Here is a 57,671-nt window from a genome sequence, read left to right as displayed (position 1 = left end):
CCGTCCCGGACCATCGTCCAGAACTCCGCGCCGTGCGCCGGGTCCGTCAGCGGAAGGTTCAGATTGCGCACGCCGGGCAGCTCGACGTCCGGCCCTTCGAGCTTGATGTCCGCCGCGTTGCGGAAATCGAAGATCGTGTGCAGGCCGAGCGAGGCGAGGAACTTCGCGTCGCTGTCCGTCGCATGGGCGAGATGGCCGCTGCGGAACAGCCGTCCGTGTCCGACCCGCCGGCCGTCCTCGGTCGGCAGACCGCCCACGTCACGGAAGTTTCGCACCCCGGACAGCTCGGGCTCGGTCGACGGGACCTGCTCCGTCACGGGCACTCCTCCCACTCGGCCGCGGACGCTGTTGTCGGCGGGCGCGAATCCGACGATACGACACGGCTTCACGGGCCAACGACTTGTCCACAGGCGGCCGGTAGCCGGGCCTCGAGGTTGTCCACAGACCGTCGGCGCTGCTTCGGCTTGTTGTCCACAGGCGTTGCGGAGGAGGCCTGTGGACCTTGATGATGTTGGGGCTTGGGCGTGGCTGTTCGACTCTGTGGGGGCGTGATGGTGGACATCGGCAAGGACGGTCGGACCTGGTTGCTGACCGGTCCCACCAGCGGTTACGCCCTGCGACTGACCGAGCGCGACGAGCTGCTCCAGCTGCACTGGGGTCCGCGCGTCACGCTCGCCGACGCCGAGGCGCTCGCCGCCCGGCCCGAGCCGCAGTACTGGCCCTTCGAGTCCGAGCTGGACGGACGCGAGGAGTACCCGGTCGAGGGCGGCCCCCGCTTCGTGCGGCCCGCGCTGTCGGTGCGTACTCAGGAGCGGCGCGGCACCGAGTGGCGGTTCGAGGAGTACGAGACGGACGGGGAGGAACTGCGGCTGCGGTTCACCGACGCCGGACTCGCCATCACCCTGCACTACCGGATGCGGCCCGCCACGGACGTCGTCGAGCGCTGGGTGACCCTCGGCAACCAGGGAGACCGGTCGCTGGAGCTGCTGCGCGCGGACTCCGCGACCTGGACGCTGCCCGAGCGCGACGGCTGGCGGCTGTCCCAGCTGCACGGCCGGTGGGCGGCCGAGTCCCAACTGGTGCGCACGGACCTGACCTACGGCGAGAAGATCATCGGCAGTCGGCGCGGCCACACCGGGCACCAGCATTTGCCCTGGGTCGCGCTGGACGCCGAAGGTGCCACCGAGGAGCGCGGGGAGGTGTACGGCTGCGCGCTCGGCTGGTCGGGCTCGTGGCGCATCAGCGTGGCCCAACTCCCCGACGGCCGGGTGCAGATCACCGGAGGCGCCGGGTACGACGACTCGGGCCTGCTGCGGCTGGAGCCCGGTGAGTCCTTCACCACACCGGTCTTCGCGGGACTGTGGAGCGACGGCGGCTTCGGCGGCGCCAGCCGGGCCTGGCACGCCTACCAGCGCGCGTATGTGATCCCCGGCGCGGAGCAGGACCGTCCCGTGCTCTTCAACTCCTGGGAAGCCACCACCTTTGACATCTCCGAGGATCAGCAGCGTGCGCTGGCGCGGCGGGCCGCGGCGATGGGCGTCGAACTCTTCGTGGTGGACGACGGCTGGTTCGGCACCCGCACCAGCGACCGTTCCGGGCTCGGCGACTGGACGCCCAACCCGGACCGCTTCCCGGCCGGGCTCAAGCCGCTGGCCGACGACGTGCACGCGCTGGGCATGCAGTTCGGGATCTGGGTCGAGCCGGAAATGGTCAATCCGGACAGTGAGTTGTATCGCGCCCATCCCGATTGGATTCAGTATCAACCGGGACGAAAGCGGACGGAATTCCGCAATCAGCTTGTGCTCAACCTGGCACGTGACGATGTCCAGCAGTATCTGTGGGAGCAACTCGACAATCTGCTCTCCAGCGCCCCGATCGACTATGTGAAGTGGGACTTCAACCGCTGCTTCACCGACGCCGGCTGGCCGGGGGAGGCGTATCCGCAACGCCTGTGGGTCGACCACGTCCATGCCCTGTACGCCCTGCTGGACCGGCTGCGGGCCGCCCATCCGCACGTCGCCTTCGAATCCTGCTCCGGCGGCGGGGGCCGGATCGACCTCGGGATCCTCGGCCGCACGGACCAGGTGTGGACCTCGGACAACACCGATCCGCTGGACCGGCTCTCCATCCAGCACGGCTTCAGTCAGCTCCATCCGGCGCGGGTCATGGCCGCGTGGGTCACCGACAGCCCCAACACCCAGCTCAACGGGCGGGTCAGTTCCCTCAGGTTCCGCTTTGTGAGCGCCATGGCCGGGGTGCTCGGAATCGGCGGCGACCTCACCGAGTGGACGGACGAGGAACTGGCCGAGGCGCACGAGTGGGTCACGCTCTACAAGGAGATACGCCCCGTCGTGCAGCGCGGGGACCTGTACCGCTTGCGGGCGCCGGAGGGCGGGCTGAGCGCGGTCCAGTACACCTACGGCGACGAGACCGTGGTCCTCGCGTGGCTCCAGGCCCAGCGGTTCGGTGAGCCGGTGGCGCCGGTGCGCCTGCGCGGCCTCGACCGGGGGGCGGCGTACCGGAACGTGGAGACGGGTGAAGTGCACCGGGGGGCGGTGCTGGAGCACCACGGGCTGCACACCGGACTGCGCGGCGACCTCGACGCGACCGTGCTGCGACTGCGCCGGATCTGATCGATCTGTCCTAATTCGTAGCACGGTAAGGCTTAAGGGTGTTTCGGTTTAATTCGCCCCAACTGGCCCTGGAGTAAAAGCTCATCGGCCGACCGCGCGTGAGCAGCGTCATATCCGTGACGGTCCGTCGCCGTCATGTTCATGTAATTCGGCCGTGTTTTAAGGGTGTTAAGGGGGATCTCATGTTCCGAGTTAACGGAGCGTAATCGGCATTCCTGGTATTGATCAAGAGAAAGTGACGAAAGCTCAGCCCTTGGCTTGTCGCGGCGCGTAACCGTCGCTTACGTTCCCCATCAATCCAGTCGGAACGCCGAATCCTGCCGCCGACCGGAGACCGCAACTCACCCGTGTTCGGCAGGAGCGGGGGACCCACAGGTAAAACGCCTGGTCCGGTCTCCGGAACAGGCTTGGGGTTAAGCCGTGCATTGCCGCGGCCGGGCATCTCCAGTCCGCACCCGACAGCTCACCTCGTAGGCGCCGGAGAGGAATTCGTCATGCCCGCGAAGGGTAAGCACCGTCGTGTCAAAACCCGTCGTTTCAGTCGCTCGATCGCCATTGCCGGCACCGGTGGTGCCGCGATCGCACTGCCTTTGACGGTCGCCGCGGGGGCGCATGCCGCGACCCCGTCGTCGGCAACTCAGAGTGTTTCGGAGAAGACCGTCCAGGCCGCTCCGGTCGCCGTGCAGAAGACCGCCGCGAAGACCTACACCGTTGAGCCCGGGGACTTTCTTGCGAAGATCGCCGACGAGCAGCACGTCTCCGGCGGCTGGAAGAAGCTCTACGAGGACAACCGCGCCGCCGTCGGCAGTGACCCGTCCCTGATCCACCCCGGTCTGAAGCTGACGATCGGCGCCAAGGCGGCGTCAGGCGGCGGCAAGTCGTCAGCGGCTCCCAAGCCTTCCACGGCGCCCAAGTCCTCCGCGGCGCCGAAGTCGTCGACGGCTTCCAAGTCCTCGTCGGCGCCCAAGTCCTCCGCGGCGAAGAAGGCCGACACGGGCACCGAGGCCGTCGCGAGCAACGTCGCCGGCTTCACCCTGCCGATCCAGGGTGCCTCGGTCGGTACCCCGTACCGCATGTCCGGCAGCATGTGGTCCAGCGGCTACCACACCGGTGTGGACTTCGCGGCCCCGACCGGCACCTCCCTCGAGGCGGTCGGCGCCGGCACCGTCGTCTCCGCCGGCTGGGGCGGCGCCTACGGCAACCAGGTCGTCATCCAGCTCGACGACGGCAAGTACGCGCAGTACGCCCACCTGTCCTCGCTCTCGGTCTCGGCCGGGCAGCGCGTGGCGGCGGGCCAGCAGGTCGGTCTCTCCGGCGCCACCGGTAATGTGACCGGACCGCACCTGCACTTCGAGATCCGCACGGGCCCCGACTACGGCTCGGACATCGACCCGCTGGCGTACCTGCGCTCGAAGGGCGTGTCCATCTGATCGAAGGGTGCCTCCCCTCGCCGGGTGACCCCCAACACCGAGGACCGGACTCCGCTGCGCGGATCCGGTCCTCCGCGTTGGGTGGCAGCGGGTCTCGACATGGGGCGGGGGTGACTGCAGAGTGATCCCCAGCAAGCGCTTTCCGTGGTGGATGGACGTGCGATGCGGCGTGACCATCACCGTCACTTCGGAGGGGAACTCTCATGGCGACGACCACCCGTAGAGCCTTCGGCGCCCTCGCCGCCGGTGCCGCGTCAGCCGCTCTCGCCCCGGCGGCCGTCGCGAAGGCCGACAGCGGGACGAACAGTGCAAGTGCCGCAAACCGCACGAAGGGTGCGGCCACCGTGGGCGGACGCCCGGGGCGCGGTCGTCGTCGGCTCCTCGCCGCCGACGACTTCCGTCTCGGTCTCGGCCAGTGGGCCACCGAACTCCAGGACGGCGGAAGCGTCACCGCATCACGCGGCGTGCTGGACATCGATGTGCCGAGCGGGGCCACCGTCTGGTTCCGGCGGCGGCTCGCCGGGCCGTACGTCATCGCGTACACGGCCACGCCCGTCTCCGCGGGTGGCGCCAACGACCGGGTCTCGGACCTGAACAACTTCTGGAACGCCACCGACGTGCGTTCCCCGGACGACATCTTCGCCACCCCGCGCGGTGGCGCGCTCGCCGAGTACGACCACCTCACGACGTACTACGCGGGCCACGGCGCCAACAGCAACACGACCATCCGGCTGCGCCGCCATGTGGGCCAGGCCGGGGTGCGCCCGCTGATCGTCGACCACACCGAGCCGCTCCTCGTGCCCAACGAGCCGAACCGGGTGCGGATCGTGTCGAACGGCTCGACCGTCCAGTGGTGGGACAACGGACGGCTCGTCTTCGACTGCACCGACCCCGAGCCGTACACAGGTGGGCACTTCGCCTTCCGTACGGTGTGGAGCCACTTCCACATCAGCGGCTTCCGGGTCTGGCGGCTCTGACCGGGGCAGTCCCGGGCCCCGAGGCGGCCGTCCCCGGAGGCCCCAGGGCGGTCGTTCGGCGGCCCGCCCGTCCGAGCCGTCAGGCGTGGTGCCGTCCCGTCAGGGAGGCGAACCCGTCTTCGAGGCCGCGGCGGAACGCGGACCGTCGCTCTGGAGGCATGTCGAGCATCAGCCGGTCCTCGAGCCTCTGCACCTCCGGTGCGCACGCCGCCAGCAGTTCCTCCCCGTCCCGGGTCAGCCGCGCCTCCATGATCCGCCGGTTGCCCGGGGCGTGGGCGCGTTCGATCAGCCCGCGCTCCTCCAGCGAGCGCACGATCTCGTGCATCGTCTGCGGCCTGACGAAGGAGCGGCGGGCCAGCTGGGCGGAGGAGAGAACTCCTCGGTGCTGAAGCACGGTCAGGGCCGTGTACTGGAACGTCGTGAGCCCGTACGGCCGGAGTGCCTCGTCCATGAAGGAGCGGATGGCCAGTTCGAGTTGTTTGATGAGGTAGATCGTCAGCGGACCTTTGCCGCCCTGCGGGTTCGGACCGGAATCCGGACCTGGAACTGGATCGGAATCCGGCCCCGGACAGGAATCCGGCCCCGGACAGGAATCCGGACCCGGATCCCATTCGGCTGCCTCCGCCATCGTGCGCACCTTTTTGCTCGGTCAGTCGGAGGTCGGGCGAGACCGTCAGCGAGTCAGGCGACGGGGTGTTCTCACTCGATAGCCGACAGGCAGTAGTTCCAGGTCACGTCGGCGTGCCACGGTGCCCCACAGTCCGAGGGGCATCCAGAGCGTCATCCCGATGGCCAGGGCGCCGAGCCCGATCAGATACCAGGTGCCTCCGTTGTCGCCGAACCAGTCCTGCACCAGGAAGAAGACGATCGCTCCGATGATCGGTCCCTCGAAGGTGCCGAGACCACCGATGACCACCATGAAGATCATGTACGCGGACCAGTGGACCCCGAAGATGGAATCCGGCTGCACCCGCAGAGTGTTCGCCAGGGTGAGGCCGCCGGCCGCCGCGCAGCCCACCGCCGCGAGGACGAAGACCAGCCGCTTAGCCGAGGTGACCCGTACCCCGACGGAGGCGGCGCCCACCGGGTCGTCGCGGATCGCCTCCAGCGAAGCACCGGTCCGGCTGCGCAGCAGGACGAACACGGCGAGCAGCAGCAGGCTCATCAGCGCCAGGGCGAGCCAGTACACCTGGGCCTGCCGCACCGCCGGATCGGTGCCCGACAGATCGGTCAGCGAGCGGCCGGAACCGCCTCCCAGCGAAGGGGTGTTCACCACGACCAGCCGGAAGAACTCGGCGATCGCCCACATGCCGATGGCGAACTGACCGCCAGTCAGCCGAAACGCGAGCAGTGAAGTGGGTACGGCGACGGCTCCGGCCAGCAGGGCCGCCAGGACGACCGCGGGAAAGGGGCTCATGCCCCGGTCGACGAGCAGGAAGACACCGTACGCGCCGAGGCCGATGAAGCCCTGCTGGCCGACGGAGACCAGCCCGGCGTAGCCCGCCAGCGCGTTCCACATGGCCGCGACGATGACGAGGACGAACAGTACCGTCAGCTTCGCGGTCACCTCGGGCGCGAAGACGAAGGGCGCGAACGCCAGGGCGAGCAGCAGGGCGGCCAGGGCACCCGACGCCGTACGGGAGACGGGAGTCCACCGGTGGATGGTGGCGGTGCTGGGGGCGGCCGGTGATGCGGTGGTCATGTACGGCTCCTTCTCATACCGAGCAGTCCCTGCGGGCGGAAGGCCAGGACCGCGAGGAAGACCGCGTGTCCGGCCACGATGGAGAAGCGCGGATCCACCTGCGCGCCCACCGTCTGGGCGACACCGAGGACCATGCCGCCGGCGAGCGTCCCCCACAGCGAACCGAGCCCCCCGATCACGACGACCTCGAAGGCGAACAGCAGTTGGGTCGGCCCCATGGACGGGCTGAACGACGACCGCATGGCGAAGAACGCGCCCGCCAGACCAGCGGTGGCGACGGCGATGGCGGCTGCCCAGGCGTACACCCTGCGGCTGTCGATCCCGACCAGCTCGGCGGTGTCCGCGTCGGCGGCGGTGGCGCGGATCGCCCGGCCGATACCCGTACGGGCGAGCAGCAACTGCAGGCCGCCGAGCAGCGCCACCGCCACTGCCACGGTCAGTGCGCCGAGGTACGGGATGCTCACCGACGGCCCGAGCTGGAAGCCGGCCGTGGCCAGCGAACCGACGTCCAGGGAGCGGCTGTCGGCGCTGAAGATCTCCAGCAGCACGTTCTGCAGCACGATGGCGAGACCGAAGGTGGCCAGCATCGACGACATCTCGCCGGTGCGCAGCGCGGTGCTGAGAATGCCCCGCTGCAACGCCACTCCGACCAGGCCCATCACCGGCAGGACCAGCAGCACTGCGAAGAAGGGGCTGATGCCCACGGCGGCGGCCAGCACCGCGACGAGGAACGCACCGAGAACCGCGAGATCGCCGTGGCTCAGGTTGACGGTCCGCATGACTCCGAACATCAGGGAGAGGCCGCAGGCGAAGAGCGCGTACACGCCGCCGAGCATGACGCCCTGCACGATGGCGTTGATCCAGTTCATGCCGGCTCCCTTTCGGATTCCTCTGGTACGGCCGTGGCCGGGTTCGCGGCTCCGCCGCCCTTGGCGCGGCTCAGTCCGAAGTACGCATCGACGACCTGTTCGCGGGTGACGGCGTCGGCGGACTCGTCGAGGACGACGCGGCCTTCGAGCATGCACAGCACGCGCCGGGAGACCCCCAGGGCGCGGCCGAGGTCCTGCTCCACCAGCAGCACCGTCGTGCCGCCGGACAGGATCGTGCCGAGCGATTGGTAGAGGGTGTCGACCACGATGGGCGCGAGGCCCAGCGACACCTCGTCGAGCAGCAGCAGCCGGGGGTTGGTCATCAGCGCCCTGCCGATGGCCACGGCCTGCTGCTCACCGCCCGAGAGGTTTCCGGCGCGCCGTTTCAGCAGTCCGTCCAGGAGGGGGAAGGCGGCCAGGACGGCGGCCAGATCCCATGGTCCCGATCGCTTCACGCGGGAGGCGACCAGCAGGTTCTCCTCCACGGTGAGATCGGCGAAGAGCCGTCGCCCCTCGGGGACCAGCGCGATCCCGGCGGCGACGCGGTCGTGGGCCCGTCGGGCCGTCACATCCACCCCGTCGAGCCGGATACGGCCGTCGGCCGGCCGGTGTGCTCCGGCGACGGCCCGCATGAGGGTGGACTTGCCGGCGCCGTTGGCTCCGACCATCGCCACGACCTCGCCCTCGTCCACGGTGAACGACACCTCGCGGACCGCGCGCAGCAGACCGTGTCTCACCTCGAGACTCTCTATCGACAGCAGACTCATGCCGCGCTCCCGAGATACGCCTCGACGACCCGGGGATCGGACATGACGGCGTCCGGTTCACCCTCCGCCAGGACCCGCCCCTGCGCCAGGCAGACCAGCCGGTCGATCACCCGCAGCAGCGCGTGGATGACGTGCTCGATCCAGACGATGGCGATGCCGTCGGCACGCAACTGCTCAATGGTGGCGATCAGTTCGTCCGTCTCGGCATCGGTGAGACCACCGGCGATCTCGTCCAGCAGCAGCACCTGCGGATCGGTCGCCAGCGCCCGCGCCATTTCCAGCCGTTTGCGCTCCAGCAGGGTGAGTGCGGCCGCGGGCCGGTTTGCCTGCGCGAGCATGCCGCAGCGCTCGAGTACGCCGAGAGCGTGACGCTCGGCCGCCCCGCGGCGGTGCGAGCCGCCCTGCACCGATGCGACCAGCACGTTCTCGTAGGTCGTCATGCCCGTGAAGGGACGCGGCACCTGATGGGAGCGCCCGATGCCCCTGCGACAACGACGGTCCGCCTTCCAGCGGGTCACGTCCTGGCCCTGGAACGTGACGCTGCCCTCGGAGGGCGCCTGGGCCCCGGAGAGGATGTCGAGCAGGGTCGTCTTTCCGGCGCCGTTCGGGCCGACGATGCCCAGGGCCTCACCGGGGGCGAGGGCGATGTCGATGCCTTCGAGGACGACCAGGCTGCCGAAGCGGCGGTGTACACCGCGCGCCGAGAGGACCGGTGGCGTGGCCGGGTCGGCCCTCCTCGCCCCGCCCGCCCGCGCGGTCAGCGGCTCAGTCGAGGGGCTCAAGGCTGCCTCCGAGCGGGATGTCGCGGAAGGAGTTCTTGTCGACGATGACGGGCTCGAGGGGGAAGCTGCTGCCCTTGGCGGCCTTGCGCCACTGCGCCATCACCAGCGGCTCCGTGGACACGTTCTTCACCGGCCCGGACGTCCAGTCCAGCGGCCCGACGACCGTGGTGAGCTTGGCTTTGCCCAGGGCGGCCGCGAGCTCCCCCCGGTCCTTCGGATCGGAGGTCTCCTTCAGCGCGTGCACCGCGACTTCGAAGAGCGCCATGTTGGACCCGAGGATCTGGGTCCACTGCCTGCCCGTCGACTTCTCGTACTCCTCGGCCAGTTCGAAGCCGTACTGGCGGGTGAGAGTTGACGTGAACGGGAACTTCGGCGTCCACCAGAAGCCGGCGCTGAGACCGTAGCCGAGTGGACCGAGCGCCTCGACCTGGGAGGGCAGCAGACCGGTCTTGGCGATGGACGCGATACGCGGCCGGTAACCCTGCTGCCGGGCCTGCTTCCAGAACGTGGCGAAGTCCGGCGGCAGGGGGAAGGTGTTGAAGATCTCCGCGTCCGCCTTCTTGAACGCCGCGATCTGCGCCGAGTAGTCGTTCGTCCCGTCCTCGTACGCGCCCGGGTCGACGATGGTGAACCCGCTCTTCTTCAGCTGCGGACCGAGTCCGTCCCGGATCGCCTTGCCGTCCGGGTCGTTGGGCCACATGACACCGACCCGCTTGTTGGTCTTCACCCCGCCCTCCGTCCACAGCGAGGTGTACGCGGCATGGATCTCCGCGACGCCGATGAAGAAGTGGTACGTGTACGTGAACGGCTTCTCCGGAGTGGCGCCCCGGCCGAAGTACCAGGCCTCCCAGGGCACGGCGGTCGACAGGCACGGGATCTTGGCCGCCTCGCACGCGTCGGCGACGGGGTTGACCGTCTCGGGCGTGGAGGTGACCAGCATCAGGTCGATCTTCTCGCCGTTGATCAGGTCGGTCGCCACCTGCGCGGCGTTCTGCGGATTGGACTGACTGTCACGGTCGATGATCTCGACGGAGTACTTCTTGCCGCCGATCTTCAACCCGCCCTTGAAGGCGGCGCGCATCTTCTTCATGAGATAGGCGTTCGGCTCGCCGAAGCCTGCGGCCGGGCCCGTGGTGGGCGAGACGTAACCGATCCGGAGCACCGCGTCGCTCTGCGCGGAGGACTCCTTGATGCCGCCGCAGGCGGTCAGCAGACCACCCGTGGAGAGCAGCCCAGCGGCTCCGGCCGTGCCGCGGAGAACGGATCTCCGGGACAAATTACCTGTCATGGGTGCACTCATGGATGCCTCCGGCACGTCAAGGGGGCGGAAGTGGGGGTGGTGACCTGCTGGGCAAGACGGACCGGCAGCAGGGAGCGGCGGACGGGTCCCGTTGCGCACCGGTGGGGCGGGGCGGCGTCCCAATATCAGGAACCCTGATGATGGCCACGATGATGCAGATGCCGGCGTCGGATGACAAGGGTGTTACCGAGACGTGTTCTGCATGCCGCCCGAGCGTCAACCCTCAGTGGAGAAGTTGCGGCGAAGGGCTTGACGTGACCCGCTCGACGGACGTAAATCTTCTCAGGATTCCTGACATTCGAGGCATGTGCCGCCCGGTCGACCACCGCGGCAAAGCCGAGGCACTCGGTGGGAAGTTCTAGTGCCGCGGCAGGCAACGTTTGCCCGTCAAGGAGCGGCGTCCGGTGCGTGCTCTGGGGGTACCCCCTGCACGAAGAGCTTGGGGGAGTGCCCGCCGGAAGTCCTCGTACTGGACATACTTGGGCTTCGGCCGGTGCGGCGAGTGGGGGCCCCTGCTCGAAGAGCTTGGGGGAGCGTGCCGGGCGTCGCGACGGGGCGAACGTTGCCTGTCGGGGCACCAGCGACCCTCGACGCCGATCGCGCCCTCGGTCGAAGCCCGTTGCGTGACGCCGCACGCACGGGGAATCGCCAACGACCGCCGAAACGCCGGACGTTCGCCCGCGAGCGCGGACCAACCGCGGAAATGTCCGACCGCCCGATGTGCGACGACACCTATTCCCGCTTTGGCCAAATCTTGATCGGTGGCTTATCTCACCTACCGTCAACCCTTTATTACGGTCGCGTAGGTCACATTCGAAGGTGAATCATGAGTCGCTGTGGCAGACGATTCGAAGAGTGACAACGCAGCAGTGATCGGGTCGTACGTTGCGGTGGGGGACAGCTTCACCGAGGGCGTGGGCGACCCCGGCCCGGACGGGGCCTTCGTCGGCTGGGCCGACCGGTTCGCCGTGCTGCTCGCCGACCGCAGGCCCGAGGGCGACTTCAACTACACCAATCTCGCCGTGCGCGGGAAACTGCTCGACCAGATCGTCGAGGACCAGCTGCCGAAAGCCCGGAAGCTGGCGCCGGACCTGGTCTCCTTCTGTGCGGGCGGCAACGACATCATCCGGCCCGGCACCGATCCCGACGAGGTCGCCGAGCGCTTCGAACTGGCCGTCGCGCAGCTCACGTCCGCGGTCGGCACCGTCATGGTCACCACCGGGTTCGACACCCGGGGAGTGCCCGTGCTGAAGCACTTGCGCGGCAAGATCGCCACCTACAACGGGCATGTACGGGCGATCGCCGACCGTTACGGCTGCCCGGTCCTGGACCTGTGGTCCCTCAAGACCGTCCAGGACCGCCGTGCCTGGGACGACGACCGTCTGCACCTCTCGCCCGAGGGGCACACCCGGGTCGCGCTCCGGGCAGGCCAGGTCCTCGGCCTCACGGTGCCGGCCGACCCCGACCAGCCCTGGCCGCCCCTGCCGCCACGCGGCACGTTCGAGGTACGCCGGGACGACATCCACTGGGCCCGCGAGTACCTGGTCCCGTGGATCGGCCGCCGGCTGCGCGGGGAGTCGTCGGGCGACCACGTGGCGGCGAAGGGCACCCTGTCCCCGGACGACATCAAGATGCGGATCGCGCAGGCGGTCTGACGGACGGGCGTTCGCGGACCGCTCGGGGCCGCCGAGGGTGCACGCGCACCGTCGGCAGTCGCCCGCGTTGACATCCTCGCCTGCGTGAACGCAGGCGATTCCGGGCAGCACCGCTACGCGGTGCTCCCTTGGGTTCCTGCTTCATCGGCCCCTGCCACCCGAGGGTGGTCTGACAAGGTCTCCACAGGCTTGACGTCCCGCCAGTCCGGCGGTAGGTCCGCCAACTACGTTGTCGGGCAAGGCGCATTCAGCAGTGTCGCTGCGGGCCCTCCAAGCCGCTGGGCTCAGGATGCCCTGCACCTCCACCCTGAAGGATGGAGCCCTGGGCAAGTGTTCGGTAGCACACCGCGCCATCCCGTCCAGGCCCGCGCACGAGGGCCCCGCTGCCGTCAGGAGCGGGGCCCAGCCCGGCGTGCGTCGGCCGGGGACCGTGAAAGAATGCCGAGCTCACGCTGGGGGAGTACGTCGGCCGAGCCGGGCGAGGTGACTTCCGCAGCCGCGTCGGCATGACTCCCTCGCCACACGACACGGCCGGACGACCGGCCCGGGGCGGGGCAGCGTCGGAATGTCCGTGTCGCGACCTCAGCGCACCGCCGCCGTCAAGGCCTCGCGGTCCAGCCCCAGTTCACACGCGAGCGCGTCGTCCATCCACTGCTGGGCGCGCGCACGCGAGACGCCGCCCGAGTACGCCGTCATCTGGACCGCCAAGCCGTCGAGCAGGGCCGTGAGGCGCAGCGCGGTGCCCGCCGGATCGGCGCACCGGAACTCGCCCGCGGCCACGCCCTCCGCTATCACCTCGGTGATGGCGGCCTTCCACTGCCGGTCGAGGTCACGCGTGACCTCCCGCAGCGCCGGCTCGCGCAGGGCCGCCGCCCAGCCCTCGATCCACAGCCGCCACCCCTTGGCCTGCCCGGTCGGCGCGTACCAGCGCACGGCCGCGCGCAGCCGACGCAACGCCGTCGTCCGACGGCCCAGCAGCTTGCGCAGACGCGTCAGGTCACCCTCGGCGGCATAGGCGAACGCTGCGGCGACCAACTTCTCCTTCGTCGAGAAGTGGTAGAGCACCAGCGCGTTGCTCACCCCGAGTGCGGCCGCCACATCGGCGATCCGCACGGCCACCACACCCCGCTCCTCGATCTGTCCCACGGCGGCCCGCAGCAACTCCTCCCGCCGCTCCGCCACACTCAACCGCACCCTGGTCACCCGGCAACACTACACAGCGACCGCACAGTGCCCCGGGGTTCCCCGCGGTCAGCGATACCAGCCGAATCGTTCCGTGATCAGCGGCAGGCGTTCGGCGGCCAGGGCGTGGGCCGCGGTGCGTGGGGTCGTCCCGTCGGAGTCGGCGCGTGCCAGCATCCGGTCGACCAGGGTGCGCATCGAGCGGCGCGTGTACGCGAAGGCCTCCTCCGGGTCCGGCCCGACGTCTCCGAACAGGGTCCACCACCACCAGGCGTTCGTACCGGAGTTGACGACGACGTCCGGCAGTACGGTCACCCCGCGGGCGGCGAGCAGGGTCTCCGCCTCGGGAAGCACGGGCATGTTGGCGGCCTCCACGATCCAGCGGGCCGTGATCCGGGCCTGGTTCTCGGCGTCGATCGCGTACGAGACCGCCGCCGGGACCAGTACGTCCGCGTCCACGAACAGCCAGGCGTCACCCGGCAGTTCACGGTCGCCGTCGCCGAGCGCAGAGCGGTCCACGGTGCCGTGGGCGTCCCGAGCGGTGAGCAGGGCTTCGATGTTCAGCCCAGCGGGGTTCAGCATCGTCCCCTTGACATCCGCGACCGCGACCACGCGGAGGCCGGCGCGGGTCAGGAACCGGGCCGTGGCGCCGCCCATGGTGCCCAGCCCCTGCACCGCGACGCGCGTGCCCGCGTGCGGCACGCGGGCCCTGTCCAGGGCGGCGAGGACGGACTCGGCGACCCCGCAGCCGCCGACGAGTTCGTCGAGCCCGATGCCGTCCACGTCGACCGCGAACGCGTCCGCGAGCCGCCGGCGGGCCGCCGCCTCGTCGTCGAGGAGCGGGTAGACGGCCTGTATGGAGGAGACGAGCCCGGCTTCGGCCGCGGCGCGGTCGACCAGGTCCTGGCTGAGGCCCAGATCCTCGCCGGTGGTCCAGAAACTCTCGATGTACGGCCGCATGGCGCGCAGATAGCGCACCAGGACGCCGTACGCCTCCGGCTCCCGGGGGTCGCAGTCGATGCCGCCCTTGGCCCCGCCCAGCGGGACGTAGCGGCCGTCCGGGTTGTAGTGCAGGGCCTCCTTCATCGTCATCCCACGGGCGAGAGAGGCCACTTCGTCGAGAGTGCAGCCCGCCCGCATCCGCAGCCCTCCGCTGGAGACGCCGCGCACGAGCCGGTCGACCACGAGGAAGCCGCGGCGGCCGGTGACGTGGTCGGTCCAGGTCAGGTTTATCAGCGGGGCGGGGGAGAGGGCGGTCTTGGAGGTGGTCATGCGGCTCCTCGGCCGGAGGCGTGGGTGCTGGACGAATACTGAATGGTAGGTCAGTAGTTCGCGCGGCGCAGGCGATCTGCCGGGTGACGGCCCCGAACTTCGGCGCAGCCGGCCGGTAATGATCGGGCCTTCCCGGACGTTGAGCCTCACAGACATCGAACCGTCACGGCTCGACCCGGCACTGTCAGAGGGGGCGCACACAATGGAATGGCTGACCGCAAACACCTGGAGGTCCCCGTGAGCGGCTTCCGCTCTCCCCAGTCCGGGCTGCGCGCCCTGCAACCCGCCGGCTTCGGCGCGGATCCGGCGGGTGAGCGCCTGGAACGCATCCGCAGATCACCGAACTTCGCAGACGGCGTCTTCGTGAACCCCGAAGGCACCCGCACCCGCCCCTCCGGCGGCGTCGCGCTCGAGCTGGCGAAGAGCTTCTTCCGCAAGGAGGCGCGCGCCCGCCGCACCCCGTCCGGCACCATACCCGTGCATCCCACGACCCTCGCCGACCTCGCCAAGCCCCCGTCCACCGGGCTGCGCCTGACGTGGATGGGCCACTCCAGCGTGCTCACGGAGATCGACGGTCACCGTGTGCTGTTCGACCCGGTGTGGGGCCGGCGCTGCTCCCCGTTCGACTTCGTGGGTCCCCAGCGGCTGCACCCCGTACCGCTCCCGCTCGCCGCGCTCGGCCAGGTCGACGTCGTGGTGATCTCGCACGACCACTACGACCACCTCGACCTCCCCACGATCAAGGCACTGGCCGACACGGACACGGTGTTCGCGGTACCGCTCGGCGTCGGCGCCCACCTGGAGCACTGGGGAGTCCCCGCCGACCGGCTGCGCGAGCTGGACTGGGGCGAGTCGACCAAGGTCGGCGGCCTCACCCTGACCGCCACCCCCGCCCGTCATTTCTGCGGCCGGGGCCTGCGGAACACACAGCACACCCTGTGGGCCTCCTGGGTGGTGGCCGGTGGGGAACACCGCGTCTACCACAGCGGCGACACCGGATACTTCCCCGGCTTCAGGGACATCGGCGCGGAGTACGGCCCGTTCGACGCCACGATGATCCAGATCGGTGCCTACAGCGAGTTCTGGCCCGACATCCACATGACTCCCGAAGAGGGCCTCCGGGCACATGTGGACCTGCAGGGCGGGGACGCGGCCGTGGGGGGCGTACTGCTGCCGATCCACTGGGGCACCTTCAACCTCGCCCCGCATCCGTGGGCCGAGCCCGGCGAGTGGACGAAGGACGCCGCCGAAGCGGCCGGCCGAGCGGTCGCGTTCCCGCGCCCCGGCGAACCCTTCGAACCGGGCGGGGAACTTCCGGCGGAGCCCTGGTGGCGGGCGGTGTCCGCGCCGATCCCGCGCCCGTGGCGCCGGACCGTGGTCCCGGACGCCGCACCCCCCGCCGCCGGCGATCTCGACCTCGCCGCCGAACGGTGACATGCGCGCTCTCCCGTCCCCGGTCAGCGCCCCTGGGGCGGTCCGGTGCGGTGTGCCGGTGTCCGTCGGGAACGGACACCGGCACCTCCCCCCGCACGGTGGTTCGCTGAGCCGCGGAAGACGGTTCACCAGGCGCAGTCGGGCACTCCCGCGATCTTCTCGCCGCCACGTATGTAGATGTTGTTGACCCAGCCGACCTTCCCGTCGGACAACTCGACCAGCGTCCACCAGCGGTTGGAGTAGCCGCCGTCGTGGATGGTCTCGCCCTCCCGCTGGCAGTGGGCGGACGCCGTCGTACGCGAGACCGTGGCGACGACGGTCGGGCAGGATCCGCGGGAGGGATAGAAGACACAGTCCGCGTCCTGACCGTCATGGCGGACGTTCACGTTGGCCGCCCAGATGTAGACCGACGGGAGCGCCGCCGGGGCAGCGGTCGAGGCCGACGGAGTGGCGCTCGCGCCATCCGCCTGAGCGACCGTGGAAGCGATCGCTGCGGTACCGGGCCGAGCGGACGATGCCGAGGCCGCCGGGGCCACGGCCAGGACTCCGGCCGACACGGCGACAGCGGTCACGGCCTTGATCAGACGTCGTGTGTTCACGGCTCCTCGGTTTTCCGCGCCCGGTCTCTGCGCCGGGGGCACTCGTGGGACGGTTGCGCGGACAGACGGTCGCCCTCGCGGGCGGGACGGCGGGTGCCGCGCTGTCCACCCTGGTGACGGGTGGCGGCCGCCCGCCGTATGAGTGCCGGGACGAGAAATTCTTCTCCGGGCATCGCGACCTCCGGATCGGGCCACCGTCGCCTCGGGCCACGAGGGCTCAGGGGCGGGCCCGCCGCGGTCGCTGCCGGCGGTCGGTGATGTCGGCGAGATAGCCGCGCAGCATGATCTTGGCCTCGTCGAGAAGGGCGCTGTCGCCGTCGGCGTCGCGACGGAAGGCCTCCTGGGCGAGCGCGTCCGCGGCGAGGACCGCGGCGTGGCAGGCCCGGCCGAGCCCCTCGTCGTCGTGACCGAAGCCGAGCGCGAGCAGCACGCGGCGCACTCCGTCGGCCATGCGGCGCTTGTGCTCGCGGTCCGCGGCGCGGGTCCGTTCGGTCAGGCCGCTGCCGAACCACAGGGCGCGAAAGCCGTGTTCGGTGCGGTAGATCCCCGCGTAGGCGTCGATGAGGAGGCCGACGGGATCCTCCCAGCGCTGTGTCGCCGCGTCCCGGGCCAAGTCGTCCATGACTGCCTCGAGCCGGGCGAAGTAGCCGGCGGCGAGGGCGTCGATGATCGCGCCGCGGTCGGGAAGGTACTGGTACAGCGAGCCCACCGACACCCGCGCCTCGGCCGCGACCCGCGTGGTGGTCAGTGCCTCGACCCCCTCGGCGATCAGGACGCGCTCCGCCGCCTGAAGGACGCGGGCCAACCTGGCTCTGCTGCGCGCCTGCTGGGGCGTTCGGCGCAGGGGAGCGCTTTCCGCTCCGGCTGGCCGGGACCCGCCCTCCGCTCCGGCGGGCTGCGGCCCGGTGTCCGCTCCGGCGGGCTGTGGCCCGCCTTCGGCTCCGGTGGGTTGTGGCACGGTGTCCGCTCTGCCGGGCTGCGGCCCGCCCTCCGCTCCGGCGAGCCGGGACCCGTTGTCCCTCTCGCCGGTCGGGCGAGCGTCTTCCGTCCCGCCGCTGTCCGCGGTCGGCTCGCCCAAGTAACAACTCCCAAACGTGAACGTGACTTTGTTTCACGTTTAGGTTACCGTCGCGTACATGACCGACTCAAGCTCCGTGCTGGGTCAGGATCGGGCCGCCGTGGCGGACGCCTGTCGCCGGCTGGGGGCCGCGGGCCTGCTCATCGGCACGGCCGGAAACGTCAGCGTGCGCGTGGGGGAGCGGGTTGCGATCACCGCGACCGGCGCGGTCCTCGCCGAACTGACCGCGGACCAGGTGACGGTGGTCGACCTCGACGGCGACATGGTGGCCGGGACCCTGCGGCCGACCTCGGAACTGGAGCTGCATCTCGGCGTCTACCAGCGCTACGACGCCGGCGCGGTCGTCCACACCCATGCGCCCATGGCCACCGCACTCTCCTGCGTCCTCGACGAACTGCCGTGTATCCATTACCAGTTGCTCGCCCTGGGTGGCACCGTGCGAGTGGCGCCGTACGCCACCTTCGGCACTCCGGCGCTCGCCGAGTCCGTACTGAACGCGCTCGAGGGCCGCAGCGCCGCACTGATGGCGAACCACGGTGCGCTCACCCACGCGCCGACCCTCGACAAGGCGGTCGAGCACGCCCTGCTGCTCGAGTGGGCGTGCGGTGTCTACCAGCGCGCGGCCGCCCTCGGTGAGCCCCGTGTCCTGGACGAACAACAGCAGCTCGCGGTGATCGAGGCCGCGATCGCGCGCAACTACGGCACCACCCAACCCGTGCCACCCGTGCAGGAGGAGAGCCGATGAAGGTCGTCACGATGGGCGTGCACGTGCTGGACGTGCTGGTGCGGCCGGTGGAGGCCATACCCGAGGGCCAGGGCGCGACGCTGGTGGAGGACATCAGGATGACCGCCGCCGGAACGGCCGGCGGGACCGCGCTCACCCTGGCCAAGCTGGGTGCCGAGGTGCGCAGCGCCGGGGCGATCGGTACCGACCCCACCGGCGACATGCTGGTCCAACTGCTGGGCAAGGCCGGCATCGACACCGGGTTCCTCGTCCGCCGCGCCGACACCCCCACCTCCGCGAGCGTGCTGCCCATCCGGCCCAACGGCGACCGGCCCTCACTGCACCTGCTCGGCGCCAACATCACCTACGGGCTCGACGACGTGCCCTGGGACGCCATCGCGGAAGCCACGCACCTCCACCTCGGCGGCCCGGAACTGATCGGAGTCGACGTCGCCGCGCGCATCCTGTCGTACGCCAAGGAACACGGCGTGGTCACCTCCGTGGACCTGCTCGCGCCCGGGGTGCTCGGCAGTTTCGAGCAGATCGCGGCCGCGCTGCCGTACGTCGACCACCTGCTGCCCAACGACGATCAGGTCCTCGGCTTCACCGGTGAGGACGACCTGGTGGCGGGCGCGAAGAAGCTGCTCGGTGCCGGGGCCGGTGTCGTGGCGGTCACATGCGGTGGTGACGGCGCGGTCGTGGTGACCGCGGAAGGCACCGAACCCGTGCCCGCCTTCGCGATCGACGTGGTGGACACCACAGGATGCGGCGACGCGTTCTCGGCCGGATTCCTGCGCGGCGTGGGGCTGGGCCGCAGTCCGCGCGAGGCCGCGGTACTCGGCTGTGCCGCGGCGGCACTGGTGGCGCAAGGCCTCGGCAGCGACCACGGCGACTTCGACCTCGAGGCCGCCGACGAGTTCGCCGCGACGCACAAGTCCCGCGCGTGAGCTGTGGCGGGAGGGGATGACACCCACGTCGGCGGTCCGACCCGCACCTCGACAGCCCCTCCGGACGGCACCTCGACAGCCCCCTCCGGACAGCACACCCAGATCACCTCTGCGCGGCCCCCGTCGATCCGGTGAACGGAACGGCGGGGGTCTTTGTATGACCACGGCTTGACCACCGCTTGTGTCCGAGCGTGTGCGGTACGGGACCGGTCCGGCGATCCGCTACCGGAGATGGCGGCAGCCCGACCTCCAGGTTTCCGTATCGTCACCAGTTCCGCTCCTTCTAGTGACAGGTCCCCTATAGGATCTGCACACGATCTGATCAGATGCAGTGATCGTTTGATCATTTCAACCTCATGACCATCTGTTTCCTCCCGAGGAGCTTCCGTGGCGTCTGCACGTCGTCGCCCTCCCCGACGTCGGGTATGGCCCAAGATCAAATTGTTGCTCGTCATCGGAGCGGTCGGCGCCGGCGGGACGGCGCTCTATCCGGTGTGGCGTGCGGCGAACCCGGACCCGGCGGAGCTCACGATCCGCTACCGGACGCAGACTTCCGCCAAGGCCACGGTGGCGAAGCCGGCGCTGGAGATCTTCAACGAGACGAAGAAGGCGCTGCCGCTCAGCGATGTGTCGCTGCGCTACTACTTCACCGCGGACGGTGCCGGCTCGTACGCCTTCAACTGTGTGCAGGCCGAGATCGGCTGCTCGAACATCGCCGGCACCGTCGTCGCCATGGACGACGCCACCGACACCGCGGACCACTATCTCGAGATCCGGTTCACCGACGACGCCGGCACCCTGAAGCCCAGCGCCAACAGCCGTGGTATCGATCTGCAGCTCTTCCGGACCGACCACAAGGAGATGAAGCAGTCCAACGACCGCTCCTTCGACGGCGAGATGACGAGCTTCAAACAGTCGAAGAAGGTGACCGCGTACAAGCGGGGACTGCTCGCCTGGGGCGAGGAACCGGATGGCACCACCAAGGACAGTGAGAAGAAGGCCCCGAAGGCCTCCACCGCGCCCACCGAGGTGCCGACCGCTCCGGCGGGAGTCGTCTTCGACAACTTCAACTACGTGGGTGCCAAGGACCCGGCCCTGTTCAAGCATGGCTGGCTGGTCCGCAGCAGCAAGGGCGGCCCGGGGATCGAGGACACCTGGACTCCCGACGGCGTGAGCTTCCCCGCCGAGGAGGACGCCGAGGGCGACGGCCAGGTGCTCCAGCTGCGCGCCAGCACGGACGGCACCGAGGCCGGTACGAAACAGGCCAGTCTGGGCAGTTCCTCGGACAAGTTCCGCGAAGGCACCTACGCCGCCCGGGTCCTGTTCAGCGACAAGCCGACGACGGGTGAGAAGGGCGACCACGTCAACCAGACCTTCTACACGATCGGCGGCAAGGGCAAGACCTACAGCGAGCTCGACAACGAGTACATGCCCAACGGCGGTTGGGGACGGCTCGGACCCAAGCTCGACACCGTCACCTGGTACGACCACGAGACCAACGACCGTGTCTACAACACGACGAACAAGAGTCTCGCCGGCTGGCACACCGTGATGATCACCGTCGAGGACGATGTCGTCACCTACTGGCTGGACGGAAAGAAACTGTTCAGCAGCAACGGCAAGTACGCTCCCCGAGCGGGAATGTCGATCAACTTCAATCACTGGTTCATAGACCTGCCCTTCAAGGGTGACCGAACCTGGGACATGAAAGTTGACTGGCTGTACTACAACGAGAACAAAGCCTTGTCGGAAAACGCAGTCGACACCGCAGTCAAGGGCTTCACCGACAACGGCATGAACTACTTCGACACGGTTCAGGAGTAAGGGTGAGCAAGAGGGGGACCCGCGCCCGCAGCCGCGCTGCTGCGGCGGAGCGCGAGAAAGCAGTGGTGAGCCGGCGTTCCGCGCTGTTCCTTGGCGGGGCCGGCGGCCTCGCCATGGCGGCCGGTGGCGCCTGGGCGGGCAATCTGGCCACAAAGGCCCAGGCCGCCCCCGCCGCCGCAGGGGGAATCGGAGGGCTCGCCACGCCTCCGCTGTACGCGCCGTCCGGGCGGCGCCCCAAGCAGCGCCGAGCCACCTGGAGCCAGCAGTTCCAGGCGGGGCACGGCTGGACCGCCGGAGGCGCCGGCACCGCCTCGTCCGAGGCGAACGACAAGACCGTCTTCGTCCGCGGTACGCAGGCGGTCCGGGTGACCACGAACGGTACGGGCAAGCAGTCGTACATACGCAAGACCGGTATGACGGCGATGAACCTGACCGGCAAGATGCTCAGGCTGATCTTCCGGGTCGATGACGTGGCCAACCTGTCGAAGCTGGTCTTCTACCTGGGCAGCGGTTCCCTCGCGAACAACTTCTCCTGGACGTTCCACGCCCACTCCGCGACGGCGGCCAACTACGTCCAGTCGGGAGAATGGGTGACGGTCCACCTGCAGTGGGCCGACGTCACCAGCGCCGCCGGCACGTACTCGATCTCGGCCGCCGGCAACCCCTCCACCAAGACCGGCTTCACCGACATGTCGTTCGCCGTGTACGACAACGCGGGCGGCGCGGTGACCTACCGGCTGCAGGCGGTCGAGGCGATACCCGACACCTCCTCCGTCTTCCCCAAGGGCGTCGTCTCGATCACCTTCGACGACTCCCACAAGTCCATCCACGACATCGGCCGGCCGGTGATGGACGCCTTCGGCTTCCCCGGTACGGTCTACAACATCGCCGACGCGATCGGGACCGGGAACTTCCTGACGATCGACCAGATGCGTTCGATGCAGGACTTCTCCGGCTGGGAGATGGCGGGGCACTCCTACGCGAACGCCACCCACACGGCCAGCTATCCCAAACTCACCGCGGAGCAGGCGGACACCGACTTCCGCAAGCTGCGCGAGTGGCTGGTGTCCAACGGCTTCAAGAGTGAGCACTTCGCCTATCCGCACGGTGCGTTCCAGAAGACCACCGACGGTGTCCCGGTGGACCTGATCGCGAGCCGCCACTTCACCACGGCCAGGTCGATCATCTCCGAGACGATCGAGTCCTTCGCCCCGGCGATGCCCTACCGCCTGAAGGCGCTGACCGGCATCAACGACGGTACGGGAATCGGCGGTACGGCGCTGTCGAAGGTGACGGGCGCGGGCGGCAGACTCGACCGCTGCGCCAACAGCGGTGACTGGCTCATCCTCTGTCTGCACAAGGTCGTCGACGGGACTCCCGCGACCAGCACGGAGATCGGCAAGGCCGGCCTGTCAACGCTGATGCAGGCGATCAAGGACCGGGACATGCCCGTCGTGACGGTCGAGGAAGCCATGGCCTACTACACCTGACAGGGCACGGCGGCCCGTACCCGTGTGCGGGCCGCAAGAATTCGTGAAGAGGCCGTCTGGAGAAGCCGGGAAGCCGGTGCAGACGGAGACCCGAACACGAAGGGGGCGGGCCGCACGGACATGATCCGTGCGGCCCGCCCCCTTCCGTCGTACCTGCGGCCGTCAATCCTGGCGGCCGTCGGGGCGGTCGCCGGCGGTCACTGCCGCCAGCCGCCTTGCCCGTTGCCCGGATGCAGGTGGGGATCCACGTACTCGGCCTGACGGGTGTCGACGCCCGTCTGGTACGGGTCGTGCTGGCCGGCCTGCCATTGCTGCTGCCCGGGTCCCTGCCAGCCGGGGTGCTGCCCTTGGCCCGGGTGCTGGCCCTGGCCGGGGTGCTGTCCCTGGCCCGGGTACTGCCCCTGGCCCTGGCCCTGGCCCTGGCCGGGGTGCTGGCCCTGGCCGGGGTGCTGGCCCTGGCCCGGGTACTGCCCCTGGCCCTGGCCAGGGTACTGGCCCTGGCCGGGATGCTGCCCCTGCCCCGGGTACTGTCCCTGGCCCGGGTACTGCCCCTGGCCCTGGCCGGGGTGCTGGCCCTGGCCCGGGTACTGCCCCTGGCCGGGGTACTGGCCCTGGCCGGGATGCTGCCCCTGCCCCGGGTACTGTCCCTGGCCCGCCGGGTACTGACCCTGCCCGGGGTATTGGCCCTGACCGGGCCCGGGGCCGGGCCCCTGCCCATGGCCGGGGCGAGGCGCTCCGCCCTGCTGCCACTGCCCGTTGGGGGGCTGTCCGGCGGCCGCCTGGGCCGGGGCTCCCCAAGTCACCGGCTGCTGAGGAGCCGTACGGCCGTACTCCCGCACATGGCCGACGGTCGCCATGCCGGGCGGGAGCGGCTGTTCGTTGATGACGGCCGACCGCGGAGGCGTCGTCCGCCGCAGCGCCAGGCCCTCGAGACGCATGAGCTGGAGCGTCTCGCCGACCTTCGGGTCGGAGTACGGGTCCTCTTCCTCCCAGACCGCGGATACTTCGTCCTCGTGCCCGGCGACGGACACCTCGACACCGCCCTGACGGGTGCCCCAACTGCCCTTGCTCAGGGTGACCAGGGCGTAGAAGCGGAGCGGCGTGAGCAGGGTCAGCTGGATCACGCCGTAGAGCGGGGCGAGCAGGAACATGCCGAAGCGCTTGATGAAGCCCATGCCCCGGCGGGGGAAGTCGAGGTACCGCACATTGCGGAGGTACCCCATGAGCACCATGAAGACGAGGTAGTCCCCGATGTGGTTGAGGAACCGGTCGGGGTGCATGATCGGCAGGATGACCATCGAGTAGAACATCGCCGAGCCGAAGACCAGCCACAGCGCCAGTTCCATGCAGGTCAGCCAGAAGGCCGGCCGCAGCTTCTTCTGGTTGCGGAAGGCCCACAGGGACTCGCGGAAGAACGACTTGTTCCAGCGGACCTGCTGGCGCAGGAAGTGCGGCAGCTTCTCCGGCACGGCCGTGTAGCCGACGGCGGTCTCCTGGAAGACGACCTGGCCCTCCATGAGGCAGTAGTTCGTCATCCGGCGGTCGTCGCCGAAGACGGCCGGCTTGCCCAGGAACTGCTGGTTGAGGAAGTCCGGGAGGTACTTGCGGACCAGCGATCCCCGGTAGGCGGAGAGCGCGCCGCAACAGCACAGCACCGACTTCAGACGCGAGTACGCGGCCCGCTCGAACAGGAACGAGTTCCCGTACCGCAGGTCCTGCAGACGCGTGAAGATGTTGCTGTCGTGGTTGAGCGCCAGCACCATGCCGGTGGAGGCCATGACGCGCTCGTCGGCCAGTGGCAGCAGCAGCTCACGGACCGTGTCCCGGGACAGGATCGTGTCGGAGTCGACACAGAGGAAGATGTCGGAGTACGGCGCCGCCTCGAAGCCCAGCGCGAGCGCCTCGCGCTTGCCCTTGTTCTCGGGCTGCACACTGACCGTGTACTTCACGCCCTTGGCCTCGAACTCGCGGCGCATCTTCTTCGCCGCCCGGATGCCCCCTGAGTCGGCGCTGGCGTCGTCGATGATGTGGATCTCGTTCGGCAGCCGGCTCTGCGCGAGGAGGCTGCGCAGGCCCTGCTCGAACATCACCGGGTCCTCGTTGTAGATCGGGATGACCGCGGTGACCCAGGACTGCTCGAGGTACTCCAGCTCCTCCCGCCCCGCCTTGGCCGGACGGTAGAAGAGGGCGCCGAACATCTTCAGGGTCAGCAGACCCATGGCACCGAAGGAGTACAGATGCAGGGAGCCCGCATCGAGCCGGGTGGCGATCAGTGCCGCGAGGGCCAGGAAGACGAAGTACGAGACCTTCAGCTGCCTGCGCCTGCGGTGCCCGCTGCGTCCGCCGTCGACGGCGCCGGGTATGTACTCATCCTCGGAACTCACAGCTTGACCACCCGCGGATGGTCGGCCGATTTTCCTCGGGTGTCGAACAGCAGCTGGGTCCGGTCGGCCAGCTGGGCCAGGTCGATCTCCCGGTGCGGCTGGAGCAGGATGGTCAGGTCCGCGGACTCGGCCGCCGCCAGGTAGTCGTCCACCCGCTCGACGGGCACTCCGCCGACCGTCCAGTTCTCGACCCGCGGGTCGAAGTAGACGAGTTCGGCGCCGCGTGCGCGAAGGTTCTCGGCCACCGTGAGGGCCGGGCTCTCCCGCTGGTCGGAGATGTCGGGCTTGTACGTCACGCCGAGCAGCAGGATCCGGGAGCCCCGGATCGCCTTGCTGTGGTCGTTCAGCAGGTCGGCGGCCCGGTTGACCACGTGCACGGGCATGCGCTGGTTGATCTCCTGCGCCAGCTCCACGAAGCGGAACGGAATGCCGAGCGAGCGGACCTTGTACGACAGGTAGTTGGGGTCGATGGGTATGCAGTGGCCGCCGACGCCCGGGCCGGGGTAGAACGGGGCGAAACCGAACGGCTTGGTGGAGGCGCAGCGGATCGCGTCCCACAGGTCGACACCGATCTCGCGGCAGAACATCGACATCTCGTTGACGAGGGCGATGTTCACATGCCGGTAGGTGTTCTCCAGGAGCTTGGCCATCTCGGCCTCGCGGGTGCCCTTCGCCTCGACGACGCGCCCCACGAAGCGCTCGTAGAGGGCGCGCGCGGCCTTGGTGCAGTCCGCCGTGACGCCGCCGACCACCTTGGGTGTGTTCTCCAGGCCGAACTCGGGGTTGCCCGGGTCGATGCGCTCGGGGGAGAAGGCGAGGTGGAAGTCCTCGCCGACCTTGAGGCCGCCGGCCTCCAGCCGGGGCCGGACGACTTCTTCGGTGGTGCCCGGGTACGTGGTCGACTCGAGGACGACGAGCGTTCCGGGAGTGAGGTGGGTGGCGATGTCCTCGACCGCGGAGTGCACCGCCCCGAGGTCGGGGGCGCCGTGCTCGGTCAGGGGCGTGGGTACACAGATGACGACCGCGGCGGCGCTGGAGATGACGTCGGCCCGGTCGACCGCCTTGAAGCCCTGCTCGAGCATCGTGCGGACCTCGGCGTCGGTGATGTCGTCCACGTGCGAGCGGCCGGCGTTCAGGCCGTCGACGACCCGACGGCTGCGGTCGAGACCGGCCACCTTGAGCCCGGCGGCAGCAGCGGAACGGGCCAAGGGCAGCCCCACGTAGCCGAGCCCGACAACGACAAGATCCACCGTGGTGGCTCTGTTCACGAGACCTTCCCCACCCCAGTCCGGACCCCGGCCCGACAGCCTCGGCCGCCTGCGGGTCCGAACTTGAGTTCTCAAAAACTGGACAAGAGTGAGGATGCTAACAAGAACTTCACAGGAGTGATACCAGTTCCGGGAAGTGCCTCTCGTCACCCACAAGGCGTACAACCATTGGTGGGCCTTCTGTGTCTCAATCAATCCCCCCTTCCCCGCGCCTCGGTGCTCTACGCATCGACTGCGAAACCGAAGGTGACGTCATCCGAAGAACGACGGAGAACCGGAGCGAAATGAGCCACGCTCACTCCCCTGTCGGCGGGCGCCGGGCCCGCAGGCAGCAGCGTCGGAAGGCCCCTTCCCGTGGGCGGCGGATGCGCCGGGGCATCCTGTTGGGGCTGGTGGCGGCGGTGCTGGCCGGTGGTGGGACGGCCTGGTGGCTGTACGAGGGCCTCGACTCCAACCTGGAGGACCGCGCGGTCGACCTGGACCGGGCGCTGGGCGACGAGAAGAACCGGCCAAAGCGGGAGGAGGCGGCCGGGGACGCCATGAACCTGCTCGTCCTCGGCTCGGACACCCGGGCCGGCGACAACGCGGCCCTCGACGGGGCCGCGGTGAGCGGCGCGCGTTCCGACACCACGTTGCTGGTGCACATAACCGGGGGGCGGACCGAGGCGGTCGCGGTGAGCATCCCGCGCGACACGCTCGTCACCCGCCCCGAGTGCACGCGGGACGACGGGACGGTGGCCCCCGGCCGGGAACGGACGATGTTCAACTCGGTCTACGCCGAGTTCGGGCCGGCCTGTACGGCGAAGACCGTCGAGCAGATGAGCGATGTCCGGGTCGACCATCTGATCGAGGTGGACTTCGCCGGTTTCAAGGACATCGTCGACGCGATCGGCGGAGTGACGGTCACCGTCGACGAGCCCGTCCGGGACTCGTCGGCCGGACTCGATCTCCAGGCGGGCCCCAACCGGCTGAACGGCACCGAGTCGCTCGCCTTCGTCCGGGCCCGCAAGGGCATCGGCGACGGAAGCGACCTCGGCCGCATCGGCCGCCAGCAGCAGTTCCTGGTCGCCCTGCTCTCCGAGATCAAGAAGCAGGACCTGCTCGGCAGCCCCACGAAGACCTACCGGATCGCCGACGAGCTCACCGAGGCGCTCACCACCGACTCCACTCTCGCCTCGCTCACGGCTCTGGCCGAGTTCGGGCAGAGCATGCAAGGCATCGACCCGTCGAGCATGGACACGATCATGCTCCCGGTCGAGTACGACAAGACCGACCCGAACCGGGTCGTGGCCGCCGAGCCGCAGGCGGCCGACTTGTGGGAGGCGATCCGCACCGACTCCGAGATCCCGGAATCGGTGCGCAAGCCCCCGGCGACCGGCTGATCCGGGGACGGGCTGATCCGGCGACCGGCCGACCAGGCCCGGCGGCACGCAGCCGGGGCGGACCGGTGGGTCCGCCCCGGTGGGTGGCTGAGCGGGTGGTTCAGCCGGTGGCGCGGAAGGAGCGCAGCCGCAGGGAGTTGCCGACGACGAAGACCGAGGAGAAGGCCATGGCCGCTCCCGCGATCATCGGGTTGAGCAGCCCGGCCGCGGCGAGCGGCAGGGCGGCCACGTTGTAGGCGAACGCCCAGAACAGGTTGGACCGGATGGTGCCGAGGGTCTTGCGGGCGAGGCGGATGGCGTCCGCCGCGGCCCTCAGGTCGCCCCGTACGAGCGTCAGGTCGCCGGCCTCGATGGCGGCGTCGGTGCCGGTGCCCATGGCGAGGCCGAGGTCGGCCTGGGCCAGGGCGGCGGCGTCGTTGACCCCGTCCCCGACCATGGCGACGGAACGCCCCTCGTCCTGGAGCCGCTTGACCACGTCGACCTTGTCCTGCGGGAGGACTTCGGCGATGACGTCCGAGGCGTCGATGCCGACCTCGCGGGCGACCGCCTCGGCCACCGCCTTGTTGTCGCCGGTCAGCAGGATCGGCGTCAGACCCAGCGCCCGCAGCCGGGTGATCGCCTCCGCGCTGGTGTCCTTCACCGCGTCGGCGACCTCGAGGACGGCCCGCGCCTCGCCGTCCCAGGCGACCGCGATGGCGGTACGGCCGGCGGTCTCGGCTTCGGCCTTGGCCCGCCGAAGGCCCTCCGGCAGATCCATGGCCCACTCGGCCAGCAGCCGCTCCCGGCCGACGAGCACGGCGTGACCGTCGACGATGCCCTGCACACCGAGGCCGGGAACGTTGGCGAAGTCCTCGGGCGTGGGCAGTGCCCCGAGCTTCCTGAGTGCCCCGTCGGCGACGGCGCGGGCGATGGGGTGCTCGGAGGAGTGCTCCAGCGCCCCCGCCAACCGGAGGACTTCGGGCTCGTCGGTGTTCTCGGCGGTGTGCACGGCCAGCAAGGTCATCCGGCCGGTCGTCACGGTGCCGGTCTTGTCGAGGACGATGGTGTCGACCTTGCGGGTGGACTCCAGGACCTCCGGGCCCTTGATGAGGATGCCGAGCTGGGCGCCGCGGCCGGTGCCGACCATCAGGGCGGTGGGGGTGGCCAGCCCGAGGGCGCAGGGGCAGGCGATGATCAGTACGGCGACGGCGGCGGTGAACGCGGCCGTCAGCCCGGAGCCGTTGCCGAGCCAGAAGCCCAGGGTGCCCAGCGCGAGGGCGATCACGACGGGTACGAAGACGGCGGAGATCCTGTCCGCGAGGCGTTGTGCGGCGGCCTTGCCGTTCTGCGCGTCCTCGACCAGCTTGGCCATCCGCGCGAGTTGGGTGTCGGCGCCGACCCGGGTCGCCTCGACGACCAGACGGCCGCCCGCGTTGATCGTCGCCCCGGTGACCGAGTCGCCGGCTGCCACCTCCACGGGGACGGACTCACCGGTCAGCATCGAGGCGTCCACGGCGGAGGTTCCCTCGACGACCGTCCCGTCCGTGGCGATCTTCTCGCCGGGACGTACGAGGAAGCGGTCGCCGACCTGCAACTCGGCTGTGGGGATGGTCTGTTCGCGCCCGTCGCCGCGCAGCACGGTGACGTCCTTGGCGCCCAGTTCCAGCAAAGCCTTGAGGGCCGCGCCCGCCTTGCGCTTGGAGCGGGCCTCGAAGTACCGGCCGGCCAGGATGAAGGCGGTGACACCGGCGGCGGCCTCCAGGTAGATGTTCCCGGCGCCGTCACTTCTGGCGATCGTGAGCTCGAACGGGTGGGTCATGCCGGGTGTGCCCGCGGTGCCGAAGAACAGCGCCCACAGCGACCACAGGAAGGCGGCCGAGGTGCCCACCGAGATGAGGGTGTCCATGGTGGCCGCGCCGTGCCGGGCGTTGGTGAACGCCGCCTTGTGGAAGGGCCAGGCGGCGTACGTCACGACGGGCGCCGCCAGCGTCAGCGACAGCCACTGCCAGTACTCGAACTGCCATGCCGGAACCATGGCCATGGCGATGACGGGCAGGGCCAGCGCCACGGCGGTGATCAACCGCTGCCGCAGCGGCCGCAGTTCGTCGTCGGCCTCCGCCGCCTTGGCGCCGCCCTCCGACTCGTCGCGCGGGGGCGCGGGTTCGTGCGCGGTGTACCCGGTCGCCTCGACGGTGGCGATCAGGTCCTGGACGGAGACGTCATCGGCGAAGCTGACCTTGGCCTTCTCGGTGGCGTAGTTGACGGTGGCGGTGACACCGTCCATGCGGTTGAGCTTCTTCTCGATGCGGGCCGCGCACGAGGCGCAGGTCATGCCGCCGATGGCGAGCTCTACCTCGGTGGCGGCGGTGCCGTTCGTGGTGGTGGTCATGGCTGCTCCTCGTACGAGGTGGGTGGCCGGGACCCGGGCGGCGGGGCCCGGGTCCCGGCGGTTCGGGGGGTGCGGGTCAGGCCCGTCCGGTCAGCTCGTAACCGGCCTCGTCGACGACGTGGGCGACCGTCGCGTCGTCCGGCTCGGTGGCGCTGGTGACGGTGACCCGGCCGGTGGCGAGGTCGACGTCGACCTCGGTCACGCCGTCCAGCTCGCCGATGACCTTGCTGAGCGTGCTCTTGCAGTGGCCGCAGGTCATGCCGGAGACGGCGTAGGTCGTGGTGACGCTCCCGGTGGCCGCGGCCTCGGCAGTGGTGGAGGCGGTGGTGCCGGACGAGCAGGTGCCGTCGGTGGAGCAGCAAGACGAAGACACGGGTTCCTCCTGGAGAGTCCGTCTGGACGGTCGTGGTAATCCGCCGGGTACCGAGTGGGGGTATCCGGCTCGGGTCCCATGTATACCCCCTGGGGGTACAAGATGCAAGCCGGTCGATGCCTTGACTCCATACCCCCTGGGGGTATGGTGAACAGCATTGAGGTCCTGAATCCAGACCTGAGGGCCCCGCGTCAAGGGAGAAGGCCATGAAAACCGCACTGAAGATCACCGCATTCGCCGCCACGCTCGCCGCGACGTTCGGTACCGCGTACGGCGTGGGGCAGGGCATCGACCCCGTCGTCGCGGACAGCGCGTCCCCGCGCCACACCGGTCACGGCGAGGCGTCCCGCACACCGGCGCCGGAGGGAGGAGGAGGCCACGCCGAGCACGAGTCGGCCGCCCCGGCCGCCGGCGGACTGCAGATCTCCGAGCAGGGCTACACCCTCGACCTCAGGACACCCCGTGTCACGGCCGGACAGCGCGCCGACCTCCGCTTCGCCATCCGGGACGCGGACGGCCGCGCCGTCACCGCGTACCAGCGCGAACACGACAAGGAACTCCACCTCATCCTCGCCTCACGCGATCTGACGACCTATCGCCATCTGCACCCCACCCGTGCCGCCGACGGCACCTGGAGCACCCCTGTCGACCTGCCCCGCGCCGGCGGCTACCGCGTCTTCGCCGACTTCACCCCGGCGCGGAAGGGGGCCGAGAACCTCACCCTCGGCGCCGACCTGGCGGTCTCCGGCGACTACGAGCCGAGGGACGTCCCCGCGCCGAACAGCACCGCCACCGTCGACGGCTATCAGGTCCGGCTGACCGGCGGCCTGCGCCCGGGCAGGGCCGGCGAACTGAAGCTCACCGTCTCCCGGGACGGCAAGCCCGTCACCGACCTCCAGCCCTACCTCGGCGCCTACGGCCACCTCGTCGCACTGCGCTCCGGCGACCTCGCCTACCTCCACGTCCACCCGGGCGGCGAACCCGGCGACGGGAAGACCGAGCCCGGCCCCGGCATCTCCTTCACCGCGACCGCGCCCAGCAGCGGCACGTACCGCCTGTTCCTCGACTTCAAGCACGAAGGGACCGTCCGCACCGCGGCCTTCACCGTCCGGTCCGGGGCCTCCGGTGCGGCGCCGGCCACACCGGAGGCCCCGGACCGGCCCGCCGCGGAAACCGCGGACGGCCACCGGCACTGAGCCGCACCGGAACAACCGTCAGTCCGGGGCCGGGGTCCGCACTCGGGTGAGAACACAGCAAACTGTCTGCGCCGGTGTCACCGGTGGGGCAGGTGTTATGCATCTGCCCTGTGTTCTTCAAACACCCTGTCTACGGGGGAAAGGTGTGCGGGTCGTATGAGACGTCGTTGGTGGGGAGCCGCCGCGGTGGTGGCCGCGGGGGTCTCCGGAGTCCTGGTCGTGCAGGGGGTGACCGGAGAGACCGCGACCGGAGCGCGGGCCGACGGAAAGCCCGGACCGGTCCGGAGCAAGGCCCGGACGGCCCCGTTGAAGACGGCCGGTGACGGCTCGTCAGCCCGGCTCGGCAAACGCGACACCCGGCGGTTCAGTCTGCTCGGTGTCACCTGGGCGGACCCGTCCGCCCAGGTGGCCGGCACGGTGGAGGTCCGCACCCGGGACGCCGGGACCGGCGAGTGGTCCGGCTGGCTGGAGTTGGACGGCGACAGCGGACGGGGCGAACAGGGCGCGGCGCGCGGCGGCACGGAACCCGCGTGGGTGGGCCCGTCCGACGGGGTGGAGGTCCGGGTGGACGGCAGGAAGTCCGCACGGCTGCCCGAGGGACTGCGGCTGGACATGATCGATCCGGGCGCCGGCGGGGGATCGGACATGGACCCCGCGGCGTACGCGTCCGACGCCCCGACCTCGACCCAGTCACCGGCCTCCTCCGCACCGGCGGCCTCCACGACCCCCTCGGCGCCTGTCGAGCCGTCCGACTCCGCGTCTGCCTCCCTGTCGTCGTCCGGGAGTGCCACGCCCAGCACGCCGCCCTCGTCCTCGGCTTCGCCGTCCTCCTCGGCGGGTGTGCCGTCGGCCCAGCGGTCCATGGCACCGCGGCCGCCGATCACCTCGCGGGCGGGCTGGGGCGCGGACGAGTCGATCAGCCCCGAGGAGCCCGGTTACCTGCCCGGCGGGAAGATCAAGGCGGCGTTCGTCCACCACACGGCGGCGTCCAACGACTACACCTGTGAGCAGGCACCGGCCGTCATCCGTGGCATTTACGCCTACCACGTGCAGCAGTTGGGCTGGAAGGACATCGGCTACAACTTCCTCGTCGACAAGTGCGGCACCGTCTACGAGGGACGCAAGGGCGGCGTGGACCTGCCGGTGATGGGCGCCCACACCTACGGCTTCAACGCCGAGTCCACCGGAATCTCCGTCCTGGGCAACTACACCACCACCGCCCCGTCGACACCGGCGATGACCTCGGTGGCCCGGATCGCCGCATGGAAACTGGGGCAGTACGGGGTCGACCCGGGGGGCTCCGCCACCCTCACCGCCGGCGCGGACGCGAAGAACTACTTCGGCAAGTCCTGGACCAAGGGCACGAAGCTGAGCTTCCAGGCCGTCTCGGGCCACCGCGACGGATTCAACACCCAGTGCCCGGGTGACGCCCTCTACGACCGGCTGCCAACGATCCGCAGCTGGGCGGGCGGCCCGGTCACCGGCCTCACCCTGAAGTCCGTCACCGGCGCGGGCCGGTCCGGTTCGACCTACTACACGAAGGCCGGCATCACCGTGAACTGGTCGGCCACGACCCCGGCCCCGCTCGTCGCGCGCTACGAGGTGCTGGTCGACGGGCAGCCGACGGCCACCGCCGCGGGCACCGCAACCTCCGCCAAGGCGACGCTCAAGCCGGGCACGCACCAGGTGGCCGTGCGGGCCGTGCACCAGTCCGGGAAGACCGTGACCTCGTCCGCCGCCACCGTCGTGGCCGACACCACCGCGCCCACCTTCACCACCAGGCCGAACCTCGCCCTGCGCACCGGCACGGTGAACACCACGGCCGTCCCGCTCACCCTGAAGTGGAAGGCGTCGGACAACGCCGCGCTCAAGGAGGTACGGCTCACCGCGCCCACCGCCGCGGCGTACGGACCCACCGTCACCAGCGCCAACCACACAGCCAAGCCCGGCGCCGCGACGACCTGGGCGATGACCGCCCACGACCTGGCGGGCAACACCGGCACGGCCTCCGTCGCGGGCACTCCGGTGATCCTCCAGGAGACCTCCGCCACCAGGTCGGGCACCTGGACCGCCAAGTCCTCCAGCAGCTACCTGGGCGGCAAGTCGTACACCAGCACCACCAGGAACGCCGCGCTCACCTGGACGTTCACCGGCCGCTCGGCCGCATTGGTGGTCTCGCGCGCCACGACGTCCGGCCAGGCGCACATCTACGTGGACGGCACGAAGGTCACCACCGTGGACCTGAAGTCGACCACGACCAAGTACCGCGACGCGATCTGGACCAGGACCTGGACCGGCAGCGCGAAGCACACCGTCAAGATCGTGGTCGTGGGCACCAGCGGCCGCCCCACGGTCACCGCCGACGGCCTGGTCTACCTGAGGTAGGCCGCGTTCGCGACGGGCGGGCGCGGAATCGAGTCTTCCGTGGTGCAGTCGTGGTGTGGACCGGCCGACGGGAATGCGTGAGGGCGATGGTGGGCGCCACGGCGATGAGGGCTCGTCCGGGGACGAGCCCTCATCCGTGGACGAAGCCTTGTCCGCCGATGAGTCCTTGTCCGTGGACGAGGCCCTGTCCGTGGATGAGTCCTTGTCCGTGGACGAAGCCCTGTCCGCGGATGAGTCCTTACAAGCGGAGGCGGACGAGGCCGACTCCGCGGACCGGAGGCCCTCCCGCCTGGCCGACGTGGCGCTCGCGTTGCTGCTCGCCGTGGCCGATGCGCTCGCCCTGGCGGGCGTGGCCCTGGTGATGTTCCTGATTGGGATGTCACGCTCGGAGCCGCCCGGGTCGTCGCCCCTGCGGGAAGGCGACGCCTCCGCCTTCCTGTTGCAGGCGCTCGTCTGGCTCGTTCCCCTGGCGCTGGGGGTGTCGGCGTTCGTGCACGCGCGCCTGCGCATGCCGGTCACCGCGGTCGTGCAGGGGCTGTTCTTCGTCGCCGGCACGGTGCTGGCCGTCGGACAGGCGCGCATGCTGTTGTCCCTCGGGTGAACCGAGCGCCGCACGCGTGACCGGATCGGACAAGCGGACACGCGCATGCCGGACAGACCTCGGACCGCGTCGCCCTTCCGTGCACCGGCCAGCCCTTCGAACTCACGACTGATATCTCCCCGGCGGAGTCGCGCCGCACGGTACCCGTTCTCGCCACGCCGCGTGACGTTGCGGAGGGGTCTGGGGAGTCCTGGGGCCGTACTGCTCATGTGATCAAAAGCAGGCAAAAGGGTGAGTCCTTGAGGGCCGTGATGGCCCGCTTCCCGGCCGCCTGGATGTCGTCGCCTGCCCGATTGTGACCGCCTCTGATCAGTTCGGATGGTCACGGGAACATGCGCCCGAAGGGTTTATCGGTCTGTCGTACGAGTGCTCATACCAGAGCGGGACGCCGTCGGCCCGAGTTTGGCAACTGCCCATCGCACATGATGCTCTGGCGACTACGGTGAGTGGCCGACGGACTACCCAGGACCGAGTGCTTCGGTCCGCCGTCCGGCGACGCGCTGCCGCACGCCCAGCCGCGCCAAGGCGCGCGCACGGCGGGCGCCCCCACGCCTACGACGCACACCCGTATCCGAGGACCCGATGTCTCACCTTCGCGCACCGGCCGCCCGAGCAGACCGCCGGGAGGGCGGCCGCCACGGTCGACCGGTCGTCCGCACCACCTCCGCGCTCCCCGAGACGCACATACGTCCGCAACTGCTGCGCATCGCTGTCCTGCCGCCCGTCGCGGTCGCCCTCAGCGCCTGCGCCGCCGTCCTCTTCATCGTGCGCTCGACCACGCCGGACCGGCCGAGCCCGACCCTGTGGGCCGTCCTCTCCGGAGCGCTCGGCGTCACCCTCGCGGGCATCCTCATCGCCGCGTTCGCCGCCGACCGGGCCGCGAGGTCCGTACGCGACCGCGTCGGCGAGCTGCGCCGCACCACCAGCCGCGGTCAGGCCGACCTGCTGGCCCTGGTGGAGGCGCTGCGCCACGGCGAGGGACCCCCGGTACGCGCACCGCGCGCCGCACCCGGTCCCCATGCCGACGAGTTCGACCTGCTCGCCGACGACCTGGCGCGCGCCCACGACACCGCCGTCAGCGCCGTCGTCCAGGCCGCGCAGCTGTCCAGCCGGGTGGGCAACGAACAGAAGGTCGAGGTCTTCGTCAATCTCGCCCGGCGACTGCAGTCGCTCGTGCACCGCGAGATCCTGATCCTCGACGAGCTGGAGAACGGGATCGAGGACCCCGATCTGCTCAAGGGCCTCTTCCACGTGGACCACCTGGCCACCCGCACCCGGCGCCACGCCGAGAACCTCGCCGTGCTCGGCGGCGCCGTCTCACGTCGGCAGTGGAGCAACCCGGTCTCCATGACGGAGGTCCTGCGTGCGGCCACCGCCGAGGTCGAGCAGTACTCGCGCGTCAAACTCGTACCACCGATCGAGGGCACCCTGCGCGGGCACGCGGTCGCCGACGTCATCCACCTGCTCGCCGAACTCGTCGAGAACGCCACGGTGTTCTCCGCCCCGCACACGCACGTCCTGCTGCGCACCAACCTGGTCACCTCGGGGCTGGCCGTCGAGGTCGAGGACCGCGGGCTCGGCATGCCGGTCGACGAGCAGCACCGGATGAACGCCTTGCTCGCCGACCCCGACCAGGTCAACGTCGCCAGTCTGCTGCAGGACGGACGGATCGGGCTTTTCGTGGTGTCGCAACTGGCACGCCGGCACGGGATCGCGGTGCGGCTGCAGTCCAACATCTACGGCGGCATCCAGGCCGTCCTGGTCCTGCCCCAGGAACTCCTCGGCGCCGCGTCGTGGGAGGGCCCGGAGCCGGGGAATCATCCGGAGCCACAGCAGCGGCCCGATCCACAGCAGCGGCCCGAGGCCCGGCAGCGGCCCGAGCCCGGGAAACGGCCCGAGGCGGAGCGGCGGCTCGAATCCGGGCAGCGGGCCGAGCCCCGGAAACGTGCCGAAGCCGGGCAGTGGGCGGAAGCCGGGCAGCGAACCGAAGCCGGGCAGAGGGCCGAGGCAGGGCATCGTGCCGAGCCCGGGCAGCGGCCCCAGGCCGAGACGCGTACCCGCACCGTCAGGGCCGCCCCCCTCACTGGTCAAGCTCACAAGCCCCTGGCGGGGCGCGTCGTGACGCGGGATACCCACGGCGACGCACCCGGTCCCCGGCGGGCCGTACCGTCGCAGGCGGACGGGTCCCGCCCCGCACCGCTGCCCCGACGCGGAGCGGGGCAGCCGCGGCCCAATCCGGCGGCGGCCACCCCCGGCGTCCGCCCCGAGGACCGGCGGGTCGCGGCCGAGAACGCGGGCATGCTCCTGCTGCCGCGCAACACAGCGGTGCACGACGCCACGGACAAGCCCCCGCTGCCGAGGCGGCGCGCCCAGGAACACCTGGCGCCCCAGTTGCGCAGCGGCCCCCTGTCGCGCCCGGAGGACGACGCCCTCGTCGTCCACGACCCGGGCCTGATGGCGGCGTTCCAGCGCGGCATCGGCCTCGCCGAGGCACAGCCGGCAGCCTCCCCGCACGACCTCACGGGCCGGCACGACCACGACCTGACGGGCAGGCACGACCTCACGGGCCCGCACGACCTCACGGGCCGGCACGACCACGACCCGACGGGCCCGCACGACCTCACAGGCCGGCACGACCACGACCTGACGGGCAGGCACGACCTCACGCCAGGGCACGGCCTCACCGCCCCGCACGACGAAACCGGCCCGGCCCGATGACCCTCCACTCCGCCCCCGCAGACCCCGCAGACCACGCGGACCTTCGTATCCCAAGGAGTCGATCCACCATGGCGAGCGATGCGCCGACCGCTCAGGTATCAGATCTCGACTGGCTGATGAGCGGCCTCGTCCAGCGGGTGCCGCACACCCACAGTGCCGTCCTGCTCTCCTGCGACGGGCTGGTGAAGTCGGTGCACGGCCTCGACCCCGACAGCGCCGACCACATGGCGGCCCTCGCCTCCGGGCTCTACTCCCTCGGCCGCAGCGCCGGCATCCGCTTCGGTGACGGGGGAGAGGTGCGCCAGGTCGTGGTCGAACTGGACTCCACCCTGCTGTTCGTCACCACCGCGGGCTCCGGTACCTGCCTCGCCGTGCTCGCCGGCCGCGAGGCCGACGCCGCGGTGCTCGGCTATGAGATGGCCATGCTGGTCAAGAGCGTCCGGCCGTATCTGACGACCGCACCCCGGCAGCCCACCGAATCCTCGGCGACCAGGCCTTGAGCGCGACCGCGACCGGCGACGAGCCCTGGCTCGACGCCGCCGCCGGCCGGCTGGTACGCCCCTACACGGTCAGCAACGGCCGCACCCGGCCGACGAGCGCCCTCGACCTCATGTCGCAGGTGATGTCGACCGGCGCGGCACCCATGGACTACCTCGGCCCCGAACACGCGCATGCCCTCGATCTGTGCCATGTGCCCGTCTCGGTGGCCGAGGTCGCCGCCCAGCTGAGGCTGCCCGCCGCGGTCACCAAGGTGTTGCTGTCCGACCTGCTCGACTGCGGCGCCCTCAGCACCAAGCCGCCCGCCTATCACGACATCCCCACTGACCGGTCTCTGCTGGAGGCAGTGCTCGATGGACTACGACGACAGCTCTGACCCCTTCCCCACGGCGCTCAAGATCCTGGTGGCGGGAGGGTTCGGGGTCGGCAAGACGACCTTCGTCGGAGCGGTGAGCGAGATCGCGCCGCTGAGCACGGAGGAGTTGCTCACCACGGCGAGCGCCGCCACCGACAGCCTGGACGGGGTCGAGAACAAGGTCGAGACGACCGTCGCCATGGACTTCGGCCGAATCACCCTCGATCAGCGACACGTCCTGTATCTGTTCGGGACGCCCGGCCAGCAGCGGTTCTGGTTCATGTGGGACGAACTGTCCGAGGGGGCCCTCGGCGCGGTGGTCCTCGTCGACACCCGCCGTCTCGAGGACTGTTTCGCGGCCGTCGACTTCTTCGAACAACGCGGTCTCGGCTTCATCGTCGCGATCAACGAGTTCGACGGCTCCTTCCGCTACGACCCGGAGGAGGTGCGTGCGGCCATCGACCTGGACCCCGCGATCCCCATCGTGCGCTGCGACGCCCGGATCTCCAGCTCCGGCGTACAGACCCTGCTGACCCTGGTACGACACCTCATCGCCTACGCGCCCGCCCCCGCCCCGAGCCATGGAGCCCACACATGAGCTACGGCCCGCCGCGCCCGGCAGGTCGTCTGCTGCTGACCCCGGAAGACACCCAGGCGCCCGCCCGGGTAAGGAGACTGCGCGTGCTGGGGCTGGGGGAGCGGCCCGAACCCGTCCTCGACGCCTTCGCCGACCGGCTCGCCGAGGTCTCCGCCACCCCGTACGCGATGGTCAACTTCCTCGACGAGGAGGGGCAGTTCTTCGCCGGCCTGCACACCCCCGCCACGGACGGCGCCCGCACGGCACCGGGCCGCCGGCTCGCCCGCGACCACGGCTTCTGCCCCCATGTGGTGGTCCGCGGCAAGGCCCTGGTCCTGGAGGACGTCCGTGACTACCCGCGGTTCGCCGGAAACCCGATTGTCGACGGCCTCGGCGTCCGCTCCTATCTGGGCGCCCCGCTCATCGACCGCACCGGAGTCGTACTCGGCACGGTCTGCGCCCTGGACGTCGAACCGCGTCCCTGGGGCCTGGCGGGTCTGGAGACCATCAAGGCGATGGCGGCGGAGCTGATGGAGCGGATCCAACGGCGGGAGGAAGAGGGGCTTTTCTAGTAGGACTCCGTGAGGTTCGGGGCTGTTGCCGTCGGCCTTGCCGACCGGCAGCCCGGCCCGCGGCACCGAGCTGCGGGAACTGGTCCGGCGGGGCACTGGGCCACCTGCCGCGAGATCACTATCGTCGCAGGTCAGTGCGACCTCACGGAGTCCTACTAGTGCCCCGACAGGCAACGTTCGCCCCGTCGCGACGCCCGGCACGCTCCCCCAAGCTCTTCGAGCAGGGGGTACCCCCACTCGCCGCACCGGCCGAAAGCCCAAGTACGTCCAGTACGAGGACTTCCGCCCGGCACTCCCCCCAGCCTCCGGCCGGGGGTACCCCCAGAGCACGCTCCCCCAAGCTCTCGACTTCTCCCCCATTCTCGGCTGCGCTCGAGCGGGGGGACCCCCATGAGCAGGGGGACCCCATGACGTCGCTCCTTACCGGGCAAACGTTGCCTGCCGGGCCACTAGGGCGCGCCGGCTGCCGGCCGGTTCCGGTGCGTCCACCGTACGAAGCCACCGTTTCCGCCGTCCCCGTCGGTCCCGCGATCCGCTCGTACGGTGACCGACTCGCCGTCCGGGAAGGCGATGTGGACGTCGTCGCCCACCGTCGAGCAGACCACGGACTCACGCAGCGCCCGCGGATTGACGGCGTCCCGGGTCAGGGCGACCAGCGACACGTACACCCCGGCGGGGTGACCGGCGGCGCACCGCAGATACGGTGTGGCCGAGTGCGCGCCGAAGGCGCTGGCGTCGGTCTCGTGGGCCATGCCCGTCTCCTCGTCCCAGCCGTGCAGCCCTACGACCACGCTCGTCAGCCCGTCGCCCGTGCGGACCAGTGCCCAGCCGGGGCCCTGGCCGGCCGCGACCGGACGGTCGTCGGCGACCGCGTAACCACCCTCGCGCAGACCCACTCCCGCGGGGACGCACACCCGGTGCACCCGGATCTCCCACGGCCCGTGCAGCACGCTCGTCGTGAGGACCGGTAACTCCTCGCCCGTCTCCATGAGTTGAGCGTCATGACGGGAGGTCGCCGTGCGGCCGGAGCACGCCAGCGGACGGATCCCCGTCCGGCGCGAGGCGGTGCCGTCCCACGAGAGCAGCGCCAGATGGCCGTCGATCCCGGGCGCCCGGCCATGGCCCGCGGCATCGGGCGCGGTCGCCGTGGAATAGCCGAACTTGGCGTAGTGCGGGTCGTCGAGGAAGGGCATGGCCCCGGCCGTGGCCTCGGCCGGATCACCCTGGCCGCCGCCGGTGCCGCCGCTCCCGCGTTCGCTGCCGTGGTTGACCAGGCGCACGATGCCGTCGTCCCGCGTGCCGTGCAGCAGCCAGCCGGGCGCCGGCAGGGCCATGTACTGGTCCGACTCCTCGACGGGGAGCGGCAGTTCACGCTCGGTCCACACCGGATGCTCCGCCGGAAGTAACAGGCCGAGGAACGCCTTGCCCGCCGTGTACGGCGCGGCCGGGCCCATCTCCGGCCGGATCGTCGGCAGGAACGTGCCGTACCAGCCGAGCGGTAGCAGCCCCCGCTCGTCCGGCACCCCGCGCTCCACGAAGTGCCGGGCCGTCCCGGAGGCGAGCCGCCGGGTGAGCCCCGGCGCGAGCGGTGTGCAGTCCATCAGCGCGCCCAGCCAGACCGGTGCCACCACGGCCATCCGGTACGTCAGGCCGTGCCCGAAGTGCACGGGTGCCCCGTCGGAGCCGAAGAACCGCGCGTACGAGCCGAGGAACCGGGCCAGCCGCTCGCGGTAGCGGGCGGACCGCGCGCCGGCCGCGGCGGCACCCGCCATCCGGGACCACAGCAACGGGTAGAGGTGGAAGGCCCAGGCGTTGGTGTGGTCGAAGGCACGGGTGTCGCCGTCGCGGTACCAGCCGTCGCCGGCGTACCAGTCCTCGATACGGTCGAGCCCGCCGTCGATGTCCTCCTGGCGGTGGGGGCCGCCCACGGAGGCGAGGAACTGCTCCGCCACCACCTGGCACAGCCGGGTGCCGTCGTCGTGGGCGCGGCGGCCCACGAAGCCCCACAGCCAGTCCACGACCCGTTCCCGGACCTCGCCGTCCAGCGCGTTCCAGATCCACGGCCGGGTTTCGTGCAGCGCGAGCGCGATCGAGGCGGCGTGCTCCATCTGCGGGGACCGGTCGGTGAGTTGGGGCCACGCCTCCCCGCTGTCCCGGTCGGTGCCGGCCGCCAGGCCCCGCGCGTAACGCTCCACCAGACGGGGATCGACGTCCCCGCCCGCCCCGGCGATCCGGAAGGCGGCCAGCAGGAAGGAATGGGCGTAGCCCTCCAGCCCGTCCGTCGCCACTCCCGCGAGGGAGCCGCGGCCGGGAAGCCGGTACTGCGCCAGGCCTGGCGTCGCATAAGGCTCCAACGCGTCGAGCAGTCGGTCGGCGAGTACCTCCCAGTGGGCGCGGGTCCAGCCGGTGCGCGGTGACAGGACCCGGTCGGTGGCGGGCAGGTCCAGGTGGGGGGTGGGCATGAGGCAGTTCTTCCGTTTCCGTTCGTTCGCTGTACGTGGCCGCGGCATGTGTACGTCGAACACGGCTCGATCGCTCACTCACCCGTCCGCGGAGGACCCGGCGTGAAGGAAAGCTGCGGGTCCGCTTAAGAAATCCTCGATGGCGGACGGCGTCGTCGTAGGGCAGATTTCTGTCCGCCGCACGGCATTTCTCCGTACGGCATCTCACCCCTCCCCACGGCACGGGTAACTTCGGCGTGCCCGGACGCAATTGGAGCCGTAGCGTTGAAGGCACTTCTCAAGCGGCAGGCGGAGCCGGGACTCTGGCTCGCGGACGTCCCGGAGCCGGCCGTCGGCCCCGGCGATGTACTGATCAAGGTCTTGAGAACCGGCATCTGCGGAACCGATCTGCACATCCGGTCCTGGGACGGCTGGGCGCGGCAGACGATCAGCACCCCGCTGGTGCTCGGGCACGAGTTCGTCGGCGAGGTCGTGGAGACCGGCCGTGACGTCACGGACATCGGCGTCGGCGACCGGGTCAGCGGCGAGGGCCATCTGGTCTGCGGCAAGTGCCGCAACTGTCTGGCAGGCCGCCGCCACCTGTGCCGCGCGACGGTCGGGCTGGGCGTGGGCCGCGACGGGGCGTTCGCCGAGTACGTCGCGCTGCCCGCGTCCAACGTGTGGGTGCACCGCGTCCCCGTCGACCTGGACGTGGCCGCGATCTTCGACCCGTTCGGCAACGCGGTGCACACCGCACTGTCGTTCCCGCTGGTCGGCGAGGACGTACTGATCACCGGAGCCGGCCCGATCGGCCTCATGGCGGCGGCGGTGGCCCGGCACGCGGGTGCGCGCAACGTCGTGATCACCGATGTGAGCGAGGAACGGCTCGCGCTGGCCCGCAAGGTCGGGGTGAGCCTGGCCCTCAACGTCTCGGAGGGCGCGATCGCCGAAGGCCAACGGGAGTTGGGGCTCCGGGAGGGCTTCGACATCGGACTGGAGATGTCCGGCCGCCCCGAGGCACTGCGCGAGATGATCGCCAACATGACGCACGGCGGCCGGATCGCCATGCTCGGCCTGCCCGCCGAGGAGTTCCCGGTCGACTGGGCCCGGATCGTCACCTCGATGATCACCGTCAAGGGCATCTACGGCCGGGAGATGTTCGAGACCTGGTACGCGATGTCGGTCCTGCTCGAAGGCGGACTCGACCTCTCACCGGTGATCACCGCACGCTACGACCACCGCGACTTCGAGGCGGCGTTCGAGGACGCCGCGAGCGGACGCGGCGGCAAGGTCATCCTCGACTGGACCGCGTGACTCCCTCACCGCCCAAGCCCACCGCTCACCGCCCAAGCCTTCCTGGAGACCTCACATGTTCGACTCCGTGCGCGACGACCTCCGCGTCACCCTCGACGAGATCCGCGCCGCCGGACTGCACAAGCCCGAACGCGTCATCGGCACCCCGCAGTCCGCGACCGTGAACGTCACCGCGGGCGGCCGGCCCGGCGAGGTCCTCAACTTCTGCGCCAACAACTACCTCGGCCTCGCCGACCACCCCGAGGTGATCGCCGCCGCTCACACTGCGCTCGACCGCTGGGGCTACGGCATGGCGTCCGTGCGCTTCATCTGCGGCACGCAGGAGGTGCACAAGGACCTGGAGCGGCGGCTGTCCTCGTTCCTCGGCCAGGAGGACACGATCCTGTACTCCTCCTGCTTCGACGCCAACGGCGGTGTCTTCGAGACCCTGCTCGGCGCCGAGGACGCGGTCATCTCCGACGCCCTGAACCACGCCTCGATCATCGACGGCATCCGGCTGTCGAAGGCCCGCCGCTTCCGATACGACAACCGTGATCTCGCCGACCTGGAGCGGCAGTTGAAGGAGGCTTCGGGCGCCCGGCGCAAGCTGGTCGTCACCGACGGCGTCTTCTCCATGGACGGCTATGTGGCGCCGCTGCGCGAGATCTGCGACCTCGCCGACCGCTACGACGCCATGGTCATGGTCGACGACTCGCACGCCGTCGGCTTCGTCGGCCCCGGCGGCCGCGGCACCCCCGAACTGCACGGCGTCATGGACCGTGTGGACATCGTCACCGGCACGCTGGGCAAGGCGCTCGGCGGCGCATCCGGAGGCTACGTCGCCGCCCGCGCGGAGATCGTCGCCCTGCTGCGCCAGCGCTCGCGCCCCTACCTCTTCTCCAACACGCTCGCCCCGGTGATCGCCGCGGCCTCCCTGAAGGTCCTCGACCTGCTGGAAGAGGCGGACGGCCTGCGCGTCCGGCTCGCCGGGAACACCGCCCTGTTCCGCTCCCGGATGGCCGAGGAGGGCTTCGACGTCCTGCCCGGCGACCACCCCATCGCGCCCGTGATGATCGGCGACGCGGCCGTGGCCGGACGCATGGCCGAACTGTTGCTGGAACGCGGGGTGTACGTGATCGGCTTCTCGTACCCCGTGGTGCCGCAGGGGCAGGCACGCATCCGGGTGCAACTCTCCGCGGCCCACACCACGGACGACGTACACCGGGCGGTCGACGCCTTCGTGGCGGCCCGGGCGGAACTGGGCGGCTGAGTTCCGGGTTCGGGGGAGGGGGCACGGTCGCACCGCGGAGGGGCACGGTCACTTCGGTTGCCGGAGAGGGTGCGGCTTCCCGGTGAGGCCGCCGGTTTGTCCGACCTGAGAGAATCGGCCACATGATCGAAGCACGGCGGCTGCACATTCTCCGTGCCGTGGCCGACCACCGTACGGTGACGGCGGCTGCCGCCGCCCTCTACCTCACCCCCTCCGCCGTCTCCCAGCAGCTGACCGCACTGGAACAGGAGACCGGCCACCGGCTGGTGGAGCGCGGCGCCCGCGGGGTACGGCTCACCGCCGCGGGCGAGATCCTGCTGAGCCACGCCAACGCCGTCCTGGCACAGCTGGAGCGGGCCGAGGCGGAACTCGCCGCGTACGGTGCGGGCGCGGCCGGCACGGTCACGGTGGCCTCCTTCGCGACCGGTATCACGCTGGTGGTGGCGCCCGCGCTGGCCCGCCTCGCCGAGCGGGCACCCGGCATCCGGCTCCACGTCCAGGACGCCGAGGGCGACGCCAGTCTGCCGATGGTGCTGGACCGCCAGGTCGACATCGCGGTGGCCGTCGAGTACCGGGGCGCACCGGACCCCGACGACCCGCGCCTCGCCCATGTCCCGCTCTACGCCGAGCCGTTCGACGCCGTCGTGCCGGTCGCACACCGCCTCGCGGACGTCGGCGAGGTACCGCTGGCCGAGCTGGCCAAGGACTCCTGGATCGGCCCCTACCCCGGCAATCCCTGCCATGACGTGGTGGTTCTGGCCTGCGAACACGCCGGGTTCCAGCCCCGGCTCGAACACTCCTCCGACGACTTCCGTGCGGTGGTGGCCCTGGCCTCGGCCGGCGCGGGCGTGGCGCTGGTACCGCGCTCCGCGCTGCGCGGGATGGACCTCACGGGTGTCGTCGTACGCCCCGTGGACGGGGCCGCGCCCACACGCCGAGTGTTCGCGGCCGTGCGCCGGGGCGCTGAGAAGCATCCGCTGATCCGGCCGGTGCTGGACGCGCTGCGGGAGTCGGCGACAGCGATCTAGTCAGGGCCAAGGCCGTCCACATGGGAGCGATCCGGGGCCGGGGCGGTCCAGAGCCCCGGGAGGCTGAGGAGGCTCCCGATTTCCCGTATCCGGGATAGCATCCCTGATATGGGAAATGATGTACTGGGTCCGGTGGACACCCGGCTTGCCGCCCGCCTGGCCGAACTGCGTGCCGAGCACGGCTGGTCGCTCGGCGAGCTGGCGGAACGGAGCCGTATCAGCCGTTCCACGCTTTCTCGGGCCGAGCGCGCCGAGATCAGCCCCACCGCCTCGCTGCTGAACCGGCTGTGCGGTGTCTACGGCCGGACGATGTCCCAACTGCTCAGCGAGGTCGAGGCGGAACCGGTGGACCTGGTCCGCGCCGCCGACCAGGCCGAATGGCACGACCAGGCCTCGGGCTTCCACCGCAGGTCGGTGTCGCCGCCGCAGACCGGTATGCGCGGGGAACTGGTGGAGGGACGGCTGACGGCGGGCGCGGACATCGCCTACGACAGGCCGTCCGTGCCCGGCCTGGAACAGCACATCTGGGTCCTCGACGGCCGACTGGAGGTAACCGCGCAGGGGACCCACCACGTCCTGGACGCCGGGGACTGCCTGCGGCTGCGGGTGTGGGGGCCGACGCGCTTCCGCTGCCCCGGACCGCAGGACGTGCGCTACGCGCTGGTGGTGGTGCTGCCATGACCGCCGTCGCCGTCGCCAGGCTGAACGGGGCGGAAGTGCTCGCCCGCGCCGATGAGTTGGCCGACCTGCTGACCGACACCGTGGCGGGCGGGGCGTCCGTCGGATTCCTCGCGTCGCTCGACCGGGCGGAGGCGGCCGCCTGGTGGAAGGAGCGGGCGGGCGGCGGCCGTCGAAGCGGGCGGCCTCGCCGTGTGGGCGGCGCGCACGACGGACGGCAGGGTGATCGGCACGGTCAGCCTGGCCTTCTCCGACAAGCCCAACAGCCGCCACCGCGCCGAGCTGGTCAAGCTGATGGTGCACCGCGACGGACGCGGCCGAGTGGGCCTGGGCCGTACGCTTCTCACCACCGCGGGGCGGGTCAGGAAGCGTCGCATCGCCGCCAGGGCGATTCGACGCCCCCGCACGCAAGCGATTAGGTCGCTGCGGAGCCGGGCGACAACCAAGCGGGCGCCGAGCTGAACACTGTTCATGTCGCGGCGGGACACGCCGGAGGGGTGACAACCCGTGAGGGTTCGAGTGCCCGTCGGCCGCCCGGCCGGAGGGCGATTGTCAGTGGCATTGGCTACGGTGCGTGTCATGCCGGACGCCGAAGACGTACGCCGTATCGCCCTGTCTCTCCCCGACACCACGGAGAAGATCGCCTGGGGCATGCCCACGTTCCGGGTGGCGGGGAAGATGTTCGCCACGCTGCCCGAGGACGAGACCTCCACCGCCGTGCGCTGCCCCAAGGTCGAGCGCGACGAACTGGTCCTCGCGGAGCCCGGGAAGTTCTGGATCGCGGAACACGAGGCGGGCTTCGCCTGGGTCCGCGTCCGCTTGGCGGCCCTGGAGGACGAGGCCGAACTCAGTGACATCCTCGCCGACTCCTGGCGCCAGGCCGCGCCCACCCGGCTGCTGGAGTCGCATCCGGGCCTGGGCATACCGGCGGTCGAGTGAGGGTAAGCGGGACGGGCGCCGAGGACGGACCGGGCGAGCGGGGACGGGCCGAGGTCCGGTCCGTCTCACCGTCACGGAAGCCGCCCCCCGACAAACGGGTGCGCGGCCACCGCCCCGAGTGCGGTATGGTTTCCATGCGCGTTCGGCCAGGGGAAACCCCAGGTCACACGGGCAACGGGACGTGGCGCAGCTTGGTAGCGCACTTGACTGGGGGTCAAGGGGTCGCAGGTTCAAATCCTGTCGTCCCGACAGCGAGTCGGACATTTGTGCAAGTGAGGGGCGCTCTTCGGGGCGCCCCTCACGCATGAATGGGAGCACGGGGAGCCCTCTGCCGCTCCCCGTGCTCGCATCGCTCCGGCCGTGGCGGTCTTCGCCGACACCATGCGATCACGGCGGCCCAGGTCGTTCGCCGGCATCCCGGCAGCAGGCGTCGTGGTGCGCCGCCCCGCCCCGCACGCCGTCATGCGCCGGGGCCTACGGACCACGGCCGCCCAACCGCACACGGCCGGTTCCGTCCGCGGGCTCCCGCTGCCTTCATGTCTGCGGATCCCGGCAGGTCGTCACCTGATCGCGTCGAGTGCTTCGAGCAGCCCGGGGCTGGCGGGCGAGCCCTCGTCAGGCGCGCCCGCTGTGCGATGGAGTTCGCCGTCGATGATCTCGTAGTGACCGATGGCCCGCAGTGGCGGCGAGTAGACGTGAATGGTCACGGCACCGGCGTCGTGGTCCATCCGGTGCACGCCCGATCCGGGGAACGAGAACGACTCGCCGGGGCCGTACCGGCGGGCGCGGCGCGGACCGCCCACCGGCAATCCCTCCTGCGAGGCGGTGCCTTCGAGGACGTGCACGCCGACACAGGAGCCCTGGTGGTCGTGGTAGCCGGTGTCGCGCGCCTCCCACCAGGTGTTCAGCCAGGCCTCGGAATGCTCGTTCCGCCACAGCAGCAGGTACGAGCCGGGGCCGGAGCGGTCGAGCGCGGTGGTGTCGACGAATGCCGCCGCCCGCCGGGCCCGCTCCGCGCATTCCTCGGGCGAGAACGGGCGGTCGGACATGCCGAGAGCGGTGAGGGCGGTGGTGTCGACCGGAGTCGGGTTCTCGGAATTCACGATCATCCCCTGTGCGGTGTCGTTGGATGTCACATCGTGGTGTGCGGGTGCGTGGCGGACTTCCCGGTCGGCGCTAGGGGAGGCCGTCGCCTGCGAGCCACTCCTCCAGCGCGTCGAGGTCGCCGTCCGGTGCCTCGCCCACGCCGACGAAGGGGACTGACCGCCGAGTCGCCGCGTAGGCGCGTCGCGTCCCTTGGCCCAGGTCGTCGGCGTGTCCGCGCAGGTCGACGGCCTGAGCGCCGCAGGTGAGCTCGACAGCGGCCAGCCGCAGCGCCAGGCCCGCCATCTCGTGGAGGCGGCGGGCTGCGGTGGGTGCCATCGTGATCCGGTCCTCGATACCGGCCGCGATCGCGCTGGTGGGCTGTTCAAGAGTGACGGGTTGCGCGATCAGGCGCGCTTCGCCGGCGATGCTCGCCGCGCCGTTGGCGACGATCGCCAGGCCGTCATCGGGCGCGGAGGGATCGGCGCGGAGCCCGGTCGTCAGCCCGGTGAAGGCCGAGTCCAGCAGCTTCTGTACCCGCTCGCCCGCGATCGTGACCGCCTGTGCGAGGCCGAGCCGCGCGTAGTCGAGCGCGATGGCGACGGGGGCGATGTCGTGGTTTCCGGTGGAGATCGCCCGGTCTTCCGCGACGAGCATGATCGGGCTGTCGCCGGAGGAGGCGAGCTCGACTTCGAGAGCGTCATGGCAGTGCGCCAGCGCCTGGCGTGCCGCACCGTGTGTCTGCGGCACCACCTTGAACGCCAGCGGATCCTGCAGAGCGCGGGCCGGCCGCGCGCCGGTCAGCAATGCGCCGCCGGACAGCAGCGCACGCAGCCGGTCGATCGTCTCCCGGGCGCCGGCGTACGGGCGTACTTCGGCGACGGCCGGATGGATGGCGTCGACGTTCCCCGTCAGAGCCTCCAGCGACAGCGCCGCCGACACGTCCAGTGCCCGGACGGCCCGGTTCGCCCGCTCCAGGGCGAGACAGGCGCTCCCGACCGAGAATGCGTTGCTGTTGACGATGGCGTGCGCCTCGCGCGGGCCGAGTTCGATCGGGGTGAGGCCGCGCGCCGCCAGTGCGGCGCCGTCGTCTCCGTGGCCGATGAGGGCCAGCCCGATCTCGGCCAGTTGACTCAGGTCGGCCTGCCCGATGGAGCCGAGCAGGTGGACGCGAGGCGTCACGTCGGCGTTGAGGGCCCGGCAGAACGCGTCGGCGAGTTCGGCCCGTACGCCGGCGACGCCGACGGCGAGGCCGGCCGCCCGTACGACCATCGCCGCCCGGACGAATTCCGGGGGCGCGGGCCGTCCGTGCCCCACCCGGTGCGCGCGCAGCAACAAGGGCTGGAAGGCGGCCTGCCGGTCAGCCTCGATCGCCGCGGTCTTGTTCGCGCCGACCCCGGTGGTGAGTCCGTACACGACATCGCCACGGGCCAGCGCGCCCTCGAGCGCGGCGCGCGAGGCGCGCATCCGCTCGCGGGCCGCGTCGCCCACAACGACGCGGCGGCCCCGCGCCACCGCCACCACGTCGGCCGGTCGCAGGGGCTCATCGCCCAGGACGAGTGCGCCGCCGGTGGGCTCGGCTCCGGCCGCCACGAGGTCCGTGAGGGACGTCATGCCCCGGCCCCCCGCCCGGCTCCGGCCAGCAGGGCGAGCAGCGCGTCCCTTCGCGCGGCGACCTCCTGCGCGGCGCCGGGCGGGTAGTCGCCCAGCAGGCCACGACCGCCCTTCATCCCCGTCGCACCGCTGCGGCGGACCCGACGAAGCAGCGCCGGCACCTCGGTCGAGCGGGAGAGCTGAGGGAACAGCTGCTCGGCGACGGCTTCATGGACATCGAGTCCCGCCGCGTCCATGGCCGCGAACGGACCGATCGCGGCCCAGCGCGCGCCGAGACCACTGACGACGGCCCGGTCGACGTCCTCCACGCCGCAGACGCCCTCCTCGACCAGCGCGTAGGCCTCGCGCAGCAGCGCGTACTGCAGCCGGTTGGCCACGAAGCCCGTGTGGTCGCGACGGAGCGTGATCGGCTGCTTGCCGATAGCCCGCGAGAGCGAGGCAAGCCGCTCCAGGGTGTCCGGCGCCGTGAGCGGCCCGCCTGTCACCTCGACGAGCGGCACGAGTTCGGCCGGGTTGAACCAGTGCCAGCCGGCGAAGCGTTCAGGACGCGCCAGGCCGTCGGCGAGATCCGCGAGCCGGAGTGACGATGTGTTGGTCGCCACGATTCCGTCGTCGGCGACCAGCGCCTCGGCCCATGCCAGGGCGACGCGCTTCGCCTCCACGTCCTCGGCTATCGACTCCACGGCCAGCGCGAACGGCCCCGGTGCCTCACCGACCAGAACCGTCGCGCATATCCCCGACCGTTCTGCGGGTGAGGGTGAGGGTGAGGGTGAGGGTGCCGATGTCGGTGCCGGTCCTGGTGCCGATGTCGGTGCCGGTCCCGGGGATGCCTCGCCGATTGCGACGAGCCTTCCGACCCGCCGGGCGATCTCGTCCCGGGTCGCCGCGGCCGCCTCCGCGCGCCGGACGAGCACGACGGTCTCGATCCCCGCGGCGGCGAGGCGGGCGGCGATGCCGGTGGCCATGGCGCCGCCGCCGACGACCAGCACCCGGCCGGTGGGGGCGCTCATCCCCAGAACTTCTGGTCGTCGAGGTGAGCGAGCAGGATCTCACCGGCGGCGCGGACGTGGTCGCGCATCGCCGTACGCGCGGCGTCCGGTGTGCGGGCGCGGAGTGCGGCGGCGATGGCCTGGTGCTCCCGCACGTTCATGGTCGTCAGAGCCGTCTCGTCGTGCGCGATGACCCGCCAGACCGAGTCGCGGGGGAAGACATGCTGCAGAGCTTCGATGGACTCGGCCAGGCGCCTGTTGCACGCGGCCTCGTGGATCAGACCGTGGAAGGCGTTGTTCGCGTCCGTCACGGCCGCGTCGAGCTCCGCGTCTTCCATTCGCCCGGCCGTGGCGACGGCTTCGGTGAGCCGTTCCTGCGTCCGCTCCAATTCGTCCAGATCCTCGGCGGAGGCGCGGTCGCACGCGAGCGCGCACGCGAAGCCCTCGAGTTCGGCGCGGAGTTCGTAGACCTCGACGAGTTCCGCCCGGGACGGGGCGCGCACCGTCGCGCCACGGTTGGGTGTCAGCTCGACGAGGTTGAGGGCCTGCAACTTGCGCAGCGCCTCGCGGATGGGCGTCCGGCTGACCCCGAAGCGAGCCGCCAGCTCCTCGTGCTGGAGGCGGGCGCCGAACGGCAGCCGCCCGTCGAGGATGTCGGCGCGCAGCCGGTAGGCGATCTCGTCGGCGAGGCTCGCGACCGCGAGCGTCTCACCCCGGGCGGATGGTGGTGACGGGCACATGCTCGGATACTAGATTGGATACATGGATCCAATCAACGCCTCAACCGAGGAAAGACTCGGCGCCCCGGCGCCGACCGGTACCGAGCTGCGCTGCCGCGGGTGGGAGCAGGAGGGGGTGCTGCGCTGCTTCCTCAACACGCTCGATCCAGCCGTCGCCGAGGACTCCGCCCGGCTCGTCGTCTACGGCGGTCGCGGACGGGCTGCCCGCTCCTGGGCGGCGTACGACGCGATCGTCGCCGCCCTCGAACGGCTCGGCACCGCCGAGACCTTGCTCGTGCAGTCCGGCAAGCCCGTGGCGGTGCTGCCGACGCACCCGGACGCGCCGCGGGTGCTGATCTCGACCGCGATGGTCGTGCCCGCCTGGTCGGGCGAGGCGGAGTTCCGTCGGCTGGAGGACGCAGGGCTCACCATGTACGGCCAGATGACGGCCGCGTCCTGGTTCTACATCGGGACTCAGGGCATCCTCGGGTTCACCCATGAGACGTTCGCGGCCATCGCCCGCCGTCACTTCGGCGGCACGCTCGCCGGCCGGCGGGTGGTCACGGCCGGGCTGGGCGGAATGGGCGGTGCGCAGGGTCTGGCCATCGCCAATCTGGGCGGCCGGGGCCTGATCGTCGAGGTCGACCCCGAGCGCGCGCAGCGCCGACTCGACGCGGGCTGGGTCGACCGCATCGCGCCCGACTACGGCGCGGCCGTCGCCGACCTCACCGGATCGTCCGACCCCGCCGCCATCGCGCTCGTCGGCAACGTCTCCGAGATCCTGCCGAGGCTGGTGGCGGACGGCGTCGCCGTCGACATCGCGACCGATCAGACGGCCGCGCACGACCTCGACCACGGCTATGTGCCTGTCGGGTACACGCCGGACGAGGCGCGCTCCGAGGGCCTGGACCGGGCCGCCTATCGCAGCGCCGTACAGGCGTCGTTGCGCGCGCACGCGAACGCCTTGCTGGCGCTGCGCGAGCGTGGGTCGGTCGTCTTCGAGTACGGCAACAACCTGCGGGCGCAGGCGGTGGCGGCCGGAGCCGGCCGCGCCGGCGAACTGCCCGGATTCGTGGCCGAGTACGTGCGCCCGATCTTCGCGCGCGGGGTCGGTCCGTACCGCTGGGTGTGCCTCAGCGGTGACCCTGCGGATCTGCGCCGCAGCGAAGACGCCGTGCTCGAGGTGGTCGGTACGGCGTCGCTGGAGCGCTGGTTCACGCTGGCCCGCGCCCGGGTCGCCCGGCAGGGACTGCCTGCCCGCATCTGCTGGCTCGGACTCGGCGAACGGCATGCGGTGGGCCTGCGGCTCAACGAACTCGTCCGGCGCGGCGAGATCGGCCCGCTGGCCCTCGGCCGGGACCACATGGACCCCGCTGCCGTCGCCTCGCCGTCCCGGGAGACCGAGGGAATGCTCGACGGCAGCGACGCCATCGCCGACTGGCCCGTCCTGGCCGCGCTGCTCAACGCCGCCCAGGGCGCCTCCTGGGTCTCCGTCGGCAACGGCGGCGGCGTCGGGGTGGGCCGGAGCATCCACACGGGCCTCACGGTGGTCGCCGACGGCAGCGAACTCGCGGAACGCAAGATCCGCCGGGTGTTCTGGACCGACCCGGCGCTGGGTGTGGCCCGCTACGCGGACGCCGGATACGACGAGGCCACCCGCAAGGCCCGGGAGTGTGGCGTCGATCTGGGATGAGACCGTCGCCTATGCCACCTCGTCGAGGGGGCGCAGCTCGTCGGCGTAGCTGACCGAGAGCCGGCGCAGCACACCGTCGTCGATGGAGTACTGGCCGAGCCGCCACAGCGGTGGCGAGTAGGCATGGATGGAGACGCTCCGGTCGGTGGCGCCGACGAGCCGGTGGATGTGCTCGGGGCCGAAGCAGAAGGACACGCCCTCTGACACGACGGTCTCCAGGTGGGCGCCGCCGATGCGCGGGTTGCACTCCTTCAGGGCGCCCTCGACGACTCGTACGGCGCCGGAGGAGACGTCGTGGTCGTGCCAGCCGGTGTCGCTCTGCGGGGTCCAGCACAGCAGCCACACGTCGACGAACTCGTCCCGGTGCAGCGACGCGTAGTGCCGTTTCCCGGTGGACCAGGCGACGTGGTGACGCCACATCTCCGGTTGGTCTGCCAGTGCGTCGACGAGATCCCGCAGTTCCTGCTTGCCAAGGCACTGCGCGGGCAGGGCTTCGAGAGGCATGGGTGATCATTCCGTTCCGGTGAGGAGACGACGCGGATTGGCGACGCGGAAGGCGTGCTCCGCGGCTTCGCCCAGGCCGAAGGCGGGGCACCGCGGCGGCTCGGCGTAGGGCCGGTCTGTGCCCTGGACGATGACATCGACACCGAGGGCGCGGACGACCGCGTCGACGGCGCGCGGCCCGTACGAGGACGTCTCGACGAACACGTCCGGATCCACCTCCCCCCTGCCGCCGCCACGGGCGGCGAGGCGCTCCCCGTGCAGCGGGGCGAGACCGGCCAGCAGCGCGAAGCACACCCGCAGGCGGGGATGGCGCGTCCGGCCGAAGGCCCGGAAGGCGAACCAGGCGGCGTGCATCTGCTGGACGTAGGGGACCAGCGCCGGCCACCAGCCGGGCTCCGCGGGCCCGCCGGTCGCGGGGCCCGGGTGGACGAACAGTGGAAGGCCGCGCGACTCGAGCACATCGAGCAGCGGCGCGCAGCGCGCGTAACCGGTCGCGTCGCCCAGAGCGTTCGCCGGGAGCTGCAGGCCGGCGAATCCCAGGTCGAGTGCGGCGGCCGTCGCGTCGGCGTCGATGTCCCGGACGCAGGCGGCGGCCCAGGCCCCGAAGGGCTCGGGCAGTGCAACCGCGCCCTCGTGGTAGGCGTCGAGCAGCGGCTGTGCCTCATCGGAGGGCAGCCACTCCAGTCCGAGCGGGGAGGACAGCGAGACGAGCGCCCGGCCGAGGCCGTCGGCGGCGGCGAGCTCGGCACGACGGGCGATGTCGTGGTCGGCGGGAGAGACCTCATAGGGCGGCTCACCGTCGGTGTGGAGGGTCCAACCGTCCAGGAAGGGGTGTTCGCGCCGTGCTCGCAGGGCCGCCACAAGGGAGGGACTCCACAGGTGTTGGTGCACGTCGACGTTGGTCACGACACTCCTCCCCGGAAGGTCCCGCCGGAGTCACTTCACTGAACCCAGCCACTGACCTTCTCACTGACGGTCAACTGAACCGCAATCAGTGGACCGGTTCAGCAGATTCTTGCGAGGAACTTCAGAGTGGAATCGCATCCTCGTGGTCGCGGCGTGGAGCGCCGCGGTATCGCTTGTGCATGCTCGGCCGCGAAGCGGCCGAGCATCGTGTCCGGCTGAGCCGGTGCTGTGCCACACGGTGGCGGGTTCACCCGGTCGGGTGACGTGGGGTGAACATACGGTGGGCAGTCGTACGCGCGTGTAGGTTTCGTGAATCGTGAAGCTGGTGATGCAGGTCAGACTGCTGCCGACGCCCGTGCAGGCGGCGGCGCTGGAGGCGACCCTGCGCGCCTGCAACGAAGCGGCCACCTGGGCCAGCGGCGTGGCGTTCGAGAAGGACGTGAAGAGCAACTTCGCGCTGCGCGAGCACACCTACCGTCAGATCAAGGCCCGCTGGGGGCTGGGGGCGCAGGCCGCCCAGCACGTCATCAAGAAGACCTGCGACGCGTACGCGACGCTGAAGGCCAACCTGAGGGCCGGGAACCTGGGCAGGCCGGGCTCGAAGCGCTACCGCAGGGCGGTGGAGAAGCCGGTCACCTTCCGCCCGGAGGGTGCGCAGCCCTACGACGACCGGATGCTGTCCTGGCAGATCGACCAGCGCCGGGTCTCGATCTGGACGACTGCCGGGCGGATCAAGGACGTGGCGTTCACCTCGTCACCGGAGCAGATGGCCACCCTGGCCCTGTACCGCAAGGGCGAGTCCGACCTGGTGCACCGGGAGGGCATGTGGTTTCTGCTGGCCACCTGTGAGGTGCCCGAAGCACCGCTGAACACCGACCTTGTGGACTTCCTCGGCATCGACTTGGGCATCGTGAACATTGCCACCACGTCCGACGGCGAGATCATGGCCGGGCGTGAACTGAACCGAGTCCGGGTCCGGGAACGGAAGCTGCGCACCAAGCTGCAGAAGAAGAACACCCCGTCCGCCAAGCGCCGACTGAAGAAGCGGCGCTGCAAGGAGGCGCGGCGGGCCAAGGACATCAACCACAAGATCGCGAAACATGTGGTGGCCGAGGCTGAACGCACCGGTCGCGGAATCGCCCTGGAGGACCTGACGGGCATCCGCGAACGGGTACGGCTTCGCAAGCCCCAACGGGCCACCCTGCACAGCTGGGCCTTCGCCCAGCTGGGGCAGTTCATCGCGTACAAGGCCCGCAAGGCAGGGGTGCCGGTGGTGTACGTCGATCCGGCGTACACCTCCCGGACCTGCGCCGAATGCGGGCACATCGACAAGGCGAACCGGGTTTCACAGGCCTGGTTCGCGTGCCGGTCCTGCGGATTCGTTGATCACGCAGACCGGAACAGCTCCCGCAACATTCGCGCGAGAGCGTGGCAGTTGTGGCGAAGCGGGGCGCAGTCAACCGCCCCAGACCCACCTCCCGAACGAGGGCGTGGGACAGGACGCAAACGCAGCACCACAGCCAGTGGCGCCCGTTGTGCAAGCCCGGGACTTTAGTCCCGGGTCGCTGACTAAACGAACGGCCCGGCACATAGCTCGCAGATGGCTCACATCCCGACATTTTCTGGGCTTCGCTCGGCGAACGTAACGTGCCCTTTACGCCAAAGCATTGACGGCCATTCATTCACCCACGACTCTGAATGACAATATGCAGCCGGTTAAGGGGCAGCCTTGATCAGATTCGATGCGGTGAGCAAGAAGTACCCGAACGGCACAAACGCCGTGGACGACTTGTCCCTCGAGTTTCCCGAGGGCGGCATCACGGTCCTGGTGGGTCCCTCGGGCTGTGGCAAGACCACGACCCTGCGCATGGCCAACCGCATGGTGGAGCCGACGACCGGGACGGTGAGCCTGCGCGGCCGGGACATCAGGGAGGTCGACGCCCCCGAGCTCCGCCGTGGCATCGGCTATGTGATCCAGCACGCCGGGCTGTTCCCGCACCGGACGGTCCTGGACAACATCGCGACCGTGCCGCTGCTGCTCGGCTGGGGCCGGAAGAAGGCGCGGGCGCGGGCGGCGGAACTGCTGGAACTGGTGGGGCTGCCGGGCGAGATGGCCAAGCGCTATCCGTACCAGCTCTCCGGCGGGCAGCAGCAGCGGGTCGGGGTGGCCAGGGCGTTGGGAGCCGATCCGCCGGTGCTGCTGATGGACGAGCCGTTCAGCGCCGTCGATCCCATCGTCCGGGGGGAGTTGCAGGCGGAGTTCATCCGGCTGCAGAAGGAGCTGCACAAGACGATCGTGTTCGTCACCCACGACATCGACGAAGCGATCAAGCTCGGCGACAACATCGCGGTGTTCCAAACCGGCGGCATACTCGCGCAGTTCGACACTCCGGAGAGGCTGCTCGCCCGGCCCGCCGACGAGTTCGTGGCCGATTTCGTCGGACGGGACCGCGGTATTCGCCGGCTGTCGTTCGTCAACGCGGCCGATGTGCCGCTGCGCGACGGTCCGGTGCTGCCCGACACCACTTCCGTCCCCGAAGTGCGGGCCGGGTCGGCGGACAAGCCCTGGGTGCTCGTCGTCGACACGGACCGGCGGCCGCTCGGCTGGGCCGCCGTCGCCGAACTGCCCGACAGCGGCACGCTCGCGGACGCGACGCTGATACCGCTCGGCCACACGTTCAGCCTCGTCGGCGACTCGGGGCGAGCCGCCCTCGACGCGGCGCTCCTGTCGCCGTCCGGGCTTGCGGTGGCGGTGGACGGCGCGGGCGCGGTCGTCGGTGTCACGGACGCGCAGGAGCTGGCCGCCGCGATGGCCAGGGATGACGCGGCCAGGGACGAGACCGTAACCGACGAGGCGGTCACGGGCGAGGCGGCCGCGAGCGCGGTGGTCACAGGCGACGGGGGCACGGCGACACGGGCGGTGATGAGCGATGAGTGACGGGGAGCCGCTGGTCCGGTGGGACTGGATCGGCGACCATGTCGGCGAGTTGGCCCATTACACCGGTGTCCACCTCCAACTGGGTCTGCTACCGGTGCTGTTCGGGTTGATCATCTCGGTGCCGCTGGGCATGCTCTGCCACCGCTGGAGATGGCTCTACCCGCCGACTCTGACCGTGGCCAACGTGCTGTACTCGATCCCGTCACTGGCCCTGTTCATGATCTTCGTGCGGTA

48 protein-coding genes, 1 tRNA gene, 2 pseudogenes and 1 riboswitch (1 of these 52 running past the window's edge) are annotated in these 57,671 nt (G+C 70.6%); of the genes and pseudogenes, 29 read left to right on the top strand and 22 right to left on the bottom strand.

All coding sequences use genetic code 11. The annotated features are described in order from the left end of the window. Positions 1–317 carry the start of a tyrosine-protein phosphatase gene (locus EF387_RS33900; protein WP_128379434.1) on the bottom strand. It extends 484 nt beyond the left edge of the window, so only the first 317 of its 801 coding nucleotides appear in the window; its start codon is at positions 315–317; the stop codon falls past the left edge of the window. A gap of 234 nt (positions 318–551) precedes the next feature. Between EF387_RS33900 and EF387_RS33895 the strand changes: the two genes are divergently transcribed. From EF387_RS33895 to EF387_RS33885, 3 genes are all read left to right on the top strand, one after another. Next, positions 552–2,633, top strand: a complete 2,082-nt coding sequence (locus tag EF387_RS33895) for an alpha-galactosidase (RefSeq protein WP_128379497.1) — start codon at positions 552–554, stop codon at positions 2,631–2,633. Between the two features lie 298 nt (positions 2,634–2,931). Then, positions 2,932–3,123: riboswitch (cyclic di-AMP (ydaO/yuaA leader) on the top strand. Positions 3,124–3,127: 4 nt separating this feature from the next. Continuing rightward, complete coding sequence (locus tag EF387_RS33890) at positions 3,128–4,063, top strand: M23 family metallopeptidase (RefSeq protein ID WP_128379433.1); 936 nt, start codon at positions 3,128–3,130, stop codon at positions 4,061–4,063. Between the two features lie 203 nt (positions 4,064–4,266). After that, positions 4,267–5,040: a DUF6250 domain-containing protein gene (locus EF387_RS33885; RefSeq protein WP_128379432.1), complete on the top strand. Its 774-nt coding sequence runs from the start codon at positions 4,267–4,269 to the stop codon at positions 5,038–5,040. Positions 5,041–5,119: 79 nt separating this feature from the next. Here EF387_RS33885 and EF387_RS33880 read toward each other — a convergent pair whose 3' ends face one another. The 6 genes from EF387_RS33880 to EF387_RS33855 all read right to left on the bottom strand — a co-directional run bounded on the left by EF387_RS33880 (position 5,120) and on the right by EF387_RS33855 (position 10,448). After that, complete coding sequence (locus EF387_RS33880) at positions 5,120–5,491, bottom strand: MarR family winged helix-turn-helix transcriptional regulator (RefSeq protein WP_238431752.1); 372 nt, start codon at positions 5,489–5,491, stop codon at positions 5,120–5,122. A gap of 222 nt (positions 5,492–5,713) precedes the next feature. Next, entirely contained in the window at positions 5,714–6,742 is a 1,029-nt protein-coding gene (locus tag EF387_RS33875; protein ID WP_128379430.1) for a branched-chain amino acid ABC transporter permease, read from the bottom strand. Then, entirely contained in the window at positions 6,739–7,611 is an 873-nt protein-coding gene (locus tag EF387_RS33870) for a branched-chain amino acid ABC transporter permease (RefSeq protein WP_128379429.1), read from the bottom strand. Before EF387_RS33870 ends, EF387_RS33875 begins: the two co-directional genes overlap by 4 nt. After that, entirely contained in the window at positions 7,608–8,378 is a 771-nt protein-coding gene (locus tag EF387_RS33865) for an ABC transporter ATP-binding protein (protein ID WP_128379428.1), read from the bottom strand. The genes EF387_RS33870 and EF387_RS33865 overlap by 4 nt, the downstream gene beginning before the upstream one ends. Beyond that, positions 8,375–9,160: an ABC transporter ATP-binding protein gene (locus EF387_RS33860; protein ID WP_202918392.1), complete on the bottom strand. Its 786-nt coding sequence runs from the start codon at positions 9,158–9,160 to the stop codon at positions 8,375–8,377. Before EF387_RS33860 ends, EF387_RS33865 begins: the two co-directional genes overlap by 4 nt. Next, the gene (locus tag EF387_RS33855) at positions 9,144–10,448 is read right to left on the bottom strand and encodes an ABC transporter substrate-binding protein (RefSeq protein ID WP_128379427.1); all 1,305 of its coding nucleotides are present in this window, start codon (positions 10,446–10,448) and stop codon (positions 9,144–9,146) included. Before EF387_RS33855 ends, EF387_RS33860 begins: the two co-directional genes overlap by 17 nt. Positions 10,449–11,329: 881 nt before the next feature. Here EF387_RS33855 and EF387_RS33845 point away from each other — a divergent pair. Further along, positions 11,330–12,115, top strand: coding sequence for an SGNH/GDSL hydrolase family protein (locus EF387_RS33845; RefSeq protein WP_128379495.1), 786 nt, complete (start codon positions 11,330–11,332; stop codon positions 12,113–12,115). Positions 12,116–12,697: 582 nt separating this feature from the next. Here EF387_RS33845 and EF387_RS33840 read toward each other — a convergent pair. Together EF387_RS33840 and EF387_RS33835 are read right to left on the bottom strand one after the other, a co-directional pair. Then, the gene (locus EF387_RS33840; protein WP_238431751.1) at positions 12,698–13,318 is read right to left on the bottom strand and encodes a TetR/AcrR family transcriptional regulator; all 621 of its coding nucleotides are present in this window, start codon (positions 13,316–13,318) and stop codon (positions 12,698–12,700) included. 48 nt (positions 13,319–13,366) lie between these two features. Further along, positions 13,367–14,569, bottom strand: a complete 1,203-nt coding sequence (locus EF387_RS33835) for a glutamate dehydrogenase (RefSeq protein ID WP_128379425.1) — start codon at positions 14,567–14,569, stop codon at positions 13,367–13,369. Positions 14,570–14,806: 237 nt separating this feature from the next. On the opposite strand from EF387_RS33835, the gene EF387_RS33830 reads away from it, so the two are divergent. Further along, the gene (locus EF387_RS33830; RefSeq protein ID WP_128379493.1) at positions 14,807–16,003 is read left to right on the top strand and encodes an MBL fold metallo-hydrolase; all 1,197 of its coding nucleotides are present in this window, start codon (positions 14,807–14,809) and stop codon (positions 16,001–16,003) included. Between the two features lie 125 nt (positions 16,004–16,128). On the opposite strand, the gene EF387_RS33825 is transcribed toward EF387_RS33830, so the two are convergent. Both EF387_RS33825 and EF387_RS33820 read right to left on the bottom strand, forming a co-directional pair. After that, positions 16,129–16,602 carry a peptidase M23 gene (locus tag EF387_RS33825; protein ID WP_128379424.1) on the bottom strand — a complete coding sequence of 158 codons (474 nt, stop codon included), beginning with the start codon at positions 16,600–16,602 and terminating at the stop codon, positions 16,129–16,131. A 217-nt stretch (positions 16,603–16,819) separates the two neighbouring features. Beyond that, the gene (locus EF387_RS33820) at positions 16,820–17,407 is read right to left on the bottom strand and encodes a TetR/AcrR family transcriptional regulator (protein WP_238431750.1); all 588 of its coding nucleotides are present in this window, start codon (positions 17,405–17,407) and stop codon (positions 16,820–16,822) included. A 331-nt stretch (positions 17,408–17,738) separates the two neighbouring features. Between EF387_RS33820 and EF387_RS33815 the strand changes: the two genes are divergently transcribed. The 4 genes from EF387_RS33815 to EF387_RS33800 all read left to right on the top strand — a co-directional run bounded on the left by EF387_RS33815 (position 17,739) and on the right by EF387_RS33800 (position 22,665). After that, positions 17,739–18,425 (top strand): class II aldolase/adducin family protein, encoded by a 687-nt coding sequence (locus EF387_RS33815; protein WP_128379423.1) that lies wholly within the window; start codon positions 17,739–17,741, stop codon positions 18,423–18,425. Further along, positions 18,422–19,351: a carbohydrate kinase family protein gene (locus tag EF387_RS33810; protein ID WP_128379422.1), complete on the top strand. Its 930-nt coding sequence runs from the start codon at positions 18,422–18,424 to the stop codon at positions 19,349–19,351. Before EF387_RS33815 ends, EF387_RS33810 begins: the two co-directional genes overlap by 4 nt. Before the next feature lie 444 nt (positions 19,352–19,795). After that, complete coding sequence (locus EF387_RS33805; RefSeq protein ID WP_238431749.1) at positions 19,796–21,175, top strand: cellulose binding domain-containing protein; 1,380 nt, start codon at positions 19,796–19,798, stop codon at positions 21,173–21,175. A 2-nt stretch (positions 21,176–21,177) separates the two neighbouring features. Further along, on the top strand, positions 21,178–22,665 hold the full coding sequence (locus EF387_RS33800) for a polysaccharide deacetylase family protein (protein ID WP_238431748.1): 1,488 nt from the start codon (positions 21,178–21,180) through the stop codon (positions 22,663–22,665). Positions 22,666–22,862: 197 nt separating this feature from the next. Here EF387_RS33800 and EF387_RS33795 read toward each other — a convergent pair whose 3' ends face one another. Next, on the bottom strand, positions 22,863–25,049 hold the full coding sequence (locus tag EF387_RS33795; RefSeq protein ID WP_238431747.1) for a glycosyltransferase: 2,187 nt from the start codon (positions 25,047–25,049) through the stop codon (positions 22,863–22,865). Next, positions 25,046–26,317, bottom strand: coding sequence for a nucleotide sugar dehydrogenase (locus EF387_RS33790; protein WP_128379420.1), 1,272 nt, complete (start codon positions 26,315–26,317; stop codon positions 25,046–25,048). The genes EF387_RS33795 and EF387_RS33790 overlap by 4 nt, the downstream gene beginning before the upstream one ends. A gap of 284 nt (positions 26,318–26,601) precedes the next feature. Here EF387_RS33790 and EF387_RS33785 point away from each other — a divergent pair, with 284 nt between their 5' ends. After that, entirely contained in the window at positions 26,602–27,699 is a 1,098-nt protein-coding gene (locus tag EF387_RS33785; protein WP_128379419.1) for an LCP family protein, read from the top strand. A gap of 100 nt (positions 27,700–27,799) precedes the next feature. On the opposite strand, the gene EF387_RS33780 is transcribed toward EF387_RS33785, so the two are convergent. Together EF387_RS33780 and EF387_RS33775 are read right to left on the bottom strand one after the other, a co-directional pair. Further along, on the bottom strand, positions 27,800–30,067 hold the full coding sequence (locus EF387_RS33780; RefSeq protein ID WP_128379418.1) for a heavy metal translocating P-type ATPase: 2,268 nt from the start codon (positions 30,065–30,067) through the stop codon (positions 27,800–27,802). A gap of 76 nt (positions 30,068–30,143) precedes the next feature. After that, positions 30,144–30,440: a heavy-metal-associated domain-containing protein gene (locus tag EF387_RS33775; RefSeq protein WP_128379417.1), complete on the bottom strand. Its 297-nt coding sequence runs from the start codon at positions 30,438–30,440 to the stop codon at positions 30,144–30,146. Positions 30,441–30,646: 206 nt separating this feature from the next. Between EF387_RS33775 and EF387_RS33770 the strand changes: the two genes are divergently transcribed. From EF387_RS33770 to EF387_RS33735, 8 genes are all read left to right on the top strand, one after another. Beyond that, positions 30,647–31,636 carry a hypothetical protein gene (locus tag EF387_RS33770; RefSeq protein WP_128380464.1) on the top strand — a complete coding sequence of 330 codons (990 nt, stop codon included), beginning with the start codon at positions 30,647–30,649 and terminating at the stop codon, positions 31,634–31,636. 156 nt (positions 31,637–31,792) lie between these two features. Continuing rightward, positions 31,793–34,021: a peptidoglycan recognition protein family protein gene (locus tag EF387_RS33765; RefSeq protein WP_128379416.1), complete on the top strand. Its 2,229-nt coding sequence runs from the start codon at positions 31,793–31,795 to the stop codon at positions 34,019–34,021. Between the two features lie 172 nt (positions 34,022–34,193). After that, a complete protein-coding gene (locus tag EF387_RS33760) occupies positions 34,194–34,622 on the top strand; it encodes a hypothetical protein (RefSeq protein WP_128379415.1) in 429 nt (142 codons plus the stop codon). 582 nt (positions 34,623–35,204) lie between these two features. Beyond that, positions 35,205–37,340 (top strand): sensor histidine kinase, encoded by a 2,136-nt coding sequence (locus tag EF387_RS33755; RefSeq protein WP_202918388.1) that lies wholly within the window; start codon positions 35,205–35,207, stop codon positions 37,338–37,340. Between the two features lie 68 nt (positions 37,341–37,408). Further along, positions 37,409–37,840 carry a roadblock/LC7 domain-containing protein gene (locus tag EF387_RS33750; RefSeq protein WP_128379414.1) on the top strand — a complete coding sequence of 144 codons (432 nt, stop codon included), beginning with the start codon at positions 37,409–37,411 and terminating at the stop codon, positions 37,838–37,840. Further along, positions 37,837–38,214: a DUF742 domain-containing protein gene (locus EF387_RS33745; RefSeq protein WP_128379413.1), complete on the top strand. Its 378-nt coding sequence runs from the start codon at positions 37,837–37,839 to the stop codon at positions 38,212–38,214. The genes EF387_RS33750 and EF387_RS33745 overlap by 4 nt, the downstream gene beginning before the upstream one ends. After that, positions 38,192–38,791 (top strand): GTP-binding protein, encoded by a 600-nt coding sequence (locus tag EF387_RS33740; RefSeq protein ID WP_128379412.1) that lies wholly within the window; start codon positions 38,192–38,194, stop codon positions 38,789–38,791. The genes EF387_RS33745 and EF387_RS33740 overlap by 23 nt, the downstream gene beginning before the upstream one ends. Beyond that, positions 38,788–39,342, top strand: coding sequence for a GAF domain-containing protein (locus EF387_RS33735; RefSeq protein ID WP_128379411.1), 555 nt, complete (start codon positions 38,788–38,790; stop codon positions 39,340–39,342). The genes EF387_RS33740 and EF387_RS33735 overlap by 4 nt, the downstream gene beginning before the upstream one ends. 449 nt (positions 39,343–39,791) lie before the next feature. Here the strand turns inward: EF387_RS33735 and EF387_RS33730 are convergent, their stop codons facing one another. Beyond that, positions 39,792–41,804, bottom strand: a complete 2,013-nt coding sequence (locus tag EF387_RS33730; RefSeq protein ID WP_128379410.1) for a DUF2264 domain-containing protein — start codon at positions 41,802–41,804, stop codon at positions 39,792–39,794. Positions 41,805–42,068: 264 nt separating this feature from the next. Here EF387_RS33730 and tdh point away from each other — a divergent pair, with 264 nt between their 5' ends. The 7 genes and pseudogenes from tdh (at position 42,069) to EF387_RS33695 (ending at position 47,240) form a co-directional block, all read left to right on the top strand. Next, entirely contained in the window at positions 42,069–43,097 is a 1,029-nt protein-coding gene (gene tdh / locus EF387_RS33725) for an L-threonine 3-dehydrogenase (protein ID WP_128379409.1), read from the top strand. 55 nt (positions 43,098–43,152) lie between these two features. Next, a complete protein-coding gene (locus EF387_RS33720) occupies positions 43,153–44,346 on the top strand; it encodes a glycine C-acetyltransferase (protein ID WP_128379408.1) in 1,194 nt (397 codons plus the stop codon). A 122-nt stretch (positions 44,347–44,468) separates the two neighbouring features. Next, positions 44,469–45,374, top strand: coding sequence for a LysR family transcriptional regulator (locus tag EF387_RS33715; RefSeq protein ID WP_128379407.1), 906 nt, complete (start codon positions 44,469–44,471; stop codon positions 45,372–45,374). A gap of 108 nt (positions 45,375–45,482) precedes the next feature. Further along, a complete protein-coding gene (locus tag EF387_RS33710; protein ID WP_128379406.1) occupies positions 45,483–46,055 on the top strand; it encodes a helix-turn-helix domain-containing protein in 573 nt (190 codons plus the stop codon). Next, positions 46,052–46,406 (top strand): annotated as a pseudogene (locus EF387_RS33705) (GNAT family N-acetyltransferase); the annotation flags it as partial. The gene EF387_RS33710 and the pseudogene EF387_RS33705, both read left to right, overlap by 4 nt. Positions 46,407–46,631: 225 nt before the next feature. Beyond that, on the top strand, positions 46,632–46,991 hold the full coding sequence (locus EF387_RS33700; RefSeq protein WP_162467225.1) for an MmcQ/YjbR family DNA-binding protein: 360 nt from the start codon (positions 46,632–46,634) through the stop codon (positions 46,989–46,991). A gap of 175 nt (positions 46,992–47,166) precedes the next feature. Continuing rightward, positions 47,167–47,240, top strand: a tRNA-Pro gene (locus tag EF387_RS33695). A 311-nt stretch (positions 47,241–47,551) separates the two neighbouring features. On the opposite strand, the gene EF387_RS33690 is transcribed toward EF387_RS33695, so the two are convergent. From EF387_RS33690 to EF387_RS33675, 4 genes are all read right to left on the bottom strand, one after another. Further along, on the bottom strand, positions 47,552–48,100 hold the full coding sequence (locus EF387_RS33690; RefSeq protein WP_128379404.1) for a cupin domain-containing protein: 549 nt from the start codon (positions 48,098–48,100) through the stop codon (positions 47,552–47,554). 67 nt (positions 48,101–48,167) lie between these two features. Beyond that, the gene (locus EF387_RS33685) at positions 48,168–49,688 is read right to left on the bottom strand and encodes an HAL/PAL/TAL family ammonia-lyase (protein ID WP_128379403.1); all 1,521 of its coding nucleotides are present in this window, start codon (positions 49,686–49,688) and stop codon (positions 48,168–48,170) included. Beyond that, complete coding sequence (locus EF387_RS33680; RefSeq protein WP_128379402.1) at positions 49,685–50,698, bottom strand: 3-hydroxyacyl-CoA dehydrogenase family protein; 1,014 nt, start codon at positions 50,696–50,698, stop codon at positions 49,685–49,687. Before EF387_RS33680 ends, EF387_RS33685 begins: the two co-directional genes overlap by 4 nt. After that, a complete protein-coding gene (locus EF387_RS33675; RefSeq protein ID WP_128379401.1) occupies positions 50,695–51,417 on the bottom strand; it encodes a GntR family transcriptional regulator in 723 nt (240 codons plus the stop codon). The genes EF387_RS33680 and EF387_RS33675 overlap by 4 nt, the downstream gene beginning before the upstream one ends. A 22-nt stretch (positions 51,418–51,439) precedes the next feature. On the opposite strand from EF387_RS33675, the gene hutU reads away from it, so the two are divergent. Further along, on the top strand, positions 51,440–53,089 hold the full coding sequence (gene hutU / locus EF387_RS33670) for a urocanate hydratase (RefSeq protein WP_128379400.1): 1,650 nt from the start codon (positions 51,440–51,442) through the stop codon (positions 53,087–53,089). Positions 53,090–53,098: 9 nt separating this feature from the next. Here hutU and EF387_RS33665 read toward each other — a convergent pair whose 3' ends face one another. Together EF387_RS33665 and EF387_RS33660 are read right to left on the bottom strand one after the other, a co-directional pair. After that, positions 53,099–53,593 carry a cysteine dioxygenase gene (locus EF387_RS33665; protein ID WP_128379399.1) on the bottom strand — a complete coding sequence of 165 codons (495 nt, stop codon included), beginning with the start codon at positions 53,591–53,593 and terminating at the stop codon, positions 53,099–53,101. A 6-nt stretch (positions 53,594–53,599) separates the two neighbouring features. Then, entirely contained in the window at positions 53,600–54,499 is a 900-nt protein-coding gene (locus EF387_RS33660) for an amidohydrolase family protein (RefSeq protein ID WP_128379398.1), read from the bottom strand. Positions 54,500–54,815: 316 nt separating this feature from the next. Here EF387_RS33660 and EF387_RS33655 point away from each other — a divergent pair, with 316 nt between their 5' ends. From EF387_RS33655 to EF387_RS33645, 3 genes and pseudogenes are all read left to right on the top strand, one after another. Next, positions 54,816–56,054: an RNA-guided endonuclease InsQ/TnpB family protein gene (locus tag EF387_RS33655; protein ID WP_128379397.1), complete on the top strand. Its 1,239-nt coding sequence runs from the start codon at positions 54,816–54,818 to the stop codon at positions 56,052–56,054. A gap of 174 nt (positions 56,055–56,228) precedes the next feature. Beyond that, positions 56,229–57,437: an ABC transporter ATP-binding protein gene (locus EF387_RS33650; RefSeq protein ID WP_128379396.1), complete on the top strand. Its 1,209-nt coding sequence runs from the start codon at positions 56,229–56,231 to the stop codon at positions 57,435–57,437. Next, positions 57,430–57,671: pseudogene (locus EF387_RS33645) on the top strand (ABC transporter permease); the annotation flags it as partial. The gene EF387_RS33650 and the pseudogene EF387_RS33645, both read left to right, overlap by 8 nt.

Origin of the sequence: Streptomyces cavernae (assembly GCF_004023625.1) — a bacterium.
Classification (GTDB): Bacteria; Actinomycetota; Actinomycetes; order Streptomycetales; family Streptomycetaceae; genus Streptomyces; species Streptomyces cavernae.
Note: the sequence above shows the minus strand (reverse complement) of the source record. Positions and strands in the feature narration are given on the sequence as shown.

Bases quoted from the DNA above. Each gene is read 5' to 3' on its own strand.
- EF387_RS33740 (WP_128379412.1), top strand. From the start codon at position 38,192: ATGGACTACGACGACAGCTCTGACCCCTTCCCCACGGCGCTCAAGATC.
- EF387_RS33690 (WP_128379404.1), bottom strand. From the start codon at position 48,100: ATGATCGTGAATTCCGAGAACCCGACTCCGGTCGACACCACCGCCCTC.
- EF387_RS33855 (WP_128379427.1), bottom strand. From the start codon at position 10,448: ATGACAGGTAATTTGTCCCGGAGATCCGTTCTCCGCGGCACGGCCGGA.
- EF387_RS33765 (WP_128379416.1), top strand. From the start codon at position 31,793: ATGAGACGTCGTTGGTGGGGAGCCGCCGCGGTGGTGGCCGCGGGGGTC.
- EF387_RS33870 (WP_128379429.1), bottom strand. From the start codon at position 7,611: ATGAACTGGATCAACGCCATCGTGCAGGGCGTCATGCTCGGCGGCGTG.
- EF387_RS33680 (WP_128379402.1), bottom strand. From the start codon at position 50,698: ATGAGCGCCCCCACCGGCCGGGTGCTGGTCGTCGGCGGCGGCGCCATG.
- EF387_RS33735 (WP_128379411.1), top strand. From the start codon at position 38,788: ATGAGCTACGGCCCGCCGCGCCCGGCAGGTCGTCTGCTGCTGACCCCG.
- EF387_RS33730 (WP_128379410.1), bottom strand. From the start codon at position 41,804: ATGCCCACCCCCCACCTGGACCTGCCCGCCACCGACCGGGTCCTGTCA.
- EF387_RS33710 (WP_128379406.1), top strand. From the start codon at position 45,483: ATGGGAAATGATGTACTGGGTCCGGTGGACACCCGGCTTGCCGCCCGC.
- EF387_RS33810 (WP_128379422.1), top strand. From the start codon at position 18,422: ATGAAGGTCGTCACGATGGGCGTGCACGTGCTGGACGTGCTGGTGCGG.
- EF387_RS33780 (WP_128379418.1), bottom strand. From the start codon at position 30,067: ATGACCACCACCACGAACGGCACCGCCGCCACCGAGGTAGAGCTCGCC.
- EF387_RS33770 (WP_128380464.1), top strand. From the start codon at position 30,647: ATGAAAACCGCACTGAAGATCACCGCATTCGCCGCCACGCTCGCCGCG.
- EF387_RS33700 (WP_162467225.1), top strand. From the start codon at position 46,632: ATGCCGGACGCCGAAGACGTACGCCGTATCGCCCTGTCTCTCCCCGAC.
- EF387_RS33720 (WP_128379408.1), top strand. From the start codon at position 43,153: ATGTTCGACTCCGTGCGCGACGACCTCCGCGTCACCCTCGACGAGATC.
- EF387_RS33755 (WP_202918388.1), top strand. From the start codon at position 35,205: ATGTCTCACCTTCGCGCACCGGCCGCCCGAGCAGACCGCCGGGAGGGC.
- EF387_RS33675 (WP_128379401.1), bottom strand. From the start codon at position 51,417: ATGTGCCCGTCACCACCATCCGCCCGGGGTGAGACGCTCGCGGTCGCG.
- EF387_RS33885 (WP_128379432.1), top strand. From the start codon at position 4,267: ATGGCGACGACCACCCGTAGAGCCTTCGGCGCCCTCGCCGCCGGTGCC.
- EF387_RS33890 (WP_128379433.1), top strand. From the start codon at position 3,128: ATGCCCGCGAAGGGTAAGCACCGTCGTGTCAAAACCCGTCGTTTCAGT.
- EF387_RS33875 (WP_128379430.1), bottom strand. From the start codon at position 6,742: ATGACCACCGCATCACCGGCCGCCCCCAGCACCGCCACCATCCACCGG.
- EF387_RS33835 (WP_128379425.1), bottom strand. From the start codon at position 14,569: ATGACCACCTCCAAGACCGCCCTCTCCCCCGCCCCGCTGATAAACCTG.
- EF387_RS33750 (WP_128379414.1), top strand. From the start codon at position 37,409: ATGGCGAGCGATGCGCCGACCGCTCAGGTATCAGATCTCGACTGGCTG.
- hutU (WP_128379400.1), top strand. From the start codon at position 51,440: ATGGATCCAATCAACGCCTCAACCGAGGAAAGACTCGGCGCCCCGGCG.
- EF387_RS33880 (WP_238431752.1), bottom strand. From the start codon at position 5,491: ATGGACGAGGCACTCCGGCCGTACGGGCTCACGACGTTCCAGTACACG.
- EF387_RS33665 (WP_128379399.1), bottom strand. From the start codon at position 53,593: ATGCCTCTCGAAGCCCTGCCCGCGCAGTGCCTTGGCAAGCAGGAACTG.
- EF387_RS33785 (WP_128379419.1), top strand. From the start codon at position 26,602: ATGAGCCACGCTCACTCCCCTGTCGGCGGGCGCCGGGCCCGCAGGCAG.
- EF387_RS33715 (WP_128379407.1), top strand. From the start codon at position 44,469: ATGATCGAAGCACGGCGGCTGCACATTCTCCGTGCCGTGGCCGACCAC.
- EF387_RS33685 (WP_128379403.1), bottom strand. From the start codon at position 49,688: ATGACGTCCCTCACGGACCTCGTGGCGGCCGGAGCCGAGCCCACCGGC.
- EF387_RS33815 (WP_128379423.1), top strand. From the start codon at position 17,739: ATGACCGACTCAAGCTCCGTGCTGGGTCAGGATCGGGCCGCCGTGGCG.
- EF387_RS33895 (WP_128379497.1), top strand. From the start codon at position 552: ATGGTGGACATCGGCAAGGACGGTCGGACCTGGTTGCTGACCGGTCCC.
- EF387_RS33865 (WP_128379428.1), bottom strand. From the start codon at position 8,378: ATGAGTCTGCTGTCGATAGAGAGTCTCGAGGTGAGACACGGTCTGCTG.